Consider the following 54998-nt stretch of genomic DNA (forward strand, 5'->3'; position numbering starts at 1 on the left):
CAATCACCACAGGCCCCACACCGCCATCGGAGCAAAACCACCCATCAGCCGGCTAACTAACCTGCCTGGGCAGTACACCTAGTGCGGCCGTCCCCGAAGGACTAAAGTCCTCCGGCGACGCGGTCACACGCCGAGGGCCACCAACGAGTGGTAGATGACGTATGCGGGCCAGACGATGGCCTGGAGCAGTCCGAGGATGACCCCCCAGAACGACCCGTCCGACCGCGACACGAAGTAGATCGCTGCGCCGACATAGGCGACCAGGAACACGAAACCCCAGGGGCCGTTCCGAACGACCACATCCGCCCGACCGTTCTTCCCCATCGCCTGACCACCCTTCCTCCGTTTCCCGGTATCCGAGCACCGCACGAGCGCCACGGAGTGGTCTTTGGTCCCATCTCTCCGATGGACCTTCGACCATCCGCCGACCCGGCCGAAGGGGGAAGGTGGCTCTGTCGGAACGCGAACGGCCGGATGAACGGAGTGGACGATGAATCAACGGACAGTGGTCGCCTGGGACGCCACCGACGAGAGCCGCGCGGCCGTGACGTGGGCTCTCGCGCGAGCCCGGCACCTGGAACACGGCCACGAGTTCGTGTTGGCGCATGTGATCGACGACAACACCTACGTGCCGGGAAAAGCGTTCGGACCGGGTCACTACGACACGGCCGGCTCGCCGACCGCCGACGACGTGGCGGCCGTGCAGGAGCAGCTGCCGAACGGCCGCGTCTCGAGCCAGATCGTGATCGGCGACCCACTGACGTCGCTTCGGCGCTTCACCGATCCCTCCACCCTTCTCGTCGTCGGCACCGAGGCCCGGACCGGTGCGCATTTCCGCTTCGCCTGGGCGATCGGCACCAGGCTCGCCGCGACCGCTCTGGGACCGGTCGCGGTCATCCCCAAGCAGGTCACGGGCATCCGTTCGGGTGTGGTCGCCGGCATCGACGGCTCGGAGACCTCGATCAGGGCCGCCTTGTTCGCGGCGGCCGAAGCGAACCGGCGCCGCGAATCCCTGCGACTGATCAACGCCTGGCTCGAGCCACCGATCTGGCAGGAGCCTCTCGTCTTCGACAACGAATACATCGACGAGGACTATTTCCAGACGGTCGCCCGGCAGCACGAGGAACTCGTCACCGACGCAGCGGCGATCGTGCACAGGTCGTTCCCGGATCTCGCGGTGACCGCCGAGGAGGTCCGCGGCCACATCGTGAGGTCGTTGCTGGACGCTTCACCTCTTCCCTCGCTGGTCGTGGTGGGATGCCGGAGCCGGAATGCCTGGAACCGGTTCGTGCTCGGCTCGGTCAGCCACGAGCTGCTGCTGAACCTCGACACACCGGTGGTGGTGGTCAGCGACCGAGTCCGTGACGGCGTCTCCGAGAATGACGCCGAACTCGCGTCGCTGGAACCGGTAGCGGGGTGACCGGTGATGAGGAGCACCCGATGACCGCCACCCACGAAGAGAATGTTCCCCCGATCACCGTGGTCGGAGTCCGCAGCACGATGCCGCTCGACGAACTCCGTTCCTTCTTCTCGTCGGCCTTCGCGCAGGCCACGGATGCTCTGCACCAGTCGGGGCTGGCGATCGCCGGCCCACCGATCGCCGTGTACTTCGGCGTGACCGGGCAGGCGGTGGACGTGCTGGCGGGGTTCCCGCTGGCGGTACCCGAGCCCCCGTCGGCGCCGGGGCCGAAGATCATCGCCGCGACGCTGCCGGAAGGCCGCGCCGTGACAGCGCTGCACCACGGAGGATACGACCGGGTCGGCGAGACCTACGCCGAGATGCGTGACTGGATGCACGAGCGCGGGCTCGGCACACCCTCGCTGATGAGCGAGCAGTACCTCATCGGGCCCGACAGCGGCAAGGACCCCGCCGAGTGGCAGACGCTCATCACGTACTACCTACCGCCCGATGAGGCCGTACCGCCTGCGCAGACCTCGGCCACAGCCGCGAACGACGCCACTGGGAGGCAATCATGAAAGCGTTCATCGACCGCCAGGACGCGGGACGACAGCTCGGCCGGCTGCTGGCACAGTACGCCGACGACCGGCCCGTGGTGCTGGGACTCCCCCGCGGCGGGGTGCCCGTCGCCGCCGAGGTCGCGGTCGCCCTCGACGCACCACTCGACGTCATCCTGGTGCGCAAGCTCGGGCTCCCGTTCATGCCCGAAGTGGCGATGGGCGCGATCGCCGAGGGTGGCATCCGTTATCTCGACGACGCGCTGATCGCCCGGTGCGCCGTCACCGCCGAGCAACTCAGCGATGTCGAAGCCGCCGAGTGGCGCACCTTGGAGGCACGCGAGGCCGTTTTCCGAGCCGGTCGCGCTCGGCTGCCGCTCGCCGGGCGAACCGTCATCGTCGTCGACGACGGCATCGCGACGGGGTCGACCGCCCGTGTCGCCTGCCGCGCCGCGCGGGAGCTCGGTGCGACACGGGTGGTGCTCGCCGCGCCGGTCGGTTCTGCGGATGCGCTCCGATCGATCGTCGAAGCGGATGAGATCGTCTGCTCGCTCGTGCCCCGCTCCTTCCGCGCGGTCGGGCAGTTCTACGACTGCTTCGGACAGACCCCCGATGCCGAGGTGGCCGAGATCCTGCGGGCCGCCGCGGAACGCTCCCCACAGCGGCACCCGATCAGCCGGTGACCGACCATGATCGACATCGCGGCACGCGAACGACGCGACGCCATCGCGCAGATCCGGTCCCTGAGCCGGCCGGTGACGGACGGCGCTCTGCTGCGGCGAGCCGCGCAGAGCCCCGTGGTGGGGATCGGCGAGGCATCCCATGGCACGCACGAGTTCTACCGATGGCGCGCCGACTTCACCCGGGCACTGATCGAGCAGCACGAGGTGCGGTGGATCGGGGTGGAAGGAGACTGGCCCGACTGCGCCCGCATCAACCTCTGGCTGCACGACCTCGACCGACCCGAACGCGATGCCCGGGCTGTCCTGGGAACCTTCGAGCGGTGGCCGACCTGGCTCTGGGCGAACGACGACGTCGCCGACTTCCTCGACTGGCTGCGTGACCTCAACCGCGTGCGCCCGCTCGCCGAGAAGGTGTCGTTCTACGGCCTGGACGTGTACTCGCTGTGGGATTCCCTCGACGTCGTCATGCGCTGGCTCACCACGAACGCCCCCGAGGCCCTCGAGGAGGCTGAACGCGCCTGGCAGTGCTTCCTGCCCTTCCACCAGGACCCGCAGGCCTACGCCTGGTCCACCCGCCTGGTGCCCGAATCCTGCGAAGACGAGGTCGTGGCGCTGCTCGCCGCCGTCGTCCTCAGCGCAACCGACATCGCCGAGGACAGCGTCTTCGACGCCGTGCAGAACGCCCACATCGTCGCCGGCGCCGAGGAGTACTACCGGTCGATGATGCGAGGTGACCGGGACTCCTGGAACATCCGCGACATCCACATGACCGACACCATCGACCGCATCCGTCAGCACCACGGCGAATCCGCGCATGGCGTGCTGTGGGAGCACAACACCCACCTCGGCGACGCGCGAGCGACCGACATGGCCGGGGCGGGTCTGGTGAACGTCGGGCAGCTCCTTCGGCAGCGGCACGGCGACGACGTCTTCCTGATCGGCCAAGCCTGCGGCGACGGCAGGGTGCTGGCGGCCGATGCGTGGGGCGTGCCCGAGACGACCCGGGTCGTGCCCCCGGCGCGATCCGGAAGCCACGAAGACCTCCTGGGCGAGGCGTTGATCGGCGACGCCCTGCTGCTGTTCCCCGGCGACAGGCGCGGACCCTGGCTGAACGCACCCCGCGGACACCGGGCGATCGGCGTCGTCTATCGACCCGAGGCGGAGCTCGGCAACTACGTTCCCACCGTGCTGGGCCGGCGCTATGACGCACTCGTGTGGTTCAGGAGCACCTCCGCGCTCGTGCCCCTGCACCATGAGCGACCACCCGTCGAACCGGAGTACGAGACCGCACCGAGCGGATTCTGAGTCCATCGACAAACCGAGAGAAAGGAACCCATCGTGGCCCGCAACCTTATTCGTTTCGACCCGTTCGCCGAGCTCACCGCTCTGCAAAGGCAGTTCTTCGGCGACGGCCTCTATGCGCCCACGCGCACCGCCATGCTGCCCACCACCGACGTCTACACCGAGGACGACAAGCAACTCACCGTGGAGGCTCACCTGCCGAACTTCGCCGACGACGACATCTCGGTCGACATCGACCAGGGCGCCCTCGTCATCCAGGCCGAGAAGCACGTCACGGAGGAGGACGCCAAGAAGAAGTACATCGTGCGGGAGAGCAGCACCAGCTTCTACCGGCGCCTCGATCTGCCGGAACAGGCCGACCCCGACCGGGTGACCGCCTCGTTCGAGAAGGGCGTGCTCAAGGTGGTGGTGCCGTTCCGCGACCTGCCGACCCCGAAGAAGATCGCGATCTCATCGGGCGCGGCGACGACGGCACACACGAGTTGACCGTGTACGACCGGATCGTCGTCGGCTGGGCCGAGAGCGCATCCGCTGATGCCGCCGTCGCCTGGGCGATGAGCCGCGCCGAATCGGTGCCGGTGTCGCTGGTGCACGTCGTGCCCGGCCGGGAGACCGGAAGCGACTACCTGAGCGCCACCTCGGACGAGTCCCAAGCACGCGTCCGGCTGATGGCCGCAGCGGAGGAGATCCGGCGCACCCACCCCTTCGGTACCGTTTCGACGGAGGTGCGGCGCGGCGCACTCGTCGATCAGCTCCTCGCGGCTGCCCCGGCGGGTACTCTACTGGTGCTCGGCGGCCGGGCCGGCGCCGAGCGGGAGGGCCCGTTCGGCTGGTCGGTCGGAGCACGGATCGCCGCCTCTCACCTCCCCGGTTCGGTCGCGATCGTGCCGCGGTCCGACGCGGGTCGCGCCCGAACCGGCGTGGTCGTGGGCTACGACGGCACCCCGGAAGGCGACCAGGTGGTGGAGGTGGCGATCGCGGAGGCGAGCGGGCTCGGGCAGGAGCTCCACATCGTCCATGCGTGGCTGGAACCACCGGCGTGGCAGGACGTCGACGCGCCCGAGCTGGGGCTGGAGGACTCCCTGGAGGCCGTGCACCACGGTGTGCTGGACACCGCCGTGCGACGCGCGGGCAGCACGCCGGGGCTCGAGATGCGGGCCTCTCTGGTGCACGCACCGGCGGCTCTCGCGCTGGTCGACGCCGCGCGCGACGCCTCAGAGGTGGTCGTCGGCAATCATGGCAGCCGCACCATGGGCCTCTTCATCCTCGGCTCGGTGAGCCACATCGTGGTGCGTGAACTGCCCGCCCCCGTGCTCGTCGTCCGGTCATGACCACGGCAGGCACGACCGGCGAAGCCTGGGTGGCACGAGGCGATGGGCTCGTCACCCTCGAGCCACGCAGCCTGCCGGCACCGGTGGGTGACGAGGTCATCGTCGAATGCCTCGCCTGCGGTGTCTGCCGCACCGACCTGCACGTCGTCGACGGGGAATTGCCACCCCACCGCGCCGACGTGGTGCCGGGACACCAGATCGTCGGACGGGTGCTCTCCGTCGGTGAGGGCGTGCGACGCCTGGCACCCGGCGACCTCATCGGCATCGCCTGGCTTCGGGAGACCTGTGGATCGTGCACCTGGTGCTTGACCGGGCGGGAGAACCTCTGCGAGCGGGCGCGGTTCACCGGCTACGACACCGACGGCGGATTCGCCCGTCACGCCCTCGTGCGGGAGGCGTTCGCCTACCCCCTCCCGGTGACCACCGTCCCCGAGGAGGTAGCACCGCTGCTGTGCGCAGGCATCATCGGCTACCGGGCGCTGCGGCGCGCGAACCTGCCCCCGGGCGGCCGGCTCGGTCTGTACGGGTTCGGTTCGAGCGCCCACATCACCGCGGCGCTCGCGATCGCCGCCGGGGCGACCGTCTCGGCCATGACCCGCGGGACGGCGAACCGGCAGCTCGCGATGTCGATGCCACTCGAATTCGTCGGCGCGGAGGACTCGGTGCCGCCGCATCCGCTCGATTCCGCCATCGTCTTCGCCCCGGCCGGGGAGCTCGTGCCCCTGGCCTTGCGGGCGACCGCGCCGGGCGGCACCGTGGTCATCGCCGGAATCCACCTGAGCGACATCCCGGCCCTGGTGTACGACGACCACCTCTTCCACGAACGCGACCTGCGCAGTGTGACCGCCAACACGCGCGCCGACGGGATCGAATTCCTCCGCCTCGCCCAGGCACTGACGCTTCTGCCCACGGTGACCAGGTACGCGTTCGAGAGTCTCCCGGAGGCACTGGCCGACCTGCGGTCCGGGCGCGCTGCCGGATCGCTCGTCGTCACGATGTCCGGTTGATGCCGGGTAAGGAGAGCTGTGATGACCACGCGATTGACCTTCTGGGGTGCCACGGACACCGTCACCGGGTCGCGGTACCTGATCGAGGCGGAGGGGCGCCGCATCCTCATCGACTGCGGCCTGTTCCAGGGAGTGAAGACGATTCGCGATCGCAATCGCGCGGCGTTTCCTGTTCCCCCGGCGTCGATCGACGCGGTTCTGCTGACGCACGCCCATCTCGACCACTCCGGCTACCTGCCCGCGCTCGTGCGGGACGGCTTCAACGGGCCGGTGTACGCCACCCCCGGCACCGCCGATCTGTGCGAGATCCTGCTTCCCGACAGCGGCCACCTGCTCGAGGAGGAAGCCGAGCACGCGGCCAGGCACGGCTACTCGAGCCACGCCCGCCCCACGCCGATCTACACGGCCGCGGACGCGACCGCCTGTCTCGCACGGTTTCGGGACGTCCCGTTCGACGAAGCCGTGCGGCTGGCCGACAGCGTCCAGGCGAGTTTCGTACCCGCCGGTCACATTCTGGGAGCAGCGCAGATCCGCCTGACCGCCGGGCACCGGACTGCGCATTTCACGGGCGACCTGGGCCGCCCCGCCGACCCGCTGATGCACCCACCCCGCGACCTCGACGCCAGCGACCTGCTCGTCGTCGAATCGACCTATGGGGACCGCCGTCACGGGACGGAGGACCCGGAAGCGGTGCTCGGCGCCGTGATCCGTCGGGTCACCGGCGCGGGCGGTGTCGTGCTGCTGCCGGCGTTCGCGGTCGGCCGGACGGAGACGATCCTGCTGCACCTCTCACGCCTGCGCGATCGGGGCGAGATCCCGGATGTGCCGGTCTTCCTGAACAGCCCCATGGCGATCGGCGCCGCACGCATCTACGAGCGGTACCCGGACCAGCACCGGCTCGACCGCAGCGAAGTCGAGCGGATGTACGGTCTCGCACACGCCGTGAACTCTGTCGACGAGTCCAAGCTGCTGAACCTCCGCGGCGGCCCGATGGTGATCATCTCCGCGAGCGGGATGCTGACCGGTGGCCGCATTCTCCACCACCTCGTGGCGTATGGCGCCGACCCGCGCAATGCGATCGTGCTCACAGGGTTCCAGGCCACCGGAACGCGGGGCGCAGCGCTCCGCGCCGGCGCGGCCAGCCTGCGGATCTTCGGCCAGGACGTACCGATCCGCGCCGAGATCGTCGACCTCTCGACGATGTCGGCCCATGCTGACACCGACGAACTGGTGAACTGGCTGAGGCGAGCATCCGTGGCGCCGACGATGACCTACGTCACGCACGGCGAACCGGCTGCGTCGGATGCCTTGCGTGCCAGGATCAAGCGTGAACTGCGATGGCGGGTGCGGGTTCCCGAGCGTGGGGACTCCGTGACCCTGGACGACCCCAGTTGATGCGCTGCGTCATCCCCGGGCGGATGCCTCGATCAGCCGGTCGATCACCTCATCGGCCCAGGTCGCGGCCTCCTCGAGCTGACCGTCGAGGAGATGGTGGGTCCGGTCCACCAGGAAGCTGTGCGGCGGCACGAGCGCCCGGTAGCCGAGCGCGTGCAGCTCGCGGTCGATGTGGCGGCCGGCGGAACCACTGAACAACCGCGGGACCGTGCCGATCCGGGTGTCGAACGCCGCCGCGTACCCGCCCCGCCCGGAGGACTTCAGCGAGGGCAGCAGCTCCCGGACGCCCTGGTCGAGCGAGTTCGGTTCGAAGGACAGCCCCAGATCCGCGTTGGCGGCGACCCGTTGGGCTTCGCGGCGGGTGGTGCCGGAGCTCAGCCCGAAGGCATGCGTCGGCGCGCCGATCATCAACAGATCCGGGTCGAGGACGGTGCCGGGGTCGATCCGTTCAGCCACCGCGATCGAAACATCGGTGCGGAGCGACGCGGTCGCGGCGATCTCCTCCGCGATCCGCCGGGTCGCGCCGAACATGGACTCGTAGACGATGGTCACCCGAAGACGGTTATGCACGACGTTCATGTGCGCATCCGTCTGTCCACGCCGCGGTTCGCGTCGAACCAGACGATCGCCCGGTGCAGCGCGACGGCAACGTCGGTCCAGGTGAGCGGGCCGTCGAGCTCCGGCGTGCACTCCAACATCGCCGACGCGACGGTGGGCTCCAGCGGCAGGGGCACATCCACCTCTCCGGGCAGAGCGCAGGTGGCCAGCGCGCTCATGGCACCCGCCGTGTGGACGCTGACGGCAGCAGCCGCCGCCTCACCGATGGCGAAGACGAAAGGCCGTTCATTGCGGGAGGCAGACTCGTGCAGTGCCGCAAGAATCCGGTCGGCGACCCGCTTCCGGCACTGCATCCCGTCGAGCACGGTCTCCTCGGGGGTGATCGTGTCCAGCGAGAGCGTGCTGTAACCGGCGTCGTGCGCGGCGCCGATGAGGTCGGCGTCGTGCCGGCTGAACCGGGAGAACGCTGTCGGGTAGGCGATGAGGATGGTGCCGCGGGCGTCCGGTACGGTGTGCAGACGGGCCTCGACGGTCCCCTCGGGGCCGGGATACCAGAAGTCCACTCCCCCGACGGGGAGCAGTGCCGATCGGTGTGATGTACCCACGGTCGTCACCGCGGCTCGACGACGATCTGGTTGTCGACGTCGGCGACATGGGGCGAGTTCCAGGCGGCCCGTTCCGCCTCCCGCCGCTCTTCCGACGATCGCACCCGGCCGGTGAGGCGGACGGTGGTGTCGCTGACGCTGACCGTGATGCTGTCGGCGTCGACGAGGGCGTCGCGGCGGAGGGCGTTGCGGATGCGCACCCCCGCATCGTGCGCTGAGATGCGGCGGGCGAGCTCGATGCGGTTGTCGACCAGGCGCACGAACTGCACGCCTTGCACCGCCTTGCGCGCAGCATCGCGCTGGTACTGCCAGTCGACCGTCCCGGTGAGGACCACCGTTCCGTCGTGCACGGTGGCGGTGACGGCTCCGTGGGGCAGGGTCGTGGTCCACGACAGCACGGCGTTGATGTGCCGCGCGATCTCCTCATCGCTTGCCGCGGCCTCGACCGTGCCACGCACCGTGATCTCGTTCGCGACAGTGCGCACTCCCTCGACCCGCAGCGCCGCCTTCTCGGCGGCGATCTTCTCGGGCAGTGACGCCACCTCGCCTGACAGGGTGACGATCCCGCGGCTGACAGCGACACCGATGGCGGCGCGGTGCAGCCCCGGCGTCCAGTCGAGCTCGTCGATGACGGCTTGCTGGAGCTCGCGGTCGGGAGCGTTCAGGATCTCTGCAGTGGTCATAGCGGGATACTGCCCGAGCGGGCTCCCGGATCGAGTGACTTAGGTCCATCCCGGTCAGAGATCGTCGCGGTGCTGCAGACCGTAGACGGCGGCCTGGGTGCGCCGCTCGAGTCCGAGCTTGCGGAGCATGTTGGAGGCGTAGTTCTTGACCGACTTCTCTTTCAGGTCGAGGCGTTCGCCGATCTGGCGGTTCGTCAGGCCCTCCGTGATCAGCTTGAGGATCTGCCGCTCGCGGAGGTTGAGGGAGCCGAACCGTGGGTCGTCGCGCGACTCGGCGAGCACCCGCCCCGACACCTGGCGCGCAGCGGCCGGGTGGATGAGCGAGCGCCCCGCCGCGACCGCGCGTACCGCCTCGACCAGACTCGGGCCCTGCACATCCTTCAGCAGATAGCCGGAGGCTCCGGCGACGATGGCCGCCATCACCGCGTCGTCGTCGTCGTACGCCGTCAGGATGAGGCACTTGAGCTCGGGCAGGCGGGAACGGAGCTCCCGGCAGAGGTCGATCCCGTTGCCGTCCGGCAGCCTCATGTCGAGGATCGCGACGTCCGGACCCGTCGCCAGCACCCGCGCCAGGCCTTGCGCCGCGGAGGCCGCCTCGGCCACCACGGCGATGCCCTCGGCCTGCTCCAGGAGATCGGCGACACCGCGGCGGACGATGGGGTGGTCGTCGACCACGGCGACGGAGATCACGATTCCTCCTCGCGATCGGGGATCGGCACCCACCACGTGATGCGCGTGCCGTCGGCTGAGGATGTCAGGTCGAGACCCCCGCCGAGCGTCGTCGCCCGCGTCCGGAGGTTCGTCAAGCCGCTCAGATGCGCGGTGGCCGGGATGCCGATTCCGTCGTCGGTGACCACCACCCTGATGTCCTCGGTGCCGACCGTCACGGCGATGCCGGCCTCGGTGGCCCCGGAGTGCCGCACCACGTTGCTCAGCAGCTCCCGCACCACGGCGGCGACATCATCGGCGAGTTCGCCGCTGACGAAGAGGTCCACCGCACCGGAGAAGCCGACGTCCACCGGGTTGGGCAGCGCCTTCGAGGCGTCGGCGGCGATGTCGAGAATGCGATGCCGCGTCGCCGCCGTGCGATCGCCGTCGGGCGGACTCAGCGCGAATACGATCTTTCTGATCTGGGCGATGACCGCGTCGAGGCGCTGGACCGCGGCGGCGATCGTCTCGCGGTCGCGATCGTTCGCGCTCGCCGTCGCACCCTGCAACTCGAGGCCGGTGCCGAAGAGGTCCTGGATGACGTGGTCGTGGAGATCCCGGGCGATGCGTCCGCGGTCCTCCAGGAGCAGCATGCGCTGCTGGTCCTCGCGGGCCCGCGCGAGTTCCAAGGCCACACTGATCCGCTCGCCGAGGTCCACGCCGACCTCCAAGTCGGTGCGGCTGAAGCCCGGCTGGTCGGGCACCCTCGCCGCCACCAGCACACCCCAGACGGTGCTCCCGGCGGTCAGAGCGATGTACGCGGTGGCGCCGGTGACGCCGTCCTCCGTGACGGCGAAGGGGTCGCGCGGCTCGCCCTCCGCTGCTGCGGTCAGCGGCCGCATCGTCGAGACGCCCGAGTCGAGCACCTCGCCGGCGACGGTCTGCGCGATCGGGAACTCCTGGCCGTCCAGGACGTCGGCACCGAGTCCCCGCGCGGCGACGACCAGCACCGTGCCGGGATGCTCGCCCGGGACCACGATGCTGATGCGCTGAGACCCCGATCGGCTGATCAGCTCGTCGGCGAGAACGGAGTACGCCCTGCTCCGGTCGGAGTCGAGCAGTGCGGCCGCGATCTCTGCGGAGGACGTCATCCACCGTTCGCGGGTGCGTGCTTCGATCAGCGTCCTGGCGTGATCGATGGCGAACGCGGCGGTGGCGGCGAGCGCCTCGACGAGCTGCTCGTCCTCGTCGGAGAACTCCCCGGAACGCGGATTGGTGAGGTAGAGGTTGCCGAAGACGCTGCCACGGACGCGGATGGGCACTCCGAGGAACCCTTCCATGGGCGGGTGGCCCGGCGGCAATCCGACGGAGCGCGGGTCGTCAGCCAGGTGCGCCAGACGGATGGGCTCCGGGTCGGCGATGACCGCTCCCAACAGGCCACGGCCTTGCGGGAGGCGTCCCATCGCGGCGACGTGTTCCTCGTCCATCCCCTCATGGATGAACGCCTCGAGCGAATGCCCGTCGGCCGCGATGACGCCGAGGGCGCAGTACTCGGCGTCGGCGAGCGTGGCGGCCGCCTGCACGATCCGCTTCAGTACCACGCCGAGCTCGATCTCCTCGACCACCGCCCGCGTCGCCCTCAACAGGGCGCGGAGTCGCCCCTGTGCGTCCCGGACGTCGTTGGCGCGAGCGATGAGCGACTCGATCGAGCGATCGAACTCCGACCGTGGGATGCCGGGCGAGGGGAGGTAATCAGTCATCGCGCCTCCAGCGGACACGGCACAAAGTACCACTCCGGAGAGGCTCCGCACTACAGCAAAAACCCCCAAGATGGCTGCGTGTTCCTGGTCGGGCACCGGCATCGACGTGGTGCCGCTCTGCAACTTCCTGGTCTCTTCGAGACCAGAGAGTCAATTCCGGTGAAGAAGCCATCCAGCCCTTCAGCTGATCGGGCGGGGGAAGCCGATGAGTCGACGCTCGATAACATGCTCGCATGCCCTTGCGTACCGCTTTGTCCACCCTCCTCCTCGGCACATCGGTCCTCACCGTTCTCGGCGGCCCCGCCTTTGACGGCACGGCGCACGACGTATCCGGTGCGTCCAGCGCCACCACGACGGCGACACCCGCACCGAGCACGACCGCGATGCCGGACGCTGAGGGAGCCACTCAGCGAAGCGAAGCGGCCGGCTCCTCCGCAGTCCCCACCGCGTGCGTCTCGAGCGACGTCGACCCGGCCATCCCGGCGGCCGACTTCGGTGACATCGCCGAGTATTCGACGACCCCGCTCGCGCAGGGCGTGGACTGCACGGGCTTTCGGGCCTATCTGTCCACCGGTCTGCCCCAATACGACTCGCAGTCGTTCGAGTTCTTCGGCGAGCTCGTCGGGAGCGACGGCAGCGAGAACTCGATCGCGATGATGTCGCAGGGCAATCCGCTGTCCTGGGTCGACCCGAACCTCCCCGTGCCGATCACGGTCGAGGAGGCCGGGGTCATCTTCAACCGACTCGGCGAGAACGCGGGCCCGGTGATCGGCGGCGTCGACGGCCTCGCGCTGCCCGACCTCCCACCGACGACAGCGACTGCTGACGTATCGATCGGCTACCAGCCCTGGAGCATCGACGTCGCCGGAACGACGGGGACCGAGCCGGAGACGATCTCGATGACTGCCATCGCCGGCGCTCCTGGCGCGGTCGGCACCACCTACGAGCTCACCGCCGTTCTCGCGACGGGCTACGCCGGCCAAAGCACGACCGAGCCGACGACATTCACTGCAGTAGTGAAGGACCCCACGGGCATCGTCCAGTGGGGCTACGGGCCCAACGGCTTCTTCCCGCTCTGGATGTTCGACGGCACCCCGGTTGACGGCATCGCGACGAACGATCAGCGCGGCGCGATCATGAACGACTTCGGCGGCGACATCGGCGCGTACCTGGCGGCCACGAACGACCCGATGACCGGTCAGGGGTCGCAGTACTATTCGATGCCTGTTCTGAACGTCGAGCAATGGTCAGTCACTCGTGGCGAGTCGTACGTAGGCGGCGGCACGTCCGGCACGCTCTGGTTCGACAACCTCACCGAGACCTACAACGAGACCGCCGACTACATCGTCCGCAACGGGTACCAGTGGACCGAGTTCTCGATGATGCTGCCGGACACGGGGCAGGGCCTGCTCCTCGCGAAGACGAGTCAGACCGACGTCGGAGACCTCTACTACGCGATGCTGGCCGGCGCGGGCTCGACGCAGAACACGAACGGCACCCTCGCCCCGACCGAGAACTGGCCACAGGCTGCCATCGAGATCGAGGCGGTCCCCGGCAGCGAGTGGACTTCTCCGCAGAGCTGCTACGTCTACACACTCGCCGATCACGTCACGCTCGCGGCGGTCGATGGCAGACCTGCCGTCGACGTCGTCTTCAGCGCTGTCGATCACCCCTTCCAGGAGATCGACGCCCTCGGCCGGCCGGTCTACGAGGGCCTGTTCTCGTACTCCGGGACGATCGAGGGGCAGGCCGTCAGTGGCAGGGCTTGGGGTGAGATCCAAGGCACACCGCCGACCGACGACTGTGGCGGCAGCCCCAGCCCCAGTCCCACCCCCAGCGCGGTGCTCGCCGCCACCGGGCAGGACCTCCCGTTGGTCCTGCCCGCTGCGGCAGTGCTCCTGTTGAGTGGAGCGGTGATCCTCGCCGTTCTTCGTCGCGGTTCGAGTTCGACGGCAAGACGTCGCCTCTGACGTGATCGAGGCACACGAGCGCTGTGGTCATGCTGTTTGCACTCCGAAGACGTGGCTTCTTGATCTAGCTCCTGGAGGCCGCGGTCCTTCGCGCCAGCCACCGCACGGCTAGCGCCGTGCCGACGAGGATGCCCGCCAAGCCGATCGCGTAGCCGGCGATGACCTGTCCAGAGTCGCGACAGCGGGCAGCACGAAGTGGAGGATCCGCGAGGAGAGCGGCGCCAGAGTGCGCTCTCGATGGTGAAGTACCCCAGAAGGTTACGAATCGAGCACGTACCGAACACGAACGCGCAGTCCTTCCGGAGCCGCGAACCTGGAAGGACATCACCCGCCGCACCGTCCACGAGTTCATCGACGATGGCGCAATCGACGCTGCGGGTGCTTTGAGTTCTTCGCCGTCCTAGCCGTATTCCCGGCAGCATTGGCGATCGTGTCCCTAATCGGGGTGATCGGAGACGGCGAGAAGATCGTGAACCGGCGGCGCGGAAAGCAGCTCCCTGCTCGAACCGACACCGTGATCCCTCGAGCCAGGCGAGCGCTAGCGAATCTGTGGCAGAGAGTGACCCATCGGTAGATGGCCTCTCGCGTTTCGGGTGAGGTTGCGCTTAGCCTGATGAATGGTGTGCCGGGAAGTCTGGTCGGCGGACGATCGGGCGACGGTCGTTCCTCCCGAGGAGAGGGCAGCCTATGCGCGACCGGTTCGAGCTGAAGCTCACAACCCAGCCGCGACGTCTTCCATGACCGCGGTCGCCGATGTGCACCCTGCCCGCTTTCTCGGATCGAGGCTGCTGTGACGTTCATGAAGATCACCCGAGCACCTCGACGGACAAGCCCACTCCGGCTGGCGATGGCCACGAGCCGACTGGCGAAGATCTCCCCCGCTCTATTGGCCTTGGCGATCTTCCTCCTCGTCGCCCTTCTCTTCACCGGGCTACTGACGTTGCCCTTTGCGTCGGCGTCCGGGCGAGCGACGATACTGCACGACGCGATGTTCACCGCGTTCTCCGCCGTGACCGTCACCGGGCTCGTGTCGGTGGACACGGCCGAGCACTGGTCGTTCTTCGGTCAGGTCGTGATCCTGGCCGGAATCCAGATCGGTGGCCTCGGCATCGTCACCATTGCTCTGCTGCTGTCCCGGGCCGTGACTCGCAGTTTCGGGGTGCAGGTACGTATCTTCGCGCAGCAGGGCATCGGCGCGAACAAACTCGGCGAGGTCCAATCGTTGCTCCGCATCGTGGTGTTGACCACTCTCGTGCTCGAGGGCGCACTCGCCGTGATTCTGATCCCCCGATTCATCATCGTGGAGCAGTCCGTCTCTCAAGGCCTTTGGCACGGCCTGTTCTATGCGATCTCCTCGTTCAACAACGCCGGCTTCTCGCCCAACCCGGGCGGGCTCGCAGCCTTCGATGGTGACCTTTGGATTCTCATCCCCGTCATGGTCGGCGTGTTCGTCGGCAGCTTCGGGTTCCCCGTCTTCATGGTGCTCATGGTGTCCCGCAACCACTGGCGGCGCTGGTCATTGCACACCAAACTCACCCTCACCACCACCACCATGTTCCTCTTCCTCGGTGCGATCGCCTGGGGTGCCTTCGAGTGGGCGAACACGGCCACCATCGGTGACATGACCGTCGCGGACAAGATCTTCCACTCGTTGTTCGCATCGACAATGATGCGTTCGGGCGGGTTCTCCCTCACCGACTACGGCGCATCCAATCCGGCGACCTTGCTGGTGACGGATGCGCTGATGTTCGTCGGCGGCGGGTCCGCCTCGACGGCCGGCGGCATCAAAGTCACCACCATCGCGGTGCTGTTCCTCGCAATCGTCGCCGAAGCCAAAGGTGACAAAGACGTGATGCTCTTCGGCCGCACCATCCCCCAGGGAATCCTTCGCGTGGCGATCAGCGTCACCTTCCTCGGCGCCACCCTCGTACTGGTCGCAACCGGTCTGATCATGCTGGTCTCCGACGCACCGCTTGACCGCATTCTGTTCGAAGTGATCTCCGCGTTCGCGACCTGCGGACTCAGCGTGGGCCTCAGCGAAGAACTCCACCCGTTCGGCCTGTATGTGCTTACCGCACTGATGTTCGCCGGCCGGGTCGGTCCTATCGGCCTCGCCTCCGCCTTGGCGATCCGACGCCGGAACCTGCTGTTCCGCTACCCGGAGGAACGCCCCGTCATCGGCTGAACCTGCCCGGTAGACCAGCGACGGGTGCTGCGGTAAGCCTGATTAGCGGGGGCGATTCTGTCGTGAAGGGGTAACGTCAACACCGTCCGGTCGCCCTCGTCTGGAGTCACGACTCCGAGGTGATGGTGAGATCGGTCGACAACAAAGGAGGTAGGGCGGATCGTGTCGCAACCGGAGCGTCCGTCTCGAGTGCGGAACCTCACCTGGTGGGCGACGTTCTCCGAGTCAGTGCAATCACGGCTCTGGCCGCTCCCTGTCTCGGCGGTGATTGTCGCGGTCGCAGTGGGGATCGTGCTGCCCCGCCTTGACCTGCTGGTCGACAGCGCCCTTCCCACCGACGTCGACTCGATGATCTTCAGTGGTGGCGCAGAGACGGCACGGTCGGTACTGTCCTCGATCGCGGGGTCACTGATCACGGCGACGTCGCTGACGTTCTCCTTGACTGTGGTGGCGTTGCAACTGGCCAGCAGCCAAGCGTCTCCTCGCGTGCTTCGTCTGTTCGCCCGAGACCGGCAGGTGCATGCCACCCTGGCCCTGTTCCTCGGAACATTCGCATACTCTCTGACGGTCCTGCGCTCTGTTCGCGCCGAAACCGAGAACGTTCCGGAGTTCGTTCCTCGGATCTCCGTGACAACCGGTTTCGTCCTGACCCTGGTCAGCGTCGTCATGTTGGTCTTCTTCCTCGCACACCTCGCCGCCCAGCTCCGCGTCGAGACCATGCTGAAAGACATCCATGCCGACACCGACCGGGTGATCGACCGGGTCGGCGAGAGCAATGCCGCCTGCACAGGTTACCCAGGCGTGTTCACGATCCCGGACGAGCCCAACACGGTCACAGTCACCTCGAACGGCTTCATCACCGGGCACGATCATGCCGCCCTGATCGCCGCCGCTGATCGCTACTCGATCGTCATCCAGGAGCGACGACGCATCGGGGAGAACGTCGTCGTCGGAACCCCGCTAGCCTCCTGGTGGACGACCGGCACCACTGATCCCGATCACGCGGTGATCGAGAACGCGATCAGGAGCGCATACACGACGGGTTATGAGCGGACGGCGGCTCAGGACATCGGCTACGGCCTGCAGCAGATCGTGGACATCAGCGTGCGCGCGCTCTCCCCCGGAGTCAACGACCCCACCACCGCCATGAACGCTCTCGGGCACCTCAGCGCTCTCCTCACACGAGTCCTGAGCATGCCCGTTCTTCCCGCCGGGCTCACCGGACCTGGCGGTCACCTCCGCCTCGTCCCGATCCCGGCCACTCCGTCCAACACGATCAACGAGGTGCTCTCACCCGTCCGGCACCACGGCGCCGACGACCCGGCGGTCGTGGCACGGTTTCTGCAAGTCGTCTCCGACATCCACACCACGTGCAGCAATCCGATCGTGGACGAAGTTCTCGTCCGGCAACTGGAAGCCCTGGACGGCCAGTTGCGAACAAGCAACTCCGATCCGGTAGCAGTGGCCGAGCTCACTGCCTCACTGGCGCGCTTGAAAGCCTGCATGCCGATCTGAGCGGGTTCGACCCGACGCTCAGTCGAGAATTCCGAATGCCGGACGTTCCGCAGGCGCCGCAACCGTCGCGGAGAGATTGCCATCACCCGGCACCACGTGCATCACAGCCAGGAGCCCTCAGCTCCGGGCACACGATGCCCTGGTGCGCCTTATTTGCATAACTGCAAGTATTGTCACGGTTCGCTAACAGTCCCGCCGGAACGCAGGCGAGGTGCTTAGCGTGGAACTATGCCCACCCTTTCCGAGATTGATCGCATCGCCCCGAGTGCCCAGGATGCCCGCACCGCCCGGGCCGACGGCGTGCGCATCGTCAGCGTCATGGCTGCTCTCACCCTGGCGGCCGCACTGGTCAGTGGCATGGCGTATGGGATAGTGGCCCAGGCTCTACCGGCGCCGGCGTCCCTGCCAACACCCGCGGCGACATCAGTTGCAACCCTCGACGGCGCCGACAGCACGGTCGACACCGTCGGCTGATCCGGCGTTCGGGTCAACCGGCCGAGCGGCCGATGATCGCGAACGCGGCAACCACAGCCGAACCGACGATCACAGCGATGCAGATAATGAGCAGAATGGTGTCGTCTCGCCCCTGAGGCGTCCCGGGCGAGGTCACGACCGGTATCCGGCAGGAAGATCTCGGAGGATGCGGTGCCCGCGTTCCGCGGCGATCGGAGTCATCAGGTGGGCGAGTATGGCTACCGTCAAGGCGTCGTCATGGTCAGCACACAGCGCTCGCCCGAGAGTGAAATCGAAGAGGAAGGCGTTCATCTCCGCCCACCGAGCTCCCGACGCATTCTGGGCCACGTGACGCTCGAATTGCCATTCGGCGGGGCTGGCGTCGCGGGCGAGAAGCATCAGGGTCTTGGTGACGAAGACGTCTTGAATGAGGGAGATATCATCCATCAGGAGCGGTGACGGTGTCATCGGGTCGCCTTCGGGTCTGCCACGGCGCTCGGGGGCGGCGCTGCCATGCCTGTGCCGCTGCCGGTGATGGTTGTGTCAGCGGCAGATACTTGTACGATAGCAAATGTTGCGGATGGGCGTTAATGCGTCGAGAGGAAGGTGACGTGATGGGTGAGCAGTTGGCCGACGTGGATGCGGTAGAGGCGACGTTGACGTCTTCTCGCGCACTACTTGCCGTCGTCGCCCGATCGGTCGCCGACGCCCTTCACGATGTGACCTTGCCGCAATTCCGGGTGCTGGTGGTTCTGGCGACCGTCGGGACGCTGCGGATCGGTGCGCTGGCGGAGCGAATGAGCGCCAATCCGTCGACGTTCTCTCGCACGATCGACCGGATGGTCGCTCACGGCTGGGTCGACCGAGCAACCAGCGCCGATAGCCGCCGCGAGGTCCTCATCCAAATCACCGAGAAGGGGCGGGCTCTCGTGGATCAGGTCACCGCGCGGCGCCGCCACGATATCGCGGAGATCCTCGGCCGGCTCGCTCCTGCCGAGCAACGCGCCGTGTCAGCGGCCTTGGCCTTGTTCGCGGAGGCGTCCGGAGAACCACAGAGCAAGGACCTTCTCGTTCTCGGAGTCTGACGCACCCCGGCCTAGAGGCCGAGGATGAGGAGTTCTTCTGCAGGTGCTTCTTCGGCAGCCTCGGCGAACACACGGAGGGCGTTCTTGAGTTCGAGTCGCTGGTTCGGTGTCAGTTTGGCGAGGATGGCTGCGAGTTCTGTCCGGCGCCGTGCAGTGACCTCGTCGACGATCTCCCGTCCATACGATGTGATCTGGACGCGGATGCTGGACTGGCCTGCGTCTTCGACGAGACCCTGACGGCTGAGGGATTCGAGCGAGTCAGCGGTGACCCCTGGCGTCCCGTGCAAACGTGCGGTGATGTCGCCAGGGGGGAGTGGGCCGTTGCTGGTGAGCAGGACGAGGATGCGCAGCTCGGGAAGGGTGACCCGTGCCAACGCTTCCGTAGCGGAGCGGGCGATCACGCCCAGGAGGGCTCGGGACGCGAGCAGAGTCGCGTCCGCTGCGTCACCATGCGGGGTTGTCATGTCGGGTCGCCTCGATTCGGGTTGAGTCGATCAGCGCGATCTGCGATCCGTGCAGTCTTGCACGGATCACAGCCGCCAGCCCGGGCGGAAGCCGCTTTGTTGTGCGTTCGAGATACAACCAGGCCGCTCAGAGCTTGGGTGGCTCAGAGGTACCGAGGGCGGCGACTTCTGGCGTGTACTCGATCCACACTTCCCCTGGATACGGGGCCGGGAGAACAGCTCCCGATGCGACAGCAACGGGTGCGGCGCGGAGGTGATCGATGACGGCCGTGAGCATCGCAGTCTGTTTCGCCATGGCGGCCGCGCGCGGGTTCACCCCCGGTGCCTGCAACCAGGTGGCCAGGGCGTCAGCGAATCGTTCGTCGCGAACGGCACCGACGAAATCCCGCAGAAACGTGTCGAGCGCCGCCCCTCGGTCGGTTTCCACAACCGGGCGCTGCGATCCGAAGCGGGCGGCGGTGTAGGCGAAGAGAAATGCGTTGCACCGTTCCCATGACTCTTCCGATTCGTACCGGATCTGCGCCAGATCGGCCTCCCAGGATTCCTCGGAAGCCGCCCGGCTGAGGAGGTCGCCGATCAATGTCTGCATCGATTCCTGGATGCGGCGCTGCGATTCCACCAACAATCCCTCGTCGCTCATGGGAATTCCCTCTCAATCAATTAATGCCTAGTTGCAACTGTTGTACTCATGCAATCATGGTTTGGTGCTGGTTCCCAGCCACCGCTACAGATCGGAAGGACAAACAATGCTCACTCTCACGGAAAACGCCGCCACCGTCATCAAAGGCCTCGCAGGTCGAGTCGACGGCGCCGACCACGCGGGCCTTCGCATCGGCGCAAAAGAGAATGACCCCGCCGGCTTCGCGGTCGAGATCGCGCCCGAGCCCGTCGAGGGTGACGAGGTCGTCGAGCGGGACGGATCGCGGGTGTTCCTTGACGCGACCGCAGCTCCGAAGCTTTCCGACAAGGAGCTCGACGCGCTCATCGAAGAAGGCAGCGTGCGCTTCTCCCTGCGTGCCAAGAGCTGACCGACCGCCTCAGCCCACTACGGATCGTCCGGCACGTACCTGCCGGTGAAGGAGCAACTGAATCATGGCATCTGTTACGTTCGACAAGGCATCCCGCATCTACCCGGGAGCCACGCGAGCATCGGTCGACAAGCTCGACCTCGAGGTCGCCGACGGCGAGTTCCTCGTGCTCGTCGGCCCCTCCGGCTGCGGAAAGTCGACCTCGCTGCGCATGCTCGCCGGCCTCGAAGAGGTCAACGAGGGCCGCATCCTCATCGGCGACCGCGACGTCACCGACATCCCCCCGAAAGACCGCGACATCGCGATGGTCTTCCAGAACTACGCCCTCTACCCCCACATGACCGTGGCCGAGAACATGGGCTTCGCGCTCAAGATCGCCGGCGTCAACAAGGATGAGCGGGCCGCCCGCGTGCTCGAAGCCGCGAAGCTGCTCGACCTCGAGCCCTACCTCTCGCGCAAGCCCAAGGCCCTCTCGGGTGGTCAGCGTCAGCGCGTCGCCATGGGCCGCGCCATCGTGCGTCAGCCCCAGGTGTTCCTCATGGACGAGCCGCTGTCGAACCTCGACGCCAAGCTCCGCGTGCAGACCCGCACCCAGATCGCGTCGCTGCAGCGCCGCCTCGGCGTCACCACGGTCTACGTCACCCACGACCAGACCGAGGCGCTCACCATGGGCGACCGCATCGCCGTGCTGAAGGACGGCCTGCTCCAGCAGGTCGGCTCGCCGCGCGACCTCTACGAGAAGCCGAACAAAGTGTTCGTCGCCGGGTTCATCGGCTCCCCCGCCATGAACCTGTTCGCAGCCGATGTGGTCGACGGCGGAGTCGCGTTCAGCACCGCAACCGTTCCGGTCGAGCGCGGTGTCCTCGCCCAGGCCGGGTCTGGTGTCACGATCGGTGTCCGCCCCGAAGACATCGAAATCAGCACCGACCCTGCCGCGGGATTCGCCGCCCAAGTCGATCTCATCGAGGAACTCGGCGCCGACGGATACCTCTACGGCCACACCGAACTAGCCGGCACCCGCACGGACTTCGTCGTCCGCGTCGACGGGCGCACCCACCCACACAAGGGCGACACGGTCTACCTCACCCCCAAGCCGGATCATCTCCACATCTTCGATGAGACAACCGGCGAACGCCTCCTCGCCGCAACCGCCACGTGACGCCTCGGTGATCGCCCACGGAAGACGCCACAGCTTTCACTCCCGAATCGCCACCACAGCGATTCTTGCAGCCGCAGCGGCAGTATTGGCGGGATGCACCACAGCCACGGCCGACTCGGACGCCCCAGGCCGGGTCGAGCTGCGCACCCCACAGGCGGGCGCAGCTCTGATCAGTCAGGGGCAGCGTCAGGCTGCCGCGATCGAGGCCAGCCAACTGTTCTTCGACCAGTCCCCGCTGGTGCTCGTCGTCGACGAAGCAGACGGTGCCGCAGTACAGCTGGCCGAGGCCACGGCAGTCGAGCTCGGCGTGCCCCTGTTCCCGATCACCAGCCCGGCATCGCCCACCCCGCACACCGGCCCCATGCCGCCATCCACGGCTGCACCGACTGCCCTCGCGGAGGAATTCGATCGGCTCGACGCGTCCCGTGTCGTGGTGTTCGGCGAGGTCGCTGCGTTCGACTCCGGTGGCGCAGCCCGCACCGACGTGACCTCGCTCAGCGACCCGGACGCGGTCGACTCCGCCTTGGAACCGCATCCGGAACCGGCGCGCCTGGGCGAACCCGTCGCGGCGGTAACCGATGGCTCTGCTCCGGAAGCGGCCGCCATCGCCCAGGCGGCAGGCGCCGCCCTCATTGAGCAGGCAACCCCAGGCGACATCCTCGCCGCCCCGGACGTGATAAGTGCTCTCACCCGCCTGCAACCCGCCAGTACCGTGCTCATCGGGGATTCCTACGCTGCCCAGCCGGCCCCTGACTGGTCGCTGAGGGCCGCAATGACCGGATATCAGCTCACCGGTGGCGGTCAGCGCCTATTCACCAGTCACCGTTTCGTCGCCCTCTACGGCGTGCCCGACGTTCCCGTCCTGGGGGTTCTCGGCGAACAGGACATCACCGGCACAATCACTCGCGCCAGCCAGCTCGCCAGCGAATACGCCCCCCTCTCGGACGTACCCGTCGTGCCGACACTGGAGATCATCGCCACCGTCGCCGCCGGCGACGCCGGCTCGGATGGGAACTACTCCAACGAACTCGACCCCGGCCGAATCCTCGAATACGTCGACGCCGCGTCCGCTGCCGGCGCCTACGTCGTGATCGATCTCCAGCCAGGCCGGTCCACGTTCCTCAGCCAAGCACAGGCGTACCAGGCGCTCCTCGAGCGTCCCAACGTCGGGCTCGCCCTCGACCCCGAATGGCGCCTCGGCCCCGACCAAGTCCCCCTGGAACAGATCGGCACCGTATCCGCAGACGAGATCAACGCCGTGTCCAGCTGGTTGGCAAGACTGGTCGACACGAAGGGGCTCCCGCCCAAGATGTTCGTTCTGCACGAGTTCCGGGAATCGATGCTCACCGACCGTGAACGGATCGACACCAGCTATCCGCAGCTCGAGTTCCTCGCCCACGTTGATGGGCAAGGCGCCCAGCCTGAGAAACAAGCCACCTGGCACGCCCTGCTGGCCGCCCCGCCGGAAGGGGTGGCCAGGGGGTGGAAGAACTTCATCGACGAAGACTCCCCCATGCTCACACCTGCCCAGACCATGACGGAGGTTCTTCCCCGCCCCGACTTCATCAGTTACCAGTAGCCGGTCATCCACTCACCTACCGTGCCGCGTCGCTGTCTGTGCGGAGACGCTGAGATTCGTACTCTGTTCCGCCAGCACCGTGCGCAATCTCTATCGCGCCACTCACGCTCAAAGCACAAGCAAAAACCCCCAAGATGGCGAGATCTTGGGGGTTTTCGTAGCGGGAGCGGGACTTGAACCCGCGACCCCACGATTATGAGCCGTGTGCTCTAACCAACTGAGCTATCCCGCCAGGGCTTCGTCGGAAGCCGGAGCCCCCTGTGGGAATCGGACCCACTACCTCTTCCTTACCAAGGAAGTGCTCTACCAATGAGCTAAGGGGGCGCGCGCAGCCGCGAGCGGCTTTTGGCACCAGTAGAGAATAGCATCACTCGCCGCCCCGTTTCGCCGCCCGGCGGCCGCCCGATGTGCAAACGGTTCCAGGCGCCCGCGCGCATCCCTTAGAGTTCTCCTCATGACAATCGCGGACTCCCCCGAAGCAGACCTCCCCGAGACGGATGCGCAGCCCACCGCCACCCTCGTCGGCACCGGCGGCGAGTGGTGGCGTTCAGCCGTGATCTACCAGATCTACCCCCGCTCCTTCGCCGATGACAACGGCGACGGGGTGGGCGATCTCACGGGCATCCGCAAGCGCCTGCCCGCCCTCGCCGAGCTCGGCATCGACGCCGTCTGGCTCTCCCCGTTCTTCACCTCTCCGCAGCACGACGCCGGCTACGACGTGGCCGACTACTGCGACGTCGACCCGCTCTTCGGCACGCTCGACGACTTCGACGCGTTGCTGGCCACGGCGCACGAGCTGGGCATCCGCGTCATCGTCGACCTGGTGCCGAACCACACCTCGTGGGATCACCGGTGGTTCCAGGAGGCTCTCGCCGCGCCCGAGGGGACCCCCGAGCGGGCCCGCTACATCTTCCGCGACGGCAAGGGCCCGAACGGCGACGAGATGCCGAACAACTGGGAGTCGGTGTTCGGCGGCCCGATGTGGGAGCGTGTCACGCGGCCCGACGGCACGCCCGGCCAGTGGTACCTGCACATCTTCGACAAGTCCCAGCCCGACCTCGACTGGCAGAACCCCTGGGTGCGCGAGCAGTTCCACGGCATCCTGCGCTTCTGGCTCGACCGCGGGGTCGACGGGTTCCGGGTGGATGTGGCGCACGGCCTCATCAAAGAAGACGGCCTGCCGGACTACACGCCTCCTGCCGATGCGGGGAGCATGGGCGGCGGCACCGTCGGGCTGGAGCCGGAGATCTCGGCCGACGCATCCGAAGACCCGCCCACCCCGCCCTACTGGGCGCAGGACGGCGTGCACGAGATCTTCCGCGGCTGGCACGAGGTGCTGAGCGAGTACGAGGGCGACCGGGTGCTCTGCGCCGAAGCGTGGGTGGAGCCGCTGACGAAGCTGGCACGCTGGGTGCGGCCCGACGAGATGCAGCAGGCGTTCAACTTCACCTACCTCTCGGCCGGGTGGTCGGCGACGGAGCTGCGGCGGGTCATCGACACCTCCATCGCCGCCTTCGCGACGGTGGGCGCCCCGAGCACCTGGGTGCTGTCGAACCACGACGTCGTGCGCCACGCCTCCCGGCTCGCACTCACCGCCGAGAACCCGCAGGGGCACGGCATCGGGCCGAAGTCCCCCGGCCTGCCCGACCCCGTCGTCGGCCTCCGCCGTGCACGGGCGGCGAGCGCGCTCATGCTCGCCCTGCCGGGGAGCGCCTACATCTACCAGGGCGAAGAGCTCGGTCTGCCGGAAGACATCGAGCTGCCGGATTCGGCGCGGCAGGACCCGACCTGGTTCCGCAGCAACGGCGAGCGCTACGGGCGCGACGGCTGCCGGGTGCCCATCCCGTGGGAGGCCGGCGTGCCGACCTACGGTTTCGGGCCGGCGGGCTCCGACCAGAGCTGGCTGCCGCAGCCGGCCGGGTGGGATGTGTACGCCCGCTCGGAGCAGGAAGGCGTGGCCGGGTCGACCCTCGAGCTCTACAAGCTCGCGCTCGAGCTGCGCTCGCGCTTCGACCTCGGCACGGGCACCCTCGAGTGGCTGCCGGGTTACGGGCCGGAGGTGGTGGCGTTCGGCAACAACGGCATCACCGTCATCGCGAACATCGGCGAGACCGCGGTGGAGCTCCCGGTCGGCGATCTGCTGCTCGCGTCGGAGCCTCTCGCCGAGGCGGCCCTGCCCGCCGACACCACGGTCTGGCTCGCGTAGCCCTCCTCGCGAGGGGGAGCAGCCTCAGACCGCGTGGGTCTGGAGCCAGGCGTAGGGGTCGACCGGGGTGACGCCGTCGAGGCGGATCTCGAGGTGCAGGTGCGGGCCGGTCGAGGCACCCGTGTTGCCCACGAGCCCGATCGTCTGCGCGACCTTCACCACCTGGCCCTCGCTGACCTCGATCGACCCGGTCAGCATGTGACCGTACACGCTCGAGACCTTCTGGCCGTCGACCACGTGGTCGATGATGACGTGCACGCCGAGGCCGCTGTTGTCGTACGGCTGCACCGAGCTCACCACACCGTCGGCGATGGACTGGATGGGCGTGCCCTGCCCCGGCGCGAAGTCGACGCCCTTGTGGTCGGTGCTGCCGATGCCGCCGGGCGACTCCCGGTAGCCGAAGCCGTCGCTGATCGGCACCCCGACCGGGAAGGGCCACTGGATCGCCCCGCGCGGGTTGTTCGTGAACGTGTCCGCGATGCGGAACCCGGCCGCCTGCAGCGCCGCGGTGTCGCGCACGCTGTACCCGTCGCGCGCGATGCTCGCCCCGGACGCCTCCGCGCTGGTCGTCAGCTCCTGCCCCGGCACCCTCGGCGCGGGCGTCGCCGCATCCGCGAGCGTGTCGAGGTGCTGGCTCTCCGAGGCCGCGTGCAGCGCCTCGGCGGGCATCGTCGTGGCGACGGCGATGCCGGTGGCGAACACGAGCGCCAGAACGCTGAACCCGCCCTTGGTGACGGCGCGACGTCCCCGCCGGCCGGTGCGCGGCTGAGCGTCTTCGGCTCGTCCCGCACCCGACCCGTTCGCCGGCGTCGCCTTCGCTGAATCGGATGCGTCGGCCGGGCCGGCCGGCTCGGTCTGCGCCGTCGAGAGCGCGGCCGTGCGGAGCGACCGTCGGGAGACGGGCTTGACGGTGGAGGACGGTTTCGCGGACTCGTCGATCCTGCCCTCGCCGTCGTCTGCCATCCGCGCCGGCAGAACCGCTTCAGCCGTGGCGATCACAGGGATGGCGGCGGTCGCGATGAGCGGCGCACCGATGGCGCTGATGACGGGCGACTCCCCGTCAGTGGCGTCTCCGGCGTTCACCGTTGGGACGACCTCGAGTTCCACCTCTGCGGTGGAGAGCACCCCATCGGCTGTGTCGGCGCCCGCGGCCGGGACGGTCGTGGTCGGCACCGGCACGATCGCGCGCCGGCCGCCGGCGGGCCGCTCGATCTCGTCGGAGAACGCCTCGGCGGCCCGACGGCCGGCGCGAGCGCGCGGCGAGTGCGGACGTGCTGCGGCGACCGTACTGGCCGCGACGTCGTCGCGCTGCGCTGCACCCTCGGTGGCCGGGCGCGAGGCGGCGTTCGATGCCGAGGTGTCAGCAGCGGCGCTCGCGACTCGAGCCGCGCGCCGGCTCGAACCGGCGATGGCGGCACCGGCACCGGCACCGGCGGCGGCGGCGGTCGGAGCAGCAGGTACCGAAACCGAGCCCGAGGTGGTGGTCGCGAGACGCGCTTCGCGGCGACTGCGCGGGGGCGTCACGGACTCGACGGCCTCGCTCGCCGCCCCACCGTCGGCGGGCGCAGCGGAGTTCGCGCGCAGGGCGCGGCGGGAGGGAAAGGAGGTGGTGGGGTGCTTCGATGAACCGTGGGCCTCGCGTTTGGATGACTCGTCATCCGGGCGTGAAGTCATACGTGCCAATGTGTTGGAGCTTCCGGTTGAACGTCGGGTGTTCTCGGGGTAAGCGAGACAAGCGGATCGATCAAGGCTACATACGCCGCTATGGAAATGCCACCCGATGCAACAAACCCGCGTCGCATCCGAGTGTCACGCACGATCAGAGCGGAAGACCCGCGTCGCGGTGCAATTCGTAGAGAAGGGGTTCGAGCTCGTCGAGCAACACCGGATCGCCGGCCAAGGTCATGATCGAGCTCTCGGCCGCGCCGCCGAATCCGCCCACCCGGCCACCCGCTTCACGCACGATGAGGGCGCCGGCGGCGTAGTCCCAGGGGTTCAGTCCGCGCTCGGCGTACGCGTCGAGGCGGCCCGCGGCGACGGAGCACAGATCGAGCGCCGCCGAACCGGCACGACGGATGTCGCGCACGTGCTCCACGAGGCCGGTGACGAAGCGGCCCTGCTTCACCCTCAGCTGGGCGTCGTACGCGAACCCGGTACCCACGAGAGCCTGGGAGCGGGCGACGCCCGTGTTGACGGCCAGCCGCCGATCACCGAGGAAGGCCCCACCGCCTCGACTGGCGGTGAACACCTCCTGCGTCACGGGGTTCACCACGCAGCCGGCGAGTGCGCTCCAGGTGGCGGGGTCGGGGTCGCCCTCCACCACGGCGATGCTCACGGCGTAGGCCGGGATGTCGTAGAGGTAGTTCACCGTGCCGTCGATGGGGTCGACCACCCAGGTCACACCCGAGCTGCCGGGTGTGGCGGCCGACTCCTCGCCGAAGAAGCCGTCGTCGGGTCGCGCTTCGGCGAGCCGGGCCCGGATGAAGTCCTCCGACTCGCGGTCGGCGAACGTCACGACGTCCTCCGGCGAGGACTTGCTCGCCGCGACGGTCACACCCTCGGCGCGGCGCCGGGCGATGAGCGCGCCGGCTTCGAGGGCGATGGAGCGGGCGAGCTCGAGGAACTCGGCGGGGGTGGCGTCTGCCATGGTGGGTCTCCCAGTCGTCAGGGCACCCGGCTGAGTCGCGGTTGAAAAAGTGGCGGGTGAGGGATTCGAACCCCCGAATGCGAAGCAGTCTGATTTACAGTCAGATCCCTTTGGCCACTTGGGTAACCCGCCAGGGCGCACCCGACCACGTTCTGCAACACAACCGAAGGCGCTGATAAAGAATACCCGCGACTGTGCCCTGAGCGAAATCGTCTCGGCCGGGCGATTCAGCCGTTCGCCGCGGCGGCTTCCTCGGCGTAGCGATTGGCGTAGTCGAGCACCTCGTCGAGGTACGCCGGCGACTCGTTGTACGCGGCGATCGCGTCGCGCCAGCCCTCCTCGGTGCCGAGGTCACCGCCCGAGTAGCAGAGGTATTCGGCGGCCGAGAGCGAGGCGTCGTCGATGTTGTGGATGTCGGGCACCCCGTCGCCGTTGGCCTCCGTCGCCCAGGCCGCCCACGTCGTCGGCACGATCTGCATCGGCCCGACCGCGCGATCCCATTCGGTGTCGCCGTCGACCGCTCCGGCATCCGAGTCGGGGATCTCCTGGAACCCGTTGCCGTCGAGCGCGACGCCGATGATGAGATCGCTCGTCACGCCGTTGTCCTGGATGTGGCCGCCGAAGATGGTGCCGTGGTGCGACTCGACCCAGCCGATGCCGGCCAGGGTGTTCCAGCCGAGGTGGCAGTCGGGCTGCTCCTCGGCGATCGCGAGAGCAGCACCCGTATACCCCTGCAGCGCGCGCCGCGGAATGCCGGTGGCCTCCGCGACCCGATCGAGCCACCCACCGTCGACGAGCTGGGCGCTCGGCGTGCCATCAGCGAACGCCGCATCGCCGACGTCGGATGCCCGTACCGCCTCGGCCCGCACCGCGAACGTCGCGTCGTCTCCCGTGCTCGCGCCCCCGCCAGCCGAGCACCCGCTCAACGCTGCGACCACCGCACCAGCCACCGCCACCGCGGCAACCCCTGCACCCCACATCTTCCGCACGCCCCCACTCAACCAGACCCGTCTGACAGGAGGCGCCGAGACTCAGACCACCGTGATCCCGACACCCCCGGCAGCCCGCGCCAACCGCAGGTCGTGCGTCCAAAATCCATCGCAGAGATGAAACTGCGCGGTGGCGAGATGCAACGCGTCAATAGTGCTCACGCCGTGGTGAGCCCGCAGCGCCGCGGCTTCGCGGTAGATCTCGGGTTCGATACTGAGCATCGTCAATTCTTCGATGAGACCGTCGTAGCGGCGAGCGAGCAGCGTGTCGCCGCGCCGCAGCGGCGCGACGCGGCACTCCATCGCCACGAGCGGACTGACGGCGACCTTCGCCGACATCTCGCGGAAGGTGCGGCGAAGCTCGTCGCCACGAGCGGTGCGGTCTTCGATGAGGTACACGAGGATGTTGGTGTCCGTGTAGATCACGAATCCTCGCGCCCTGCCAGGATGTCGCGAATCACCTCATCGACCTCTTCGGGCGTCTTCCGTGAAGACTCAGGCAGGGGGTTGGCTTCGAGCCATTCGACGATCTCTCGCCCCGTCATGCCCCGACGTGGGGTGAACGGCACCATCTTCGCAACAGGCACACCGCGCCGACTGATCACGATCTCTTCCCCAGCTTCGGCGCGAGCCACCAGGCGCGACAAATTGTTTCTGGCTTCCAGCACATTGAACATCTCCATGGTCTCCCCGACCTCCTAGCCATCTATCCTAGCCATCTTGAGACTTCATCACAACGGAGCTCGCGCGTACAGTTGGGGCATGGCAGATTCATCGTTTGACGTGGTCAGCAAGGTCGACAAGATGGAGGCGGACAACGCCCTCAACCAGGCTCAGAAAGAGGTCGCGCAGCGCTACGACTTCAAGAACGTCGGCGCCTCCATCGAGTGGAGCGGCGAGAAGGTGCTCATGAAGGCCAACTCCGAGGAGCGGGTCAAGGCCATCCTCGAAGTGTTCGAGTCGAAGCTCATCAAGCGCGGCATCTCGCTGCGCTCGCTGGATGCCGGCGACCCCTACCCCAGCGGCAAGGAGTTCCGCATCGAGGCGTCGATGAAGAACGGCATCGCGCAGGACGACGCGAAGAAGATCAACAAGCTCATCCGCGACGAGGCGCCCAAGAGCGTCAAGTCGCAGATCCAGGGCGACGAACTGCGGGTGAGCTCCAAGAGCCGAGACGACCTGCAGGCCACGATGGCGTTGCTGAAGGGCGCCGACCTCGACGTCGCCCTCCAGTTCATCAACTTCCGCTGACCGCGTGACGAGCGAAGGCCGCCCCGGCGTCGACGTGCCCGACCGCCGGGGTCGCACCGGCCTCGACCAGACCGGCCGCGACCTCACCGGCAACCCGCGGGTGCGCGTGACGGATGTTCAGCTGCTCAGCTCGAACTGGTACGTCACCCGTACCACCCGGTTCGAGTTCCAGCACAGCGACGGGCACTGGTCGACCGAGGAGCGCGAGACCTACGACCGCGGCAACGGGGCGACCATCCTCCTGCACGACGCCGAACGGCGCACCGTTCTGCTCATCCGCCAGTTCCGGTACCCCGCCTACGTCAACGGGCACCCCGACGGCCTGCTGCTCGAACTCCCCGCCGGTCTCCTCGACGAGGACGACCCCGAAACCGCCATCCGGCGCGAGGCCCGCGAAGAGACCGGTTATGCCATCGGCGAGGTCGAGCACGTCTTCGACGCCTACATGAGCCCCGGCTCGGTGACCGAGAAACTGCACTTCTTCGCGGCGCCCTACCGCGCCGGCGAACGAGCGGATACGGGCGGCGGGCTCGCCGACGAGGGCGAGGACATCGAGCTGGTCGAGCTGGGCATCGACGACGCACTCGCCCGCATCGGGCACGACATCGTCGACGCGAAGACGATCATGCTGCTGCAGTGGGCGGCGCTCGCCGGCCCCTTTGCGGCCTGAGATCACGCCACGGCGCTCAACGCTTGCGGTCGGGGTAGGGGAACACGTGCGTGGGGTCGTAGTGGCGCCGCACCTCGGCCAGGCGATCGAAGATGGCCGACGGCCACGACGCCTCGAACGAGCCGGGCACCGACAGGCCGCCCGCGAAGTTGATGTTGTTCTCCTCCCACACCCACGGTGAGAGCTGTGCCGTGATGCCGTCGGCGACAGCCGGCAGCACGGTGTCGAAGAGCGACGGATCGGGCACCCCGATCATCACGAAGGTGTACGCCGCGCCGCGCCCGCCGACCGCGCTGCCCTCGGGCACGTCGCGCGCGGTGGCACCGCCCAGGTGCCGGAGCTCGGCGGCGATGACCGGCACCTCGCGGCCCGGCCCGAAGATCTCGAGGAAGCGTTCGACGAAGTCGCCGTCGATGCCGGTGAGGAGCATCCCGCGATCCCAGACCGGCCCCGGGTCGGTCGGGTCGCTGTGGATCATGGCCATCGCGCTCGCCGGCATCTCGCCGACCTCCCCGAGGAATGCCGGGGCCGCGTCGCGGATGGGCTGGAACAGCCGCTCCCCCTCCGCCGGATCGCCGGTGTAGGCGAACCTCGCCGAGATGACCGTCTTGCCACGGAACGGCTCGGGGATGACATCGAACGGCGGGAAGCGCACCACGGCCACCGACGAAGTGGCCTCTTCGGGTGCCGTCTCGGTGACGGCGGCCCACGCGCGCAGCACCGCGGGAATGTGCTCCTCGTCGAAGAACAACGCCCCGCCGTAGAGGGTCGACAGCCGAACGAGCGCGAAGTCCATCGAGGTCACGACCCCGAGGCCGCCCTTGCCACCGCGCAACGCCCAGAACAGGTCGCTGTTGCTGTCCGGCCCGGCGCTCACCACCTCGCCCGCCGCGGTGACGACGCGGAAGCCCCGCACGAAATCCGACGAGAACCCGAAGGTGCGGGCGACCGGCCCCACGCCGCCGCCCAGCGTGTAGCCGATGCTCCCCACGTTGTCGGACGACCCTGCGACCGGCGCCAGGCCGTGTTCGGCCGCAGCGGCGATCACGCTGCGCCAGCGGTTGCCGGCCCCGACGGTGGCGACGGCGGTCTCCGGGTCGATCGTGAGCGAGTCGAGTCGCCGCGTGGTGATGAGCACTCCGTCGGTCACGGGAACCTGGCTGCCGTGACCGGTGGCCAGCACGCGCACGGGGAGACCGTTGGCGACGGCGAACCGCACGGCCTCGGCGACGTCGCTCTCGCTGGTCGCCCCCACGACCACCTCGGGGTCGTGCACGACCGCGGTGTTCTGGGCGGCGACTTCGGCAGCCAGAGCCGCGTCGCCGCGGTGCAGGACGGGGCCGGACACGAGGGAGGCGAGCCCGGCGAGGGATACAGCGGTGATGGCCATGCCTGTGACTGTAGCGAGCACCACCGACATCAGTCGAGAGGTCTTCTGCAGCTGTGCGGGTCACCGCATCGCCACCGGCAACGGGCCGCTCAGCCGGCCGCGCCGGCGGCCCCTGCCCCGGCCGCCCCGCCCCCGGCCAGCACGTCCGCCATCACCCGCACCGCCTCCTCGAACCGCGCCGGATCGGGCCCGGAGTAGTTCACCCGCACGAACGCCCCTGGCGGCTCGGCCGGGAACCACTCCCGCCCGGGCGAGATGAGCACCCGCTCCCGGGCGCAGGCGGCCACGAACGCGTCGGAGTTCACGCCCGACGGCAGCCGCAACCAGAGGTTCAGGCCCCCGCGGGGCACCGACGTGAGGGTTCCGGCCGGCAGCAGCTCCGTCACGAGGCCCGCCAGGGCGTCGCGGCGGGCGCGCAGTTGCTCGTGCATCCGCCGCAGATGCGCGCTCCACCCCGGCGCCGACACCACCTCGAGCGCTGCGGTCTGCAGCACTCCGCTGACGTACAGGCCGTCGACCACGCGATCGGTCTGGATGCGTGTGCGCGCCGGCCCCCGCGCGATGACGGCCGCGATCCGCACCGCGGGCGACACGCTCTTGGTGAGCGAGCGCACGTACACGACGTGACCGCTCGCATCCTGAGCACTGAGCGGGCGCACGGGTGTCTCGAGCACGAAGTCGTGGGCCCAGTCGTCTTCGACGAGGAAGGCGCCGTTCGAGCGCACCACGTCGAGGAGCTCTTCCGCCCGCGACGCCGACCAGCTCTCGCCCGTCGGGTTCGCCACCTGCGGCATGGCGTAGAACAGCCGGGCACGACTGCGTTCGAACGCCTCGGTGAGCACGAGCGGGTCGACGCCGTCCCCGCTCGGATCGCGTGGCACCGGCACCACCGTGAGCCCCGCCTGCCGGGCGGCGGCGATGGCTCCCCAGTAACTCGGCGACTCCATCACGATCGCTTCCCCCGGCCGGGCGAGCGCCCGGAAGATCGACGAGAGCGCGCTCTGCCCACCCGGCATCACCAGGACATCGGATGCGGTGGGTGCGGCCCCGCCGCTGCGGGTCGCCTCGGCCACTTCGCCGGCGAACCACGCGCACAGTTCGGGCAGCCCGGATGCGGGCGGCCGGTCGATCGCGCTGCGTGACCGCGCCGCGCGCGCCAGCGCCGCCTGCACGGCACGAACGGGAAGGAGGTCGTCGACGGGGTAGCCGCTGTGCAGCGCCATCACGTCGGGCCCGACGGTCTGGAGCGTCGAGCCGACGAAACCGGCGTCGGAGCGGGCCGGCCCGAGCGCCGCCGTCTGCCAGCCGTAATCGGCCCGCGGCGCCGGCTGCGCGTGCCGCACGAAGGTGCCGGCGCCGGGCCGCGACTCGACGAGACCCTCGCGAACGAGCATCCGCACCGCCTGCTGCACGGTCACCGGACTCGCGCCGAAACGCGTCACGATCTCCCGCGTCGACGGCAGTCGTGCGCCGGCGCGCAGGCCGGCGACGAGCTGCCGCAGTTCCGCCGCGATACGCGTCGCACTGCTACTCTGGGCCATGAGGGAACATAGTAGCGCTACTGCACTGACGGCGTCTCCGCTATCGACCGGAGTCGGGGCGCCCGGACTCGTGTGGGGTTTCCTCGGCGTGCTCTCGTTCTCGTTCACGCTGCCATTCACGCGCATCGCCGTCGCCACGCTCGACCCCCTCGTGGTGAGCGCCGGCCGTGCGGTGGTGGCGGCCGTGCTGGCCGTCGTCGTGCTGCTCGTGACGCGCTCGCCAGTCCCGGCTCGTCGGCTCTGGCCGCGCATCCTCGTGGTGGCGGCCGGCGTCGTGTTCGGCTTCCCGATGCTCACCTCGTTCGCCCTGCAGACGGCTCCGGCGAGCCATGGCGCGGTCGTCATCGGGCTGCTGCCCGCGGCGACCGCGGTGGTGGCCGTGATCCGCGGCCGGGAGCGGCCGAGCCGCCTGTTCTGGCTCGCGTCGATCGCGGGCGCGGTCGCGGTGGTGGCCTTCACTCTCGTGAGCGAGGGCGGATTCGGCGGCCTCCAGCTCTCCGACCTCCTGCTCCTCGGCGCGGTCGTGGCCGCAGCGGTCGGCTACGCCGAGGGCGGCCTGCTCGCGCGGGAGATCGGGTCGTGGCAGGTCATCTGCTGGGCTCTGGTCGCGGCGGCGCCGGTGATGGCGGCGCTGACCGCATTCTCGGTGCTGCGGCATCCGCCGATCGCACCACTCGAGGGCTGGCTGGCCTTCGGGTACGTGAGCGCGATCAGCATGTTCCTCGGCTTCTTCGCGTGGTACCGGGGCCTCGGCATCGGGCCGATCGCCTCCGTCAGCCAGATCCAGCTGGTGCAGCCGGTGCTGACGATCGTGTGGGCGGCGCTCCTGCTCGGCGAGCCGCTCACGGCGGCCACCGTCGTGGGTGCCGTCGCGGTCATCGCCTGCGCCGCCCTGGCCGTGCGCGCCCGCGTGCGCCGCTGACCTCCACCCCGCCCCTCCTCGCGAGGAGGGTCAGGCGCGGGAGATGGCGATCATCTCGTCGCGCGGCACGACCTTCACCCGGAGGCGAGGATGCGCGTCGGCCGCGCCGAGGGCCAGCTCGTGCTCGTCGAGCTTGTGCCAGCCGTCGAGGTCGGTGTACTCCACGCCGCGCGACTCGAGCAGCGCGGGGATCGCCTCCTCGGCCGGCTCCGCCGGGCTCCACCAGTTGGCCTGGTCGCGCACGAGGTGCGACAGGGTCTCCATCGCATCCGACTTCGTGTGGCCGATGAGGCCGACCGGGCCGCGCTTGATCCAGCCCGTGGCGTAGACGCCCGGGATGACCTCGTTGTGGTCGTCGAGCACCTGCCCCTCGTGGTTCGGGATCACACCGTGGTGCTCGTCGAACGGGATGCCGTCCAGCGGCGACCCGAAGTAGCCGACCGCGCGGTAGAGCGCCTGGATCTCGATCTCGCGGATCTCGCCCGTGCCCCGCACGCCGCCCGCACCGTCGGGCTCGGTGCGCTCGAAACGGATGGCGGCGACCCGGCCCGCACCGTCGGAGACGATCTCGAGCGGCTTGGCGTAGAAGTGCAGGTGCAGGCGGCGCGAGGCCTGGCCGACCGGCCGCTCGCGCCACTGGTTCAGCACCTTGTTGATCACGAAGACCTGCTTGTTCGATTCGATCGCGGCCTTCGAGGCGTCGTCGAGGTCGAAGTCCTCGTCGTGCACGATCATGTCGACGTCGTTCATCTCGCCGAGTTCGCGCAGTTCGAGCGGGGTGAACTTCACCTGCGCCGGCCCGCGCCGGCCGAACACGTGCACGTCGGTGACGGGCGAGGCCTTGAGCCCCTCGTAGACGTTGGCCGGGATCTCGGTGGGCAGCAGGTCGTCGGCGTGCTTGGCGAGGATGCGCGACACGTCGAGCGCCACATTCCCGTTGCCGATCACCGCGACCGACCGCGCCTCGAGCGGCCAGGTGCGCGGAACATCCGGATGCCCGTCGAACCAGCTCACGAAGTCGGCCGCGCCGTACGACCCCTCGAGGTCGATGCCCGGGATCTCGAGGGAGGCGTCGCGGATGGCGCCGGTGGCGAAGATGACGGCGTTGTAGTGCTGCTTGAGGTCGTCGAGGGTGATGTCGACCCCGTAGCGCACGTTGCCGAAGAAGCGGATGACCCCGGAGTCGAGCACCTCGCGCAGGGCGGTGATGATGCCCTTGATCCGCGGATGGTCGGGCGCGACGCCGTAGCGCACGAGCCCGTACGGGGCGGGCAGCTGCTCGAACAGGTCGATCGAGACGTCGAAGTGACGCTCGGCTTTCACGAGCAGGTCTGCGGCGTAGATTCCGGCGGGGCCGGCTCCGACGATGGCCAAACGGAGCTTGGTCACGGTGAGTTCCTTCGTATCGGTGGGACGCCGAGCGTCCCGGGGCGCGCATCCGATCGGATGCGCCAGGTCAGCTGGTGCGCTCCACCACGGTGTCGGCGAAGCGGGTGAGGGTCTTCTTCACGGTGCCGGCCGGCAGCGGGGCGAGCGCCTCGACGGCCTCGCGGGCGAACCGGCGCGCCTCCTCGACGGTGCGCCGGGTGACCGGATGCTCGCGCAACTCCCGGATCGCGTCGTCGGCCTCGGCGTCGGTCGCCGCCTCCAGCGCCGCCGGTGTGAGCCGGGCGAGCAACGTCGCCGCCGCCGCATCCGTCACCGCCTCCTGCCGGAGGTAGAGCACCGGCAACGTCGCGACACCGGCACGGATGTCGGTGCCCGGGGTCTTGCCCGAGTCCTCGTCGTTCGGCGCGATGTCGATCACGTCGTCGACGAGCTGGAAGGCGATGCCCACCTTCTCGCCGAACGCGCGAACGGGCTGCTCGTAGCCGGAGTCGGCACCCGAGAAGATGATGCCGAGTTGCGCCGACGCCGAGATGAGGGAGCCCGTCTTGTCGGCGAGCACGGTGAGGTAGTGCTCCACCTCGTCCTGCTCCGGCGCAGGCCCCAGGGTCTCGTTGAGCTGGCCGAGACAGAGTCGCTCGAAGGTGTCGGCCTGCAGACGGATGGCCCGCTCACCGAGCTGGGCGAGCAGGGCGCTGGCCCGCGCGAACAGGAGGTCGCCGGTGAGGATGGCGACCGAGTTGCCCCAGACGTTCTGCGCGCTCGGCACGCCGCGCCGCTGATCCGCGTCGTCCATCACGTCGTCGTGGTAGAGCGAGGCGAGATGGGTGAGCTCGATCGACGTCGCCGCGGTGATGACCTCGGGGGTGACCCCGGCACCGAGCTGAGCGGTGAGGAAGGCGAGGATCGGGCGCACCCGCTTGCCGCCCGCCTCGAGCAGGTAGCGGGAGACGACATCGACGAGACCGCCGGTGAAGGTGGTCTCGACCGCGAGGCGTGCTTCGAGCGCGTCGATGCTGTCCTCGATCAGGCGCGCGGTGCGCCGATCCTCCCCGGTGGAGAAGAGGCGGTCCGCCAGGGAGAGCGGGGTCGACCGGCCGGTGGCACGGCGAAGACTGGGGGTCACAGGCACCAGCCTACTTTTCTTCGGCCGCGGGCCGCTCGGCCGGCCGGGCCGCGAGCGGCTTCGTGCCCTTGTGCAGGGCCACGATCCCGGCACTCAGGTCGCGGTACTTCACGTCGGTGAACCCGGCGGCGCGCAGCCAGCCGGCGAGGGTCTTCTGGTCGGGCCACGACTCGATCGACTCGAACAGGTAGTCGTAGGCCGGCACGTTCGACGACACGACCTTCGCCAGCGGCGGCATGATGTGCTTGAGGTACCAGTAGTAGGCCGAGCGGATGGGGGCGATCGGCTTGCTGAACTCGCAGATCACGATGCGCCCACCGGGCTTGGTGACGCGGAACAGTTCGGCGAGCGCCGTCTGCGGCTCGACGATGTTGCGCAGACCGAACGAGATGGTGACGGCGTCGAACTCGTCGTCGCCGAACGGCAGAGCCATGCCGTCGGCCACCACGAACTCGATGTTCGGCACGTCGGCCTGCTGCTTCCTGCCCACCTCGATCATTCCCGGCGAGAAGTCGGCGGCCACGACATGCGCGCCGCTGCGGGCGAGCGACGCGCTCGAGGTGCCGGTGCCGGCCGCGAGATCGAGGATGCGCTCGCCGGGCCGCGGGGCGACAGCCCGCGTGGTGGCCACCCGCCAGAGCGTCGCGTTGCCGACCGAGAGCACGGTGTTGGTGCGGTCGTAGCCGGCCGCGACCTGGTCGAACATGGCAGAGACCTGCTCGGGTCGTTTGCTGAGGTCTGCCTTGGTCACCCTGCCAGTTTACGGGCGGATGCTGCACGACCGCTCCGACCCGCAAACGGACGTAAGCTGATGCGGTGAGCGATACCTCCCCGGTTCCACGGCTCCGGGTCGAGACCACCCGGGTCGACGATCTGAAGCTGCTGATCCCGCTCATCGACCCGGCGCATCCGCTCATCTGGATGCGCAAGGGGCAGGGCATCGCCGGGGTCGGTGAAGCCCTCCGGCTGGAGTTCTCCGGCCCGACCCGCATGCCCGACGCCTGTGCCGCCTGGAAGAGCGTCGTCGACGCCGCCACCGTCGTCGATCCCGTGGGCGCCCCCGGCACCGGGCTCGTCGCGTTCGGCACCTTCGCCTTCGCCGACGATTCGGCGGCCACGAGCGTCCTCATCGTGCCCCGGCTCGTGCTCGGCAAGCGCGACGGTCAGTTCTGGATCACCCGAACCACGGTCGACGGCGAAGACCCGGCGAGCATCCCCGCCCCGGTGGCCCGGCCGCTCGGCCCGGAGTACCGGCTCGCCCTGCTGCCGGGAGCGGTCTCGCCCGAGGCGTTCCGCGCATCCGTCGACGCCGCCGTCGCCCGCATCGACGACCAGCAGCTCAGCAAGGTCGTGCTGGCCCGCGACCTCACCGGGCACCTCCCGGCCGGCTCCGACCTGCGCCGGCCGCTCACCGACCTCGCGCTCGGCTACCCCGACTGCTGGACCTACGCGGTCGACGGATTCGTGGGCTCGAGCCCCGAGACGCTGGTGCGGGTCGACCACGGCACGGTCAGCGCACGGGTGCTCGCCGGCACCACCGCACGGGGAACGGATGCGGAGGCCGACCACGACCGCGCGGTCGCGCTGGCCACCTCCACCAAAGACCTCGACGAGCACGGCTACGCCGTGACGAGCGTGATGGCGGCCCTCACCCCCCACAGCCGCAACCTCATCGTGAGCGAGCTGCCGTTCACGCTCAAGTTGCCGAACCTCTGGCACCTCGCCAGCGACATCGTGGGAACGCTGAGCGACGGGTCGACGTCGCTCGACCTGATCAGCGCGCTGCATCCGACCGCCGCGGTGGCCGGCACGCCGACCTCGGCGGCTTTGGCGTTGATCAGCGAGCTCGAGCCCTTCGATCGCGGTCGTTACGCCGGACCGGTGGGCTGGGTGGGCGCCGACGGCGACGGCGAGTGGGCCGTGGCGTTGCGCTCGGCGCAGGTCGACCCATCCGGTGACATCACCGCCTACGCGGGCTGCGGCATCGTCGCCGACTCCGATCCCGAACGGGAGTACCTGGAGACGAAGATGAAGTTCCGCCCGATCGTCGAAGCATTCGGCTGAATCTTTTTTCCAATCCGCCGTGGGCAGGGTTCCGAAGACCTTCTGAAGGCACGGCCCACCGCCACCGCAGCAAAAGCGCTGGTGAGGGGCCGGTTATCACCGATCCCTGAAGGAGAAGGTCCCATGCGTATCACCAAGCGCCACACGTTCGCAGTTCTCGCCATCGCGGCTGCCGCCTCATTCGGTCTCGCCGGCTGTTCCGGCTCGAGCACCGATTCCGGCTCCGGCTCGTCCAGCAGCGAGGAGTCGATGGCTCCCTCGCCCAGCATGACCTCGACCCCCGACTCGATGGCGGGCGACGACGCCGCGGCCGACCTCGTGGGCTCGGGCTGCGCCGCCTACGCCGACGCGGTGCCGGACGGCGCCGGCTCGGTCGCAGGCATGGCTGAAGACCCGGTGGCGACCGCCGCCTCGAACAACCCGCTGCTGAAGACGCTGACCGCCGCGGTCTCGGGCGGCGTGAACCCCGACGTCAACCTCGTCGACACGCTGAACGGCAGCCAGTTCACGGTCTTCGCCCCGGTCGACGACGCGTTCGCCAAGATCGACGCCGCGACGCTCGACTCGCTGAAGACCCCCGAGGGCGCAGCGACGCTGACGAAGATCCTCACCTACCACGTGGTGCCCGGCCAGATCGCGCCTGACAAGATCGACGGCACCCAGACCACCGTCGAGGGCGGCACGGTCGAGGTCACCGGAAGCGGCGACAACATCATGGTCAACGGCGCCAAGGTCATCTGCGGTGGCGTGAAGACCGCCAACGCGACGGTGTACCTCATCGACTCGGTGCTCATGCCCCCGATGTAATCACCTCCCCTTCGAAGAGCCGGTCGCCGTGAGGCGGCCGGCTCTTCGGCGTCTGGCGGGTCGGTAGAGTTCGGGTATGCGTCAGACGGGGGACGGCACGGCGCGCACGCCCGGGCGTCGGCCCGCGCGCAGCGCGGTGGCCTGGCAGCGCACCGCGCTCTCCACGGCGATGATCGCGCTGCTGCTCGCCTTCGCCTGCCTCCGCGGCGGCTTCCTGATCGGCACCGCCATCGGCGCCCTCGTCGCGATCGCAGCGGGCGCGGCACTTTTCGTAGTGCGCCGATCGGCCGCCCGCACGACGAGGGTCTCGCCGTGGACGCCACTCACGCGCATCGCGATCGTGCTCCTGGCGACAGCAGTGCTCGCCGTCATCGTCGCCCTGATCGTCCTGATCTGACCGACCCCGACCGCCACCCGCCCGCTATTTCCCGACCTCCACCTTCGCCAGGTAGGTCGCGATGCGGGCGTAGTTCGCGTCGGTGACGGTGTTGGGGCCGCCGAGCACCACGATGTGCACCGGCTTCAGCCGCTGCAGCTCGGCCACGATGGTGGCAGGCACGTTGTCTTTCGAAACGAGCAGCACCGGCGCCTGGAACTTCACCGCACCCGCCGAGCCGGAGAGCGCGTCAGGGAACACCTCGCCCGACGCGATGTAGACGGTGCCGGTCGAAGCGATGGTGAACGCGTCGTTCGAGACCGCCGCCGACACCGCGTACCGATCGGCACCGTCGATCCGCGTCGTGGGCGCGATGGCGGTGAGTGCCGTCGAGACGCCGTCGGCCACCGTGTTGGTGCCACCCAGCACGATGATTCGCTCGGGAGCGAGACGCGTGAGCTCGGTGCGCACATCCGCGGCAACGCCGTTCTTCGCAACGAGGAGCACCGGACCACCAACGAGACCGGCTGCGGCAGAGCCCGACAACGCATCCGGGAACACCTCACCCGACGCGACGTAGGCGATCGGGACACCCGGGACGAAGGCGTTGCGCGACACGGCGGCCGATACCGCATAACGGTCTGCTCCGCCGATGCGATCCACCTCGTCGGCGAACGCCCCCAAGGCGGTCTCCACCGCAGCGCTGACGGTGTTCAGCCCACCCATCAGCACGATGCGGTGCGGCTGCAGCCGGCGCAATTCGGTGTCGACCACCGCGGGCACCGCATCCTTCGTCACCAGCAGCACCGGAGCGTCGACTGTGCCCGCGGCGGCCGACGCGGACAGCGCGTCGGGGAAGACCTGCCCCGAGGCCACGTAAACGGTGTCGATCTCGGCCGGGAACTTCGCCGCCACCCCGGCCGACACCGCGTACCGGTCGGCTCCGCCGACCCGCTCGATGGTCGGCGTGACGGTCAGTGTCACCTCTGCCGTGAGCAGCGGCAGACACGGCAGGGCCTTGCCGAGCCTGACGCAGTAGACGAAGGAGTCGTCGCCCGCGAACGTGGCGGCCGGCGTGTAGCTGAAGGAGCCGCCATCACCGAGCCCGTCGATCTGACCGTGCGTCGGGCCGGCCGCGATGGAGATCAGCGCGCCGATCGGCAGGTCGATGTCGTTGGCGAACACGCCGTGGCCGGGCGGTGTCTCGAAGGTGACCCCCGCGGTGAGGGTGTACGCGTCGTTGTTCAGCACCGGCACGAGCTCGTCGGCCTGCGCCGTCGCCGGCGCCACCAACACCGACAGCGCGATCGCTCCCGCCGCCGTCAGCCCCATCAGCCGAATCCGGCTCCCGATCTGTCTCATGGCACACCCTCCTGAGTAAATGATCAATGCTCAGTTAGTATGCCACGCGAATGAGGGTCAGGGGGTGAAACCCGCCAAGAGGTTCACGATGCTCGCCAGGATCACCGATCCGAAGAAGTACGACAGCAGCGCGTGCCGCAGCGCCGTCATCCGCACGACGGAGGAGGTGAGGTTCGTGTCGGACGCCTGGAAGGTCATGCCCAGGGTGAAGGCCAGGTACGCGAAGTCTCCATAAGCGGGCGGCTCGTCCTGGTTGAAGGAGATGCCGCCCACCGTACCCGAGTAGTACACGACCGCGTAGCGCAGCGTGTAGAGGGTGTGCACGAGACCCCAGGACACCACCACGCTGAGCACCGCGATGGCGCTGAGCACGTCGCGCGCGACGCCGGGCGCACTGTTGGCCTGCAACAGCACGAAGACCACGACCACCACACTCGCGACGCTCGCGAAGATCAGCATCACGTCGCTGACCGTGCGCGTCGGGTCTTCGCGGTAGGCGTGCGCCTCGGTCTCGCGGGCATCCAGCCCGCCGATCCTCGCCCAGACCCAGACCAGGTAGACGATGCAGGCGGCGGCCCAGCCCGCGATGGCCGCGACGGTGGGCTCACCCAGCAGAACGGATGCCGCAGCCACCGCCGCACCCACGACACCCATCACCGCGAAACGCACACGGGCGCGGCGCACCCGCACAGCGCGGGTCTCCCGTTCTCCCATGCACCGATCGTCGCACGCCGCGCGCTCGACCCGTGGAGCACCGCCGCAGCAGCCGTGAGCACACCGCCCGTAGACTTCTGCTGGAGGAACGATGAAGAACACGAGCACCCGGCTGCTGCTCAGCTGCGCGGCGATCGGCGTGGCCGGCGGCATCCTCTACGTCGCCGCGTCCTACCTCGGCGGCACCGTGAACGCCGTGCTGCCGATGCTCTACGGCCTGACGCTCGGCATCTACTTCCTGCCCGGCGCGGTCGCCCAGTTCCTCTTCCGGCGCGGCGGCGTGGCACTTCTCGTCACGGTGCTCTCCGGACTCGTCTCGGCCGCCTTCCAGCCGCTCGGCTTCGTGGCGGCGCTCATCGCGGTGGGCATCGGCGCGGTGCAGGAGCTGCCCTTCCTCGTCACCCGCTACCGGCTCTGGCCGGTCTGGCTGTTCCTCGTCGGCGCCGTGTTCTCCGGCGTGCTGCTCGCCATCGGCATGTACCGCCTGGTGGGCGCGAACGAGCTCGAACCGGCGGCAGCGGTCGTGCTCATCGCGGGGTCGGTGCTCTCCCCGGTGATCTTCACCGTGGTCGCCATCGCCATCGCACGCGCCCTGGCCGCGACCGGCGTGGCGCGAGGCATCGCCTCGACGGCTACTGACCGCCGAGCACCGAATCGTCGGTGAGCAGGAGCGGCGCATCCGTCGACGGCACATCGACGTGCATGTGCGTGCAGGAGTCGTCGAACTCGGTCCAGTTCGTCAGTTGCAGCTTGATGCCGGCCGAAGCACGGCACTGCGCCTGGCCGACATGCGCACCCACCGGCATGACCGGGTCGAGCAGGCTGATCAGTTTCAGGGTGCCGGCGTCGGTGCCGTTCAAGCTCTTGTTGTCGAGCAGATAGAAGTCGACGGCATGGCCGCCACCGTCGGTGTAGTGCGACGAACTCGTGCCGGCGCCCTCGATCTGACCGGTGCACTTGCGGTTGATGTCCGAGACCCCGACCTGGTCGAAGTTGCGCACCGCGATCGCGATGATCTCGAGCACCCGGTAGTCCACGCCGCAATCGGGAACCGTGACCCCCTGCGCGATCCAGCGGATCTCCTTGATGTGATCGGGCGTCGACCCCACGAGTTTGCCCGAATCGACGGCGTTCACGAGCTCCTGCGCCAGCGAGCGGCCCACGAGCAGCTGCGCGGTGGAATAGCCGGCCGCTTGGAGCTCGCCCGCATCGGTGACCGCGTAGCCGTCGCGGTTCACCACCTCGGTGGCCGAACCGGATGCCGTGACCAGCTGCTGCGGCGCCGGCGCGGTGCCGGCGTTGAGGCTGAGGTTCACCACGTTCGCGTCGACCGGACTGGCCGAGACGGTGGAGGGGATGGCCGTGACGGCCGTGATGCCGAGCACGAAGCTCATGGCCACCGCGGTGACCCCGGCCTTCGCCCAGCCGCCCCGGCTCCGGGAGCGTCGTGCGCCGCCTTCGACGGAGCGCCGGCGCCGGGCGCGGCCCTCGCGGGCGGTGGGGGTCGCCCCGGAGGTCGTGGTCGCGGCGGCCGATGCGGCGAGCGCGGGCAGGGAGGCGCGGGGCTCGGCGCGGCTGAGGTGCAACGCCGGCGCAGCCGAGTCGAGCAGCGGATGCGCCGGCTCGGGTTCGACCGGATCGAGCACGAGCTCGACGGCGGGCTCGAGCGGCGCGGAGCCGAGCTCCGCGATCTCGAGGTCGGCGAGCTCTTCGGCGCGGAGCGCGAGCTCGCGTTCACGCTGCTGCTGTTCCTGCTCACGGAGCTGCCGCCGGGTCAGGGGAACGGCCTCGGCGGCGGGCACCACCACGATCTCGCTCGTGACGACGGGCACGACAGGTGCTGTCGGAGCGACCGCCGCAGCGGGAGTCGGCGACTCCAGGGCGGGGGCGGCCTCGGCGGCCCGGCGTGCGCGCCGGCTGTCGCCGGCCGCCACGGAGGACTTCGCCGACTCGAGCGACCCCGCGCTCTCGGCCCGGGCCGAGGCCTCGAGGGCCTGCTGCTCGCGGAGCTGCCGCCGGGTGAGCGGGGTCGACGACTCGTCGCTTCGCGCTCTGCGACCCGACGTCACGTCGGCTCGCGCATCCGGGTTTGTCAAACGAAGTGCTTTCGGGGTCAGGCTGAGCAGCCGTCCACTCGCGCAGCGAACGACCAACCGTGGGCCTTTCGAGGATAGCGGCTCGTCGCTGGAAATCTCCAGAAAGCGGCCGAATCTCCATCCGTACGCATCGACCTCGCTCCACCACGCAGGACAGCCTTACCTAAGCTAGGGGCATGAGCTCACGCGATCCCCTCCTCCGGGTGGCGGATGCGCGCATCCGCCACGACGGGAACGACCGCGACACCCCCGACGGCGTCGGTTTCGAGCTGCACGCCGGCGAGACGCTGCTGCTGCTCGGCCCCTCGGGCAGCGGCAAATCGACGCTCGCTCTCGCCCTGAACGGGCTCATCCCGCATGCGGTTCCGGCCGAGCTGGCCGGATCGGTGCTGGTCGACGGCGTTCTGACAACCGACGCGACCGTCGCCCGGCTGAGCCGGTCGGTCTCGATGGTGTTCCAGGATCCGGACGCCCAGATCGTCACCGGCACCCTGCTCGACGAGGTGTGCTTCGGGCCCGAGAACCTCTCGCTCCCGGTCACCGAGGTGCTCGCGCGAGCCGAGACGGCGCTGCGGCAGGTGGGGCTCTGGGAGCGCCGCGGCGAGAACCCCGATCGGCTGTCCGGCGGCGGGCGGCAACGTCTCGCCGTCGCCTGCGCTCTCGCCCTGCGCTCGCCGGTGATCGTGCTCGACGAGCCGACCGCGAACCTCGACCCGGTCGGCACCGAGGAGGTCTACGCCGTGCTCGGCGATCTCGTGCGCGAGGGCGGCCACGCGCTGGTGCTGATCGAGCACGATCTCGACGCGGCGATGACGATCGTCGACCGGGTGGTGGTGATCGACGGCGCCGGCCACCTCGCCTTCGACGGGCCCGCCGCCACCGTTCTGCGCGACCACGTCGACGAGCTGCTCGCACTGGGTGTCTGGGTGCCGAGCGCGACGCTCGCCGGGCTGCGTCTGCGCGACGCGGGGTGGCCGGTGCCCGAGCTCCCGCTGACGCCCGCCGAGCTGACCCGGCTGCTCGACGCCCTCCCGCCGGCCGCGGCCCCGGCCGACGCGCCGCTGCCCGGCGTGGCGCCGGCCGCCGCGACGCCGGGCACTCCCCCGACGACCGGGGCCACCGCTCCCGCGGTCCGCGTGCGCGGGCTGACCGCGCGGCGCGGCCGCACCGAGGTGCTCCACGGCATCGACCTCGAGGTCACGGCGGGCTCGTTCGTCGCCATCGTCGGCACGAACGGCGCCGGCAAGACGACCCTGTTGCAGGCACTGGCCGGAGTGGTCGCACCACCCCGCGGCACGGTCGAGGTGCTGGGCCTCGACGTGGCCCGCACCGATGCGCGCACCCTCGCGAGAACGGTCGGCTACGTCTTCCAGAACCCCGAGCACCAGTTCATCCGGGCTACGGTGGCCGAGGAGCTCGCGCACGGGCTCGAGCTGCAGCACCTGCCGGCGGCCGAGATCGCCGAACGGGTCGACCGGATGCTCGAGCGCTTCGGCCTCGTGGCGGAGCGTGACGCGCATCCGTTCCTCCTCTCCGGCGGCCAGAAGCGCCGCCTCTCGGTCGGCACCGCCCTGGTCTCCGGCCCGCCGGTGCTCGCCCTCGACGAGCCCACCTTCGGTCAGGACCGCGCCCGCGCCGCCGAACTCCTCGACCTCGTCGCGGGGCTGCACCGCGAGGGCACGACCGTGCTCGTCGTCACGCACGACCTGCAGCTCGTAGCCGACCACGCCACCCACGTCGTGGTGCTCGACGACGGGCGGTTGGCGGCGTCGGGGCCGACCGCCGAGGTGCTGGCGGGCGCCGATCTCGAACGCGCCGGGTTGCTGCCGCCGCCGCTGGCCCGGGCGTTCCGTGCCGCCGCCGACGCGCGGTGGCACGCGGTCACCCGTCTGGGCGACCTGCCGGGGCCCGGAGCCGCGACGCCTGGCACCGAGGAGCCTCGATGAGCACCGTGCTGACGCGCACACCGGCGCGCGACCCCTACGCCGAGGCCGTCGATCACGGACCGCTGCGCTTTCTGCACCGCCTCAACCCACTCGCCAAGATCGCCGGCGCCCTCCCGGCCATGGTCGTTCTCGTCCTCACCCGGCAGCTCGCGCTCCCACTCGTCGTGACCGGGGTCGCCCTGCTTCTGCTGCTCGTCGGCGCCCGGCTCTCCGGGCGGGCACTGCTGGGCCTGCTCGTCGCGCTGCCCGTGGGCACCGCTCTGCTCTCGGTGAGCCTCGGACTCTGGACGGACGCGTCGCTCGTCGACGACACACCGGTCCTGCTCCAGCTCGGCGACTTCCGTGTCTACGCCGGGTCGCTGCTGACCGGGGCGGCCACCGCGGCTCGGCTCGCGGGCATCCTCACCCTCTCGCTCATCGCCGGGCTGACCTCCACCGGGCCCGATCTCGTGCGCGCGCTCGTGCAGCAACTCCACGTCCCGTACCGGGTGGGCTACACCGCGCTGGCGGCCTACCGCTTCGTGCCGCGGTTCGGTTACGAGATCGAACTCATCCGCCAGGCGCACCGGGTGCGCGGGATGGCGCCGGGCCGGAGCCCGATCGCAGCGCTGCGCCGAGGGTTCGGCGCCGTCGTGCCCCTGCTCGCGGGCGGCATCCGGCACGCAGAGCGGGTGGCCCTCGCCATGGACTCCCGGGCGTTCGGGGCGTCACCCACCCGCACCGAGCGGCACCTCGTGCCGTTCCGCGTTCGCGATTGGATGTTCGTCGGCGCGTTCTGGGCGGTGACCGCCGTCATCGTCGCCGTGTTCTGGTGAGTGCGGGAGCCGACACCACCAGCACGGCCGCGACGACGAGTGCGGCAGCCACCGGGGTGGTCCAGTCGACGGAGTGGCCGCTGCCGGGTGCGACCAGGTCGATCACGATCGACCCGGTGAGCTGGCCGACCACCGAGCACAGACCGAGCAGCAGCACCCCCGTCGTGCGCACGGCGGTGGCCAACGCGAAGATGAAGGTGACCCCGATCGGGCCGCCGAGGTAGAGCCACCAGTCCGACGGGAGCGACGTGGGCAGGGCGCCCGCCCATGCCCCGTGCGCCAGTGCCGCGACGATGAGCGCGATGCTTCCGGCGATGAAGTTGAAGAGGGTCGACGTCACCGCCGTGCCTGCCGTGTTCGCCACCCGTCCGTTCGCCGCCTGCTGCACGGCCACCGCTGCGCCGGCGAGCACCGGCAGCAGGAGCAGCCAGAGCGGGACGTCGGGGCGGATGTGCACGACGACCGACCACGCCACCACGGCCAGCGCGATCAGGGCTCCGAGCACCCGGCGGAGCGTGAGGTAGCGCACGCCGCCCGGCCCGAGGCCGGCGCGGTCGACCAGCAGTCCGCTCACGGTCTGACCGCCGACGAAGGCGACGGTGAAGAGCGAGACCCCGATGAGGGCGGTCGTGAGCCCCTGGGAGAGCACGAAGACGGCGCCGCCGAAGCCGGCGAACAGCGTCCAGACCGGCAGGCGGCGGCGCCGCACCTCGACCAGGGCGGCACGGGTGCCGCGTCGCGCCGACGGCAGCAGGGCGACGATCACCAGCACGATCACCAGGCCGATGGTGAAGCTGAGGGCCGCCGCCGCGAATCCGTCGCCGAGCCGGCGGCCCAACTCGCCGTTGATGCGCGACTGCAGCGCCATCAGCACGCCGCACCCGACCGCCACGCCCACCGCCGCCCCGAGCGGGAGCGGCCCCGGGCGGTGCGGCCCCGGGTGGTGCGGCGCGCCGGGCGGCGTGCCGCCGGTCACCGATCGGCCGCGAGCTCGCTCAACAGGGCGTCGCCCGGTGCCACGGTGACCATCTCGGCGGCGATCTCGGCGCGACCGAGCAGTTCCTGCATCCGTCGCCCGCGGCTGCGGCCGATCAGGGTGACGACCGTGCCCTTCTTGCCGGCGCGGCCGGTGCGGCCCGCGCGGTGCAGGTACGTCTTGTACTCGTCGGGCGCGTCGGCCTGGATCACCAGGTCGATGTCGTCGACGTGGATGCCGCGTGCCGCGACATCCGTCGCCACCAGCACGTTCACCCGGCCGCTCGTGAGCATCTGCAGGTTGCGGGTGCGGCGCGACTGGTTGAGGTCGCCGTGCAGGCTGGTGGCCGGGAATCCGGCGTCTTCGAGCTGCTCGGCGAGCGTCTCGGCGTAGGCACGGGTGCGGGCGAAGATCAGCGTCTTGCCCTCACGCGCGGCCAACTGCTCGATCACGGCGGTCTTGTCGCGCTGGTCGACGATCAGCACGCGGTGGTCGATGGTCGACGACGCCTGGTCTTCGCCGGCGACCTCGTGCACGCTCGGGTCGACCAGGAACTCGTCGACGAGCGTCGCGACGCCCTTGTCGAGGGTGGCGGAGAAGAGGAGCTTCTGACCGCCGTCCTTCGTGTGACGGAGGATGCGCTGCACCGGCTCGAGGAAGCCGAGGTCGCACATGTGGTCGGCCTCGTCGAGCACCGTGATCGCGACCTCGGAGAGGTCGAGACGGCGCTGCTCGATGAGGTCCTCGATGCGCCCGGGGGTGCCGATCACGATGTCGACACCGCGCTGCAGCGCACCCACCTGGCGGTGCTGGGGCACGCCGCCGTAGATCTGGGTGGTGAACAGGCCGACCGAGCGGGCGATGGGCTGCACGGTGCGGTCGATCTGCAGGGCGAGCTCACGGGTGGGCGCGAGGATGAGGGCACGCGGTTTGCGCCCCGGCTTGCGGTTGGCTCCGCCGCCGTTCTCGAGCAGGCGTTCCGCGAGCGGGGCGCCGAACGCGATGGTCTTGCCGGAGCCCGTGCGGCCTCGGCCGAGCACGTCGCGGCGGTTCAGCACCTCGGGGATCGTGGCGGCCTGGATGGGGAACGGATTCTCGGCGCCCAGCTCGGCGAGGGTGCGCACGATGTTGCCGCCGAGACCGAGGTCGGCGAAGGTCATGCCCTCGACCTCCTCGGCCACCGTCGCCTGCGCCTCGAGACGCTCGAGCACGACGTCGTCGGCGTGGAAGGCCGGCTTGGCGTCGCGGGAGGGGTAGAAGTCGCTGCCACGGTCGTGGGCGGAGGTGGAGCGGTCGGCGTGGGCCGGGCGGTCGCTGCGCTCGTAGCCGCGGGCGCGACGGTCGGTGCGGTCGTAGTTGCGGGCCGGCCGGTCGCCGTGGCCCGCGCGCTCGGGCCGGTCGGTGCGGTCGAAGCCGCGGGCAGGACGGTCGCCATACGCGGGGCGGTCGCTGCGCTCCGGACGGTCGAAGCCGCGGGCGGGACGGTCACCGTACGCCGGACGGTCGCTGCGCTCCGGGCGGTCGAAGCCGCGAGCCGGACGGTCACCGTACGCCGGACGGTCGGCGCGCTCGTAGCGCGGGGACGCCGGGCGGTCGGGGCGGTCGCCGGGCTGGAAGTCGGCCTTCGGGCGAGCGCTGCGGTTGTAGCCGCGGTCGTCGGTGCGCGGCGGCTTGCCACCAGTGGGGCGATCGGCGGTGCCCCGCTCGGCGGCGGCAGCGGCACGGCGCTCCTCGTTGCGGGCGTCGTTCCACTTCTGGCGATCGGTACGCTGGCCACGGTCGTGACCGCGGCGTTCGCCGTCGGCGCGGCCGTAGCCGGCCGCACCCGAGCGCTCGTCGCGCCCGTACGCGGGACGCTGGCCACGGTCGTAGCCGGACCGCTCACCGCGGTCGTGGCCGGGACGGTCACCACGGTCGTACGCCGGACGCTCGCCGCGGTCGTAGCTGGGACGCTCACCACGGTCGTACGCCGGGCGGTCGCCACGGTCGTAGGCGGGGCGCTCGGAGCGCCCGGTTCCGGTGCCGGAGCGGTTGAAGCCGTTCTCCCGGCTGGGTCGCTCGTAACCGCCGCGGGCCGGGCGGTCGCCGTAGGCGGGACGCTCGGTGCGGTCGGCGCCGCGGTATCCGCCGCGGTCGTTCTCGCGGGCGGGGCGGCCGGACTGGCCGCGGTCGTCGAAGGCGCGCGCCGGGCGGTCGCCGCCACGGGTCGAGGAGGCCGAACCGCGGGCGGCACGGTCATCCGAGGTCCAGCGCTGCTTGCGCGGGGCGCCCTCGTCGACCGCCTTGTAGCCGCGATGGCCGGGGCTTCGGCTGCCGGCCTTCGGGCCGCCCTTGCCGGGCGTGCGGGGCTCGTAGTTCTTGGCGGGCTTGTAGCCGCCTGATTTGTTGGATTTGGGCATGATTCTTTCCGGGTTATCTCGAAATGCGCACACCACGACGCGACTGCGTCGGAGTGCTGAGTAGATCCCCGGGAGTAGCGGGGGCCGTGTCGTACGCGACATTCACCAGTGACCAGCGCATCCGTTGCACTGACTGGGAAACCGGCCCACCAGACTTACAAACCCTTCCGCGATGCAACTCGCGGTGTCCAGAGCCGACCAATCAACATTACACGCTCCCGCTTTGCCTGTCGAGGCCGACCCTGCGCTCGCAGCCCGCCATCTGGCGGGCGCGGCCGCACAGTTCGCGGGCGGATGGCGGTGGTGCCGAGCCTCACCGGGCGCGACGATGGTGAAGCACGGCCACAACGGTGTGGCCCGGTGTTCAGCATTGGAGAGCACATGACCACGATCGACTCCCGCCCGCCCTACGACGTCGAACTGCAGGCGGTGCTCGCCCTGCTCGGCGAACAGCTGCCCCCGACGCTCACCCCCGAGATGATCGCGCTGATGCGCAGCGCGAACGTCACCGCCCCCATCGAAGAGCTTCTCGCCGGCCGGCCGATCGAGCACGTCGAGCGCACCATCCCGGGCCCCGAAGGCGCTCCCGACCTCCTCGTGTCGATCTTCCGCCGCACCGACCACAGCACCGCCGGCCCCGGCATCTTCCACACCCACGGCGGCGGGATGATCATCGGCGACCGCTTCACCGGCGCCGATGTGTTCCTCGAATGGGTCGAGACCATGGACGCCGTGGCCGTGTCGGTCGAGTACCGCCTGGCGCCCGAGAACCCCGACCCCGCTCCCGTGGAGGACTGCTACGCCGCCCTCGTCTGGACGGCCGAGCACGCCGACGAACTCGGCATCGACCCCACCCGCCTCCTGATCGCCGGCGGCAGCGCCGGCGGTGGACTCGCCGCAGGAACGGCGCTGCTCGCCCGCGACCGCAGGGGCCCTGCACTGATCGGCCAGTGCCTCATGTATCCGATGATCGACGACCGCAACACCACGGTCTCCAGTCATCAGTACGTCGGCATCGGGGTGTGGGATCGCCGGAGCAACGACACCGGGTGGGATGCTCTGCTCGGCGATCGCCGCCATGGCGACGAGGTCTCGGTCTACGCGGCGCCCGCCCGCGCAACCGACCTCTCCGGCCTGCCACCCGCGTTCATCGACGTGGGCTCCGCCGAGGTGTTCCGCGACGAGGACGTCGCCTACGCGAGCGCCATCTGGGCCTCCGGCGGCCAGGCCGAACTGCATGTCTGGCCGGGAGCCTTCCACGGCTTCGATCTGATGGCGCCGCAGGCCACCCTCTCGGTCATCGCCCGCGCCACCCGCACGGCCTGGGTGGCGCGCATCCTGGGAGTCTGACGGCCCGAATCGGTAGGCTCGGTGCACCCGGGTGCGCCGCAGCGCCCGGTGGATCGGGAGACACGCCCTGGTCCGTCAACGATGAACGGTCGCGATGCAAGAACTCGTCGGGCGCCTGACCGCCCTCGACCCCGAGGCCAGCGAAAGCCTGAAGGTGATCGCTTACTTCGATGCGCTCGTCGAAGGCCACGCGGGCCTCGAGGTGCTCCTGCGGGGTGCCGCCGTGCTGAGCGGATGCGGCGCCGGCTTCCGGCACACCCAGCCGGCACTCGCGATGGCCGTCGACGCGAGCGGTCGACGCCTGCCGGCCCTGGCTGCGGGCGAACCCGGCCCGGCCGCGCCGACGCATCCGCTGCCCGGAGGCGGTGTCGTGTGGCTCGACCGGGCCGGCCCTGCGCACGCCAACGACGCCATGGTGCTCGAACGGCTCGCGATCGGCCTCGCCATCTCGATCGACCGGCGGGCCGAGCGGATGCGCGACACCGACGCTCTCGAACGCGGCGCCCTCGAGACGCTGCTGGATGCCGATGAGCCGTCGGATGCGCGCACCGCGGCGGCACGCCGGCTGCGGCTGGACACCGTGCCCCTCGCCCAGATCGCCGCGTCGCCGGCGTCGGACGCGTCACCCGCCCCGCGGGAACTCGTGCTCACCACCTCGGTGGGCCGTGTGCGAGCGCGCCTCGTGGTTGCCGGCACCGAGCCACGGGTCGGCGGGGAGCCGCCGACGCGGACGGGCATCGGCATCGCAACGGCACCGACCGAACTGGCCACGTCGTGGCGCACCGCACTCCTCGCATTGCGCATGACGGCGCCGCGCGAACCGGTGGTCCGCGCCGAGGAGCTCGGTGTGGTGCTGCTGGCCGCCGAAGCCGTGGCGGCCGATCCCGGCCGGCCCGCGCATCCGGATGTCGCCGCGCTCGACCGCATCGCCGCAGCCGCCCCCGCCCGCGGAACCGAGTCACGCGGCGCCGACGCCCTCGACCTCCTCGACGCCCTGGCGCGCGCCGAGAGCGTGCGGGCTGCGGCGGCGCTCGCCGGCGTGCACCACTCGACCATGCAGGCCAGGGCGGCCGACTTCTGCGGTGTGCTGGGTTTCGACCCGCGCACGCCGGCCGGGCGAGTGCGGCTGAGCGATGCGCTGCGCCTGCACCGCCTCACGACGGCGCAGTTCGACTGAGCGCCGGGCCCTACTCCGCCACGCGGTAGCGGGTGAGCGTGGGCGGCCCGGCGAGGATGGTGCCGAGATCGCTGGCGCCCTCCGGGGTCGCGCGGAAGGCACGATACGCGTCGTCGTGCTCGAGCGACTCCCAGCGCTCCACCAGCACGATGTGGGCGGGATCGGTGACGTCGACGATGACGTCGGTGCCGAGACATCCGTCGAACGCTCGCGTCACCTCCAGCACGCGATTGATGTGGTCGACAGCGCCGTCGACGGCGGCGGGTGCGATGCGGAGCTCGAGCAGGGAAGTCACGGTCATGCAATCACACTATCCCTGCCCCGCGCCGCCGTCTCAGAGCTTCGAGACGACCTCGCGCGCGATCAGGTCGAGGTGGTCGAGATCGGCGAGATCCATGATCTGCAGGTACACCCGCTCCACGCCCTGCTCGCGCAGCGCGCCGATCTTGTCGATGACCTCCGAAGGGGTGCCGGCCAGGCCGTTCGTGCGCAGCTCGGCGGGCTCCCGCCCGACCGCCGCGGCCCGGCGTTCGAACTCCGCCTCCGACGCGCCCACCACGGCGATCTGCGCCACCGAGTACGTGAGCTCGCCCGGGTCGCGTCCGATCGACACGCAGGCCGACCGCACGTTCTCGAACAGGCCCGGAATCGCCCCGGACGCCGGGAACGGGATGTTGAACTCGGTGGCGAAGCGTGCCGCGAGCAACGGCGTGCGCCGCGCGCCCTGCCCGCCGACGATCACGGGCAGCGGCGACTGCACCGGCTTCGGCAGCGCCGGCGAGTTCTCAAGGGTGTAATGCTCGCCCGAGAACGAGTAGCGCTCGCCCGGCTCGGTCGCCCACAGGCCGGTGACGATCTCGAGCTGCTCCTCGAGCAGACCGAACCGCTTCGGCGGGAACGGGATGCCGTAGGCCCGGTGCTCCTCCTCGAACCACCCGGTGCCGAGCCCGAGTTCGGCGCGGCCGCCCGACATCTGGTCGACCTGCGCCACCTGGATGGCGAGGATGCCCGGGTAACGGTACGTCACCGACGACACGAGGGTGCCGAGCCGGATGCGCGAGGTCTCGCGGGCGAGTCCGGCCAGCGTGGTCCAGGCATCCGTCGGCCCCGGTCCCGGATCTCCGGCTCCCATGCGCAGGTAGTGGTCCGAGCGGAAGAAGGCGTCGAAGCCGAGCCGTTCGGTGGCCTGCGCCACCGCGAGGAGATCGTCGTAGCTGGCGCCCTGCTGGGGTTCGGTGAAGATTCTGAAGTCCACGGCTTCAGCTTAGGACGGCGCTAGCGGACCCGCCGCGAACGTGCTGCACGCTGCGGACCGGTGGCCCGCAACGCTCCGGCGAGCCCGGCGCCGGTGAACACGAGGGTGGCGACCAGCACCACCCCGATCGGCAGCGTCCACGTGCCGGTGGCATCGTGCACCGCTCC

Annotated in this window: 55 protein-coding genes and 3 tRNA genes (1 of these 58 running past the window's edge); 28 read left to right on the top strand and 30 right to left on the bottom strand. The window is 69.7% G+C overall.

Annotation, left to right across the window (positions count from 1 at the left end; all coding sequences use genetic code 11):
- Nucleotides 1–123 precede the first annotated feature (123 nt).
- Nucleotides 124–324 (bottom strand): hypothetical protein, encoded by a 201-nt coding sequence (locus AC3WLB_RS11925; RefSeq protein WP_492506210.1) that lies wholly within the window; start codon nucleotides 322–324, stop codon nucleotides 124–126.
- Between the two features lie 166 nt (nucleotides 325–490).
- On the opposite strand from AC3WLB_RS11925, the gene AC3WLB_RS11930 reads away from it, so the two are divergent.
- From AC3WLB_RS11930 to AC3WLB_RS11965, 8 genes are read left to right on the top strand one after another with little or no spacing between them, the layout of a single operon-like run.
- Nucleotides 491–1420 carry a universal stress protein gene (locus AC3WLB_RS11930; protein ID WP_492506212.1) on the top strand — a complete coding sequence of 310 codons (930 nt, stop codon included), beginning with the start codon at nucleotides 491–493 and terminating at the stop codon, nucleotides 1418–1420.
- A gap of 20 nt (nucleotides 1421–1440) precedes the next feature.
- The gene (locus AC3WLB_RS11935) at nucleotides 1441–1977 is read left to right on the top strand and encodes a GyrI-like domain-containing protein (RefSeq protein ID WP_492506214.1); all 537 of its coding nucleotides are present in this window, start codon (nucleotides 1441–1443) and stop codon (nucleotides 1975–1977) included.
- On the top strand, nucleotides 1974–2639 hold the full coding sequence (locus AC3WLB_RS11940; protein WP_492506216.1) for a phosphoribosyltransferase: 666 nt from the start codon (nucleotides 1974–1976) through the stop codon (nucleotides 2637–2639). The genes AC3WLB_RS11935 and AC3WLB_RS11940 overlap by 4 nt, the downstream gene beginning before the upstream one ends.
- 6 nt (nucleotides 2640–2645) lie before the next feature.
- Nucleotides 2646–3944: an erythromycin esterase family protein gene (locus AC3WLB_RS11945; RefSeq protein WP_492506218.1), complete on the top strand. Its 1299-nt coding sequence runs from the start codon at nucleotides 2646–2648 to the stop codon at nucleotides 3942–3944.
- Between the two features lie 33 nt (nucleotides 3945–3977).
- Nucleotides 3978–4427, top strand: a complete 450-nt coding sequence (locus tag AC3WLB_RS11950; RefSeq protein ID WP_492506220.1) for an Hsp20/alpha crystallin family protein — start codon at nucleotides 3978–3980, stop codon at nucleotides 4425–4427.
- Between the two features lie 2 nt (nucleotides 4428–4429).
- A complete protein-coding gene (locus AC3WLB_RS11955; RefSeq protein WP_492506222.1) occupies nucleotides 4430–5272 on the top strand; it encodes a universal stress protein in 843 nt (280 codons plus the stop codon).
- Nucleotides 5269–6279: a zinc-binding alcohol dehydrogenase family protein gene (locus AC3WLB_RS11960; RefSeq protein ID WP_492506224.1), complete on the top strand. Its 1011-nt coding sequence runs from the start codon at nucleotides 5269–5271 to the stop codon at nucleotides 6277–6279. The genes AC3WLB_RS11955 and AC3WLB_RS11960 overlap by 4 nt, the downstream gene beginning before the upstream one ends.
- A 21-nt stretch (nucleotides 6280–6300) precedes the next feature.
- Nucleotides 6301–7674 (top strand): MBL fold metallo-hydrolase RNA specificity domain-containing protein, encoded by a 1374-nt coding sequence (locus AC3WLB_RS11965; RefSeq protein ID WP_492506226.1) that lies wholly within the window; start codon nucleotides 6301–6303, stop codon nucleotides 7672–7674.
- Between the two features lie 9 nt (nucleotides 7675–7683).
- On the opposite strand, the gene AC3WLB_RS11970 is transcribed toward AC3WLB_RS11965, so the two are convergent.
- From AC3WLB_RS11970 to AC3WLB_RS11990, 5 genes are read right to left on the bottom strand one after another with little or no spacing between them, the layout of a single operon-like run.
- Nucleotides 7684–8253: a flavodoxin family protein gene (locus tag AC3WLB_RS11970; protein ID WP_492506228.1), complete on the bottom strand. Its 570-nt coding sequence runs from the start codon at nucleotides 8251–8253 to the stop codon at nucleotides 7684–7686.
- Nucleotides 8250–8837, bottom strand: a complete 588-nt coding sequence (locus AC3WLB_RS11975; RefSeq protein WP_148287500.1) for a hypothetical protein — start codon at nucleotides 8835–8837, stop codon at nucleotides 8250–8252. The genes AC3WLB_RS11970 and AC3WLB_RS11975 overlap by 4 nt, the downstream gene beginning before the upstream one ends.
- 5 nt (nucleotides 8838–8842) lie before the next feature.
- A complete protein-coding gene (locus AC3WLB_RS11980) occupies nucleotides 8843–9520 on the bottom strand; it encodes a BON domain-containing protein (RefSeq protein ID WP_492506230.1) in 678 nt (225 codons plus the stop codon).
- 54 nt (nucleotides 9521–9574) lie between these two features.
- A complete protein-coding gene (locus AC3WLB_RS11985; protein ID WP_492506232.1) occupies nucleotides 9575–10210 on the bottom strand; it encodes a response regulator in 636 nt (211 codons plus the stop codon).
- Nucleotides 10207–11928 carry a sensor histidine kinase gene (locus AC3WLB_RS11990; protein ID WP_492506234.1) on the bottom strand — a complete coding sequence of 574 codons (1722 nt, stop codon included), beginning with the start codon at nucleotides 11926–11928 and terminating at the stop codon, nucleotides 10207–10209. The genes AC3WLB_RS11985 and AC3WLB_RS11990 overlap by 4 nt, the downstream gene beginning before the upstream one ends.
- A 233-nt stretch (nucleotides 11929–12161) precedes the next feature.
- Between AC3WLB_RS11990 and AC3WLB_RS11995 the strand changes: the two genes are divergently transcribed.
- The 4 genes from AC3WLB_RS11995 to AC3WLB_RS12010 all read left to right on the top strand — a co-directional run bounded on the left by AC3WLB_RS11995 (nucleotide 12162) and on the right by AC3WLB_RS12010 (nucleotide 18072).
- Nucleotides 12162–13898: a hypothetical protein gene (locus AC3WLB_RS11995; RefSeq protein ID WP_492506236.1), complete on the top strand. Its 1737-nt coding sequence runs from the start codon at nucleotides 12162–12164 to the stop codon at nucleotides 13896–13898.
- Between the two features lie 799 nt (nucleotides 13899–14697).
- A complete protein-coding gene (locus tag AC3WLB_RS12000) occupies nucleotides 14698–16083 on the top strand; it encodes a TrkH family potassium uptake protein (protein ID WP_492506238.1) in 1386 nt (461 codons plus the stop codon).
- A 189-nt stretch (nucleotides 16084–16272) separates the two neighbouring features.
- On the top strand, nucleotides 16273–17598 hold the full coding sequence (locus AC3WLB_RS12005) for a DUF2254 domain-containing protein (RefSeq protein ID WP_492506240.1): 1326 nt from the start codon (nucleotides 16273–16275) through the stop codon (nucleotides 17596–17598).
- Between the two features lie 228 nt (nucleotides 17599–17826).
- Nucleotides 17827–18072 (top strand): hypothetical protein, encoded by a 246-nt coding sequence (locus AC3WLB_RS12010; protein WP_492506242.1) that lies wholly within the window; start codon nucleotides 17827–17829, stop codon nucleotides 18070–18072.
- 132 nt (nucleotides 18073–18204) lie between these two features.
- Here the strand turns inward: AC3WLB_RS12010 and AC3WLB_RS12015 are convergent, their stop codons facing one another.
- Nucleotides 18205–18519 (bottom strand): hypothetical protein, encoded by a 315-nt coding sequence (locus tag AC3WLB_RS12015; RefSeq protein WP_492506244.1) that lies wholly within the window; start codon nucleotides 18517–18519, stop codon nucleotides 18205–18207.
- Nucleotides 18520–18665: 146 nt separating this feature from the next.
- Between AC3WLB_RS12015 and AC3WLB_RS12020 the strand changes: the two genes are divergently transcribed.
- Complete coding sequence (locus AC3WLB_RS12020; protein ID WP_492506246.1) at nucleotides 18666–19136, top strand: MarR family winged helix-turn-helix transcriptional regulator; 471 nt, start codon at nucleotides 18666–18668, stop codon at nucleotides 19134–19136.
- A gap of 11 nt (nucleotides 19137–19147) precedes the next feature.
- Here AC3WLB_RS12020 and AC3WLB_RS12025 read toward each other — a convergent pair whose 3' ends face one another.
- Nucleotides 19148–19600 carry a MarR family winged helix-turn-helix transcriptional regulator gene (locus tag AC3WLB_RS12025; RefSeq protein ID WP_492506248.1) on the bottom strand — a complete coding sequence of 151 codons (453 nt, stop codon included), beginning with the start codon at nucleotides 19598–19600 and terminating at the stop codon, nucleotides 19148–19150.
- A 127-nt stretch (nucleotides 19601–19727) separates the two neighbouring features.
- Complete coding sequence (locus AC3WLB_RS12030; RefSeq protein WP_492506250.1) at nucleotides 19728–20240, bottom strand: hypothetical protein; 513 nt, start codon at nucleotides 20238–20240, stop codon at nucleotides 19728–19730.
- A 64-nt stretch (nucleotides 20241–20304) separates the two neighbouring features.
- Here AC3WLB_RS12030 and AC3WLB_RS12035 point away from each other — a divergent pair, with 64 nt between their 5' ends.
- The 3 genes from AC3WLB_RS12035 (at nucleotide 20305) to AC3WLB_RS12045 (ending at nucleotide 23366) form a co-directional block, all read left to right on the top strand.
- Entirely contained in the window at nucleotides 20305–20628 is a 324-nt protein-coding gene (locus AC3WLB_RS12035) for a HesB/IscA family protein (protein WP_492506252.1), read from the top strand.
- Nucleotides 20629–20692: 64 nt separating this feature from the next.
- The gene (locus AC3WLB_RS12040; protein ID WP_492506254.1) at nucleotides 20693–21787 is read left to right on the top strand and encodes an ABC transporter ATP-binding protein; all 1095 of its coding nucleotides are present in this window, start codon (nucleotides 20693–20695) and stop codon (nucleotides 21785–21787) included.
- On the top strand, nucleotides 21744–23366 hold the full coding sequence (locus AC3WLB_RS12045) for a hypothetical protein (protein ID WP_492506256.1): 1623 nt from the start codon (nucleotides 21744–21746) through the stop codon (nucleotides 23364–23366). The genes AC3WLB_RS12040 and AC3WLB_RS12045 overlap by 44 nt, the downstream gene beginning before the upstream one ends.
- Before the next feature lie 158 nt (nucleotides 23367–23524).
- On the opposite strand, the gene AC3WLB_RS12050 is transcribed toward AC3WLB_RS12045, so the two are convergent.
- Nucleotides 23525–23598 (bottom strand) — tRNA-Met (locus tag AC3WLB_RS12050).
- Nucleotides 23599–23618: 20 nt separating this feature from the next.
- Nucleotides 23619–23690, bottom strand: a tRNA-Thr gene (locus AC3WLB_RS12055).
- Between the two features lie 130 nt (nucleotides 23691–23820).
- On the opposite strand from AC3WLB_RS12055, the gene AC3WLB_RS12060 reads away from it, so the two are divergent.
- Nucleotides 23821–25572: a glycoside hydrolase family 13 protein gene (locus tag AC3WLB_RS12060; RefSeq protein ID WP_492506258.1), complete on the top strand. Its 1752-nt coding sequence runs from the start codon at nucleotides 23821–23823 to the stop codon at nucleotides 25570–25572.
- Nucleotides 25573–25596: 24 nt separating this feature from the next.
- Here AC3WLB_RS12060 and AC3WLB_RS12065 read toward each other — a convergent pair whose 3' ends face one another.
- From AC3WLB_RS12065 to AC3WLB_RS12090, 6 genes are all read right to left on the bottom strand, one after another.
- Nucleotides 25597–27246, bottom strand: a complete 1650-nt coding sequence (locus AC3WLB_RS12065; protein WP_492506260.1) for a peptidoglycan DD-metalloendopeptidase family protein — start codon at nucleotides 27244–27246, stop codon at nucleotides 25597–25599.
- A 145-nt stretch (nucleotides 27247–27391) separates the two neighbouring features.
- Nucleotides 27392–28219, bottom strand: coding sequence for an inositol monophosphatase family protein (locus AC3WLB_RS12070; RefSeq protein WP_492506262.1), 828 nt, complete (start codon nucleotides 28217–28219; stop codon nucleotides 27392–27394).
- Between the two features lie 50 nt (nucleotides 28220–28269).
- Nucleotides 28270–28351, bottom strand: a tRNA-Tyr gene (locus AC3WLB_RS12075).
- A 95-nt stretch (nucleotides 28352–28446) separates the two neighbouring features.
- On the bottom strand, nucleotides 28447–29199 hold the full coding sequence (locus AC3WLB_RS12080) for a lytic transglycosylase domain-containing protein (protein ID WP_492506774.1): 753 nt from the start codon (nucleotides 29197–29199) through the stop codon (nucleotides 28447–28449).
- A 51-nt stretch (nucleotides 29200–29250) separates the two neighbouring features.
- The gene (locus AC3WLB_RS12085; RefSeq protein ID WP_492506264.1) at nucleotides 29251–29634 is read right to left on the bottom strand and encodes a type II toxin-antitoxin system VapC family toxin; all 384 of its coding nucleotides are present in this window, start codon (nucleotides 29632–29634) and stop codon (nucleotides 29251–29253) included.
- A complete protein-coding gene (locus AC3WLB_RS12090) occupies nucleotides 29631–29891 on the bottom strand; it encodes a type II toxin-antitoxin system Phd/YefM family antitoxin (protein ID WP_492506266.1) in 261 nt (86 codons plus the stop codon). Before AC3WLB_RS12090 ends, AC3WLB_RS12085 begins: the two co-directional genes overlap by 4 nt.
- Nucleotides 29892–29970: 79 nt before the next feature.
- Between AC3WLB_RS12090 and AC3WLB_RS12095 the strand changes: the two genes are divergently transcribed.
- Together AC3WLB_RS12095 and AC3WLB_RS12100 are read left to right on the top strand one after the other, a co-directional pair.
- Nucleotides 29971–30459: a YajQ family cyclic di-GMP-binding protein gene (locus AC3WLB_RS12095; protein WP_031282506.1), complete on the top strand. Its 489-nt coding sequence runs from the start codon at nucleotides 29971–29973 to the stop codon at nucleotides 30457–30459.
- A 4-nt stretch (nucleotides 30460–30463) separates the two neighbouring features.
- Nucleotides 30464–31129 carry an NUDIX domain-containing protein gene (locus AC3WLB_RS12100; RefSeq protein ID WP_492506268.1) on the top strand — a complete coding sequence of 222 codons (666 nt, stop codon included), beginning with the start codon at nucleotides 30464–30466 and terminating at the stop codon, nucleotides 31127–31129.
- Between the two features lie 16 nt (nucleotides 31130–31145).
- Here AC3WLB_RS12100 and AC3WLB_RS12105 read toward each other — a convergent pair whose 3' ends face one another.
- Both AC3WLB_RS12105 and AC3WLB_RS12110 read right to left on the bottom strand, forming a co-directional pair.
- Entirely contained in the window at nucleotides 31146–32519 is a 1374-nt protein-coding gene (locus tag AC3WLB_RS12105) for an FAD-binding oxidoreductase (RefSeq protein ID WP_492506270.1), read from the bottom strand.
- A gap of 89 nt (nucleotides 32520–32608) precedes the next feature.
- Nucleotides 32609–34060, bottom strand: coding sequence for an aminotransferase-like domain-containing protein (locus tag AC3WLB_RS12110; RefSeq protein WP_492506272.1), 1452 nt, complete (start codon nucleotides 34058–34060; stop codon nucleotides 32609–32611).
- On the opposite strand from AC3WLB_RS12110, the gene AC3WLB_RS12115 reads away from it, so the two are divergent.
- The gene (locus AC3WLB_RS12115) at nucleotides 34059–34982 is read left to right on the top strand and encodes a DMT family transporter (RefSeq protein WP_492506274.1); all 924 of its coding nucleotides are present in this window, start codon (nucleotides 34059–34061) and stop codon (nucleotides 34980–34982) included. The two genes, AC3WLB_RS12110 and AC3WLB_RS12115, sit on opposite strands and share 2 nt — an antisense overlap.
- A gap of 30 nt (nucleotides 34983–35012) precedes the next feature.
- On the opposite strand, the gene AC3WLB_RS12120 is transcribed toward AC3WLB_RS12115, so the two are convergent.
- The 3 genes from AC3WLB_RS12120 to AC3WLB_RS12130 all read right to left on the bottom strand — a co-directional run bounded on the left by AC3WLB_RS12120 (nucleotide 35013) and on the right by AC3WLB_RS12130 (nucleotide 38245).
- Nucleotides 35013–36371: an FAD-dependent oxidoreductase gene (locus tag AC3WLB_RS12120; protein WP_492506276.1), complete on the bottom strand. Its 1359-nt coding sequence runs from the start codon at nucleotides 36369–36371 to the stop codon at nucleotides 35013–35015.
- A 67-nt stretch (nucleotides 36372–36438) separates the two neighbouring features.
- Entirely contained in the window at nucleotides 36439–37503 is a 1065-nt protein-coding gene (locus AC3WLB_RS12125) for a polyprenyl synthetase family protein (protein ID WP_492506776.1), read from the bottom strand.
- 1 nt (nucleotide 37504) lies between these two features.
- The gene (locus tag AC3WLB_RS12130; protein WP_022896552.1) at nucleotides 37505–38245 is read right to left on the bottom strand and encodes a class I SAM-dependent methyltransferase; all 741 of its coding nucleotides are present in this window, start codon (nucleotides 38243–38245) and stop codon (nucleotides 37505–37507) included.
- A gap of 65 nt (nucleotides 38246–38310) precedes the next feature.
- Between AC3WLB_RS12130 and AC3WLB_RS12135 the strand changes: the two genes are divergently transcribed.
- The 3 genes from AC3WLB_RS12135 to AC3WLB_RS12145 all read left to right on the top strand — a co-directional run bounded on the left by AC3WLB_RS12135 (nucleotide 38311) and on the right by AC3WLB_RS12145 (nucleotide 40762).
- Complete coding sequence (locus tag AC3WLB_RS12135) at nucleotides 38311–39558, top strand: chorismate-binding protein (RefSeq protein WP_022896553.1); 1248 nt, start codon at nucleotides 38311–38313, stop codon at nucleotides 39556–39558.
- Between the two features lie 123 nt (nucleotides 39559–39681).
- The gene (locus AC3WLB_RS12140) at nucleotides 39682–40365 is read left to right on the top strand and encodes a fasciclin domain-containing protein (RefSeq protein ID WP_022896554.1); all 684 of its coding nucleotides are present in this window, start codon (nucleotides 39682–39684) and stop codon (nucleotides 40363–40365) included.
- 76 nt (nucleotides 40366–40441) lie between these two features.
- Nucleotides 40442–40762 carry a hypothetical protein gene (locus AC3WLB_RS12145; RefSeq protein ID WP_148287572.1) on the top strand — a complete coding sequence of 107 codons (321 nt, stop codon included), beginning with the start codon at nucleotides 40442–40444 and terminating at the stop codon, nucleotides 40760–40762.
- 24 nt (nucleotides 40763–40786) lie between these two features.
- Here AC3WLB_RS12145 and AC3WLB_RS12150 read toward each other — a convergent pair whose 3' ends face one another.
- The gene (locus AC3WLB_RS12150; RefSeq protein ID WP_492506279.1) at nucleotides 40787–42103 is read right to left on the bottom strand and encodes a cell wall-binding repeat-containing protein; all 1317 of its coding nucleotides are present in this window, start codon (nucleotides 42101–42103) and stop codon (nucleotides 40787–40789) included.
- Between the two features lie 57 nt (nucleotides 42104–42160).
- Complete coding sequence (locus AC3WLB_RS12155) at nucleotides 42161–42817, bottom strand: DUF1345 domain-containing protein (RefSeq protein ID WP_492506281.1); 657 nt, start codon at nucleotides 42815–42817, stop codon at nucleotides 42161–42163.
- Between the two features lie 91 nt (nucleotides 42818–42908).
- On the opposite strand from AC3WLB_RS12155, the gene AC3WLB_RS12160 reads away from it, so the two are divergent.
- The gene (locus tag AC3WLB_RS12160; RefSeq protein WP_492506283.1) at nucleotides 42909–43481 is read left to right on the top strand and encodes an ECF transporter S component; all 573 of its coding nucleotides are present in this window, start codon (nucleotides 42909–42911) and stop codon (nucleotides 43479–43481) included.
- On the opposite strand, the gene AC3WLB_RS12165 is transcribed toward AC3WLB_RS12160, so the two are convergent.
- Nucleotides 43450–44886 (bottom strand): hypothetical protein, encoded by a 1437-nt coding sequence (locus tag AC3WLB_RS12165; RefSeq protein WP_492506285.1) that lies wholly within the window; start codon nucleotides 44884–44886, stop codon nucleotides 43450–43452. The two genes, AC3WLB_RS12160 and AC3WLB_RS12165, sit on opposite strands and share 32 nt — an antisense overlap.
- Before the next feature lie 203 nt (nucleotides 44887–45089).
- Here AC3WLB_RS12165 and AC3WLB_RS12170 point away from each other — a divergent pair, with 203 nt between their 5' ends.
- Nucleotides 45090–46859 (top strand): ABC transporter ATP-binding protein, encoded by a 1770-nt coding sequence (locus AC3WLB_RS12170; RefSeq protein WP_492506287.1) that lies wholly within the window; start codon nucleotides 45090–45092, stop codon nucleotides 46857–46859.
- The gene (locus tag AC3WLB_RS12175) at nucleotides 46856–47674 is read left to right on the top strand and encodes an energy-coupling factor transporter transmembrane component T family protein (RefSeq protein WP_492506289.1); all 819 of its coding nucleotides are present in this window, start codon (nucleotides 46856–46858) and stop codon (nucleotides 47672–47674) included. The genes AC3WLB_RS12170 and AC3WLB_RS12175 overlap by 4 nt, the downstream gene beginning before the upstream one ends.
- On the opposite strand, the gene AC3WLB_RS12180 is transcribed toward AC3WLB_RS12175, so the two are convergent.
- Nucleotides 47652–48650 (bottom strand): DMT family transporter, encoded by a 999-nt coding sequence (locus AC3WLB_RS12180; protein WP_492506291.1) that lies wholly within the window; start codon nucleotides 48648–48650, stop codon nucleotides 47652–47654. The genes AC3WLB_RS12175 and AC3WLB_RS12180 overlap by 23 nt on opposite strands.
- Nucleotides 48647–51049 carry a DEAD/DEAH box helicase gene (locus tag AC3WLB_RS12185; protein ID WP_492506293.1) on the bottom strand — a complete coding sequence of 801 codons (2403 nt, stop codon included), beginning with the start codon at nucleotides 51047–51049 and terminating at the stop codon, nucleotides 48647–48649. The genes AC3WLB_RS12180 and AC3WLB_RS12185 overlap by 4 nt, the downstream gene beginning before the upstream one ends.
- 381 nt (nucleotides 51050–51430) lie before the next feature.
- On the opposite strand from AC3WLB_RS12185, the gene AC3WLB_RS12190 reads away from it, so the two are divergent.
- Nucleotides 51431–52399: an alpha/beta hydrolase gene (locus tag AC3WLB_RS12190; RefSeq protein WP_492506295.1), complete on the top strand. Its 969-nt coding sequence runs from the start codon at nucleotides 51431–51433 to the stop codon at nucleotides 52397–52399.
- A gap of 94 nt (nucleotides 52400–52493) precedes the next feature.
- A complete protein-coding gene (locus AC3WLB_RS12195; RefSeq protein WP_492506297.1) occupies nucleotides 52494–53576 on the top strand; it encodes a helix-turn-helix domain-containing protein in 1083 nt (360 codons plus the stop codon).
- A gap of 10 nt (nucleotides 53577–53586) precedes the next feature.
- Here AC3WLB_RS12195 and AC3WLB_RS12200 read toward each other — a convergent pair whose 3' ends face one another.
- The 3 genes in view from AC3WLB_RS12200 to AC3WLB_RS12210 are tightly spaced (at most 33 nt apart) and all read right to left on the bottom strand, a layout consistent with a single transcriptional unit that may run on beyond the window.
- The gene (locus AC3WLB_RS12200; RefSeq protein WP_022896568.1) at nucleotides 53587–53877 is read right to left on the bottom strand and encodes an antibiotic biosynthesis monooxygenase; all 291 of its coding nucleotides are present in this window, start codon (nucleotides 53875–53877) and stop codon (nucleotides 53587–53589) included.
- A 33-nt stretch (nucleotides 53878–53910) separates the two neighbouring features.
- Entirely contained in the window at nucleotides 53911–54831 is a 921-nt protein-coding gene (locus AC3WLB_RS12205) for an LLM class F420-dependent oxidoreductase (RefSeq protein WP_492506299.1), read from the bottom strand.
- A gap of 20 nt (nucleotides 54832–54851) precedes the next feature.
- Nucleotides 54852–54998, bottom strand: the end of a protein-coding gene (locus tag AC3WLB_RS12210; RefSeq protein ID WP_492506301.1) for an MFS transporter. Its footprint extends 1119 nt past the window's final position; 147 of the gene's 1266 nt are visible here — the last part of the coding sequence; the start codon falls outside the window, past its right edge — the gene reads right to left on this strand; the stop codon is at nucleotides 54852–54854.

The sequence above is a fragment of the Herbiconiux sp. FW305-C-125 genome, assembly GCF_058783455.1.

What these genes read in the sequence shown, in the direction of transcription:
- AC3WLB_RS12195 (WP_492506297.1), top strand. Translation starts at nt 52,494, where the DNA reads ATGCAAGAACTCGTCGGGCGCCTGACCGCCCTCGACCCCGAGGCCAGC.
- AC3WLB_RS11960 (WP_492506224.1), top strand. Translation starts at nt 5,269, where the DNA reads ATGACCACGGCAGGCACGACCGGCGAAGCCTGGGTGGCACGAGGCGAT.
- AC3WLB_RS12155 (WP_492506281.1), bottom strand. Translation starts at nt 42,817, where the DNA reads ATGGGAGAACGGGAGACCCGCGCTGTGCGGGTGCGCCGCGCCCGTGTG.
- AC3WLB_RS11940 (WP_492506216.1), top strand. Translation starts at nt 1,974, where the DNA reads ATGAAAGCGTTCATCGACCGCCAGGACGCGGGACGACAGCTCGGCCGG.
- AC3WLB_RS12110 (WP_492506272.1), bottom strand. Translation starts at nt 34,060, where the DNA reads ATGGCCCAGAGTAGCAGTGCGACGCGTATCGCGGCGGAACTGCGGCAG.
- AC3WLB_RS11965 (WP_492506226.1), top strand. Translation starts at nt 6,301, where the DNA reads ATGACCACGCGATTGACCTTCTGGGGTGCCACGGACACCGTCACCGGG.
- AC3WLB_RS12150 (WP_492506279.1), bottom strand. Translation starts at nt 42,103, where the DNA reads ATGAGACAGATCGGGAGCCGGATTCGGCTGATGGGGCTGACGGCGGCG.
- AC3WLB_RS12190 (WP_492506295.1), top strand. Translation starts at nt 51,431, where the DNA reads ATGACCACGATCGACTCCCGCCCGCCCTACGACGTCGAACTGCAGGCG.
- AC3WLB_RS12040 (WP_492506254.1), top strand. Translation starts at nt 20,693, where the DNA reads ATGGCATCTGTTACGTTCGACAAGGCATCCCGCATCTACCCGGGAGCC.
- AC3WLB_RS12145 (WP_148287572.1), top strand. Translation starts at nt 40,442, where the DNA reads ATGCGTCAGACGGGGGACGGCACGGCGCGCACGCCCGGGCGTCGGCCC.
- AC3WLB_RS11930 (WP_492506212.1), top strand. Translation starts at nt 491, where the DNA reads ATGAATCAACGGACAGTGGTCGCCTGGGACGCCACCGACGAGAGCCGC.
- AC3WLB_RS12070 (WP_492506262.1), bottom strand. Translation starts at nt 28,219, where the DNA reads ATGGCAGACGCCACCCCCGCCGAGTTCCTCGAGCTCGCCCGCTCCATC.
- AC3WLB_RS12115 (WP_492506274.1), top strand. Translation starts at nt 34,059, where the DNA reads ATGAGGGAACATAGTAGCGCTACTGCACTGACGGCGTCTCCGCTATCG.
- AC3WLB_RS12015 (WP_492506244.1), bottom strand. Translation starts at nt 18,519, where the DNA reads ATGACACCGTCACCGCTCCTGATGGATGATATCTCCCTCATTCAAGAC.
- AC3WLB_RS12105 (WP_492506270.1), bottom strand. Translation starts at nt 32,519, where the DNA reads ATGGCCATCACCGCTGTATCCCTCGCCGGGCTCGCCTCCCTCGTGTCC.
- AC3WLB_RS11995 (WP_492506236.1), top strand. Translation starts at nt 12,162, where the DNA reads ATGCCCTTGCGTACCGCTTTGTCCACCCTCCTCCTCGGCACATCGGTC.
- AC3WLB_RS12200 (WP_022896568.1), bottom strand. Translation starts at nt 53,877, where the DNA reads ATGACCGTGACTTCCCTGCTCGAGCTCCGCATCGCACCCGCCGCCGTC.
- AC3WLB_RS11935 (WP_492506214.1), top strand. Translation starts at nt 1,441, where the DNA reads ATGACCGCCACCCACGAAGAGAATGTTCCCCCGATCACCGTGGTCGGA.
- AC3WLB_RS12060 (WP_492506258.1), top strand. Translation starts at nt 23,821, where the DNA reads ATGACAATCGCGGACTCCCCCGAAGCAGACCTCCCCGAGACGGATGCG.
- AC3WLB_RS12030 (WP_492506250.1), bottom strand. Translation starts at nt 20,240, where the DNA reads ATGAGCGACGAGGGATTGTTGGTGGAATCGCAGCGCCGCATCCAGGAA.
- AC3WLB_RS11980 (WP_492506230.1), bottom strand. Translation starts at nt 9,520, where the DNA reads ATGACCACTGCAGAGATCCTGAACGCTCCCGACCGCGAGCTCCAGCAA.
- AC3WLB_RS12010 (WP_492506242.1), top strand. Translation starts at nt 17,827, where the DNA reads ATGCCCACCCTTTCCGAGATTGATCGCATCGCCCCGAGTGCCCAGGAT.
- AC3WLB_RS12090 (WP_492506266.1), bottom strand. Translation starts at nt 29,891, where the DNA reads ATGGAGATGTTCAATGTGCTGGAAGCCAGAAACAATTTGTCGCGCCTG.
- AC3WLB_RS12025 (WP_492506248.1), bottom strand. Translation starts at nt 19,600, where the DNA reads ATGACAACCCCGCATGGTGACGCAGCGGACGCGACTCTGCTCGCGTCC.
- AC3WLB_RS12095 (WP_031282506.1), top strand. Translation starts at nt 29,971, where the DNA reads ATGGCAGATTCATCGTTTGACGTGGTCAGCAAGGTCGACAAGATGGAG.
- AC3WLB_RS11970 (WP_492506228.1), bottom strand. Translation starts at nt 8,253, where the DNA reads ATGAACGTCGTGCATAACCGTCTTCGGGTGACCATCGTCTACGAGTCC.
- AC3WLB_RS12065 (WP_492506260.1), bottom strand. Translation starts at nt 27,246, where the DNA reads ATGACTTCACGCCCGGATGACGAGTCATCCAAACGCGAGGCCCACGGT.
- AC3WLB_RS12170 (WP_492506287.1), top strand. Translation starts at nt 45,090, where the DNA reads ATGAGCTCACGCGATCCCCTCCTCCGGGTGGCGGATGCGCGCATCCGC.
- AC3WLB_RS12140 (WP_022896554.1), top strand. Translation starts at nt 39,682, where the DNA reads ATGCGTATCACCAAGCGCCACACGTTCGCAGTTCTCGCCATCGCGGCT.
- AC3WLB_RS12175 (WP_492506289.1), top strand. Translation starts at nt 46,856, where the DNA reads ATGAGCACCGTGCTGACGCGCACACCGGCGCGCGACCCCTACGCCGAG.
- AC3WLB_RS12160 (WP_492506283.1), top strand. Translation starts at nt 42,909, where the DNA reads ATGAAGAACACGAGCACCCGGCTGCTGCTCAGCTGCGCGGCGATCGGC.
- AC3WLB_RS12080 (WP_492506774.1), bottom strand. Translation starts at nt 29,199, where the DNA reads ATGTGGGGTGCAGGGGTTGCCGCGGTGGCGGTGGCTGGTGCGGTGGTC.
- AC3WLB_RS12185 (WP_492506293.1), bottom strand. Translation starts at nt 51,049, where the DNA reads ATGCCCAAATCCAACAAATCAGGCGGCTACAAGCCCGCCAAGAACTAC.
- AC3WLB_RS12020 (WP_492506246.1), top strand. Translation starts at nt 18,666, where the DNA reads ATGGGTGAGCAGTTGGCCGACGTGGATGCGGTAGAGGCGACGTTGACG.
- AC3WLB_RS11990 (WP_492506234.1), bottom strand. Translation starts at nt 11,928, where the DNA reads ATGACTGATTACCTCCCCTCGCCCGGCATCCCACGGTCGGAGTTCGAT.
- AC3WLB_RS11945 (WP_492506218.1), top strand. Translation starts at nt 2,646, where the DNA reads ATGATCGACATCGCGGCACGCGAACGACGCGACGCCATCGCGCAGATC.
- AC3WLB_RS11925 (WP_492506210.1), bottom strand. Translation starts at nt 324, where the DNA reads ATGGGGAAGAACGGTCGGGCGGATGTGGTCGTTCGGAACGGCCCCTGG.
- AC3WLB_RS12045 (WP_492506256.1), top strand. Translation starts at nt 21,744, where the DNA reads ATGAGACAACCGGCGAACGCCTCCTCGCCGCAACCGCCACGTGACGCC.
- AC3WLB_RS12000 (WP_492506238.1), top strand. Translation starts at nt 14,698, where the DNA reads ATGAAGATCACCCGAGCACCTCGACGGACAAGCCCACTCCGGCTGGCG.